Annotated in this window: 56 protein-coding genes (1 of these 56 only partly in view); 15 read left to right on the forward strand and 41 right to left on the reverse strand. The window is 59.5% G+C overall.

Annotated elements, in window-relative coordinates; all coding sequences use genetic code 11:
* The first annotated feature begins 149 nt into the window (after positions 1-149).
* From AB5Y47_RS09560 to rluA, 3 genes are all read left to right on the forward strand, one after another.
* A complete protein-coding gene (locus AB5Y47_RS09560) occupies positions 150-404 on the forward strand; it encodes a hypothetical protein (RefSeq protein WP_368220192.1) in 255 nt (84 codons plus the stop codon).
* 48 nt (positions 405-452) lie between these two features.
* Positions 453-3,320 (forward strand): RNA polymerase-associated protein RapA, encoded by a 2,868-nt coding sequence (gene rapA, locus AB5Y47_RS09565; RefSeq protein WP_045523292.1) that lies wholly within the window; start codon positions 453-455, stop codon positions 3,318-3,320.
* Between the two features lie 222 nt (positions 3,321-3,542).
* Complete coding sequence (rluA, locus tag AB5Y47_RS09570; RefSeq protein WP_045523289.1) at positions 3,543-4,199, forward strand: bifunctional tRNA pseudouridine(32) synthase/23S rRNA pseudouridine(746) synthase RluA; 657 nt, start codon at positions 3,543-3,545, stop codon at positions 4,197-4,199.
* Between the two features lie 64 nt (positions 4,200-4,263).
* Here the strand turns inward: rluA and AB5Y47_RS09575 are convergent, their stop codons facing one another.
* The 5 genes from AB5Y47_RS09575 to AB5Y47_RS09595 form a co-directional block, all read right to left on the reverse strand.
* Positions 4,264-4,452 carry a hypothetical protein gene (locus tag AB5Y47_RS09575; RefSeq protein ID WP_010673139.1) on the reverse strand — a complete coding sequence of 63 codons (189 nt, stop codon included), beginning with the start codon at positions 4,450-4,452 and terminating at the stop codon, positions 4,264-4,266.
* Between the two features lie 58 nt (positions 4,453-4,510).
* Positions 4,511-6,442: a bifunctional diguanylate cyclase/phosphodiesterase gene (locus tag AB5Y47_RS09580; protein ID WP_029313817.1), complete on the reverse strand. Its 1,932-nt coding sequence runs from the start codon at positions 6,440-6,442 to the stop codon at positions 4,511-4,513.
* Positions 6,443-6,467: 25 nt separating this feature from the next.
* Positions 6,468-6,965: a molybdopterin-binding oxidoreductase gene (locus tag AB5Y47_RS09585; protein WP_029313815.1), complete on the reverse strand. Its 498-nt coding sequence runs from the start codon at positions 6,963-6,965 to the stop codon at positions 6,468-6,470.
* A 94-nt stretch (positions 6,966-7,059) separates the two neighbouring features.
* Positions 7,060-8,694, reverse strand: coding sequence for a chaperonin GroEL (gene groL / locus AB5Y47_RS09590; RefSeq protein WP_010673136.1), 1,635 nt, complete (start codon positions 8,692-8,694; stop codon positions 7,060-7,062).
* Positions 8,695-8,737: 43 nt separating this feature from the next.
* Positions 8,738-9,031 (reverse strand): co-chaperone GroES, encoded by a 294-nt coding sequence (locus tag AB5Y47_RS09595; protein ID WP_005309514.1) that lies wholly within the window; start codon positions 9,029-9,031, stop codon positions 8,738-8,740.
* A gap of 242 nt (positions 9,032-9,273) precedes the next feature.
* On the opposite strand from AB5Y47_RS09595, the gene AB5Y47_RS09600 reads away from it, so the two are divergent.
* Entirely contained in the window at positions 9,274-10,608 is a 1,335-nt protein-coding gene (locus AB5Y47_RS09600; RefSeq protein ID WP_223917995.1) for an MATE family efflux transporter, read from the forward strand.
* Between the two features lie 22 nt (positions 10,609-10,630).
* Here AB5Y47_RS09600 and AB5Y47_RS09605 read toward each other — a convergent pair whose 3' ends face one another.
* On the reverse strand, positions 10,631-11,110 hold the full coding sequence (locus AB5Y47_RS09605; protein WP_039040009.1) for an FxsA family protein: 480 nt from the start codon (positions 11,108-11,110) through the stop codon (positions 10,631-10,633).
* A 449-nt stretch (positions 11,111-11,559) separates the two neighbouring features.
* Here AB5Y47_RS09605 and aspA point away from each other — a divergent pair, with 449 nt between their 5' ends.
* The gene (gene aspA, locus AB5Y47_RS09610) at positions 11,560-13,002 is read left to right on the forward strand and encodes an aspartate ammonia-lyase (RefSeq protein ID WP_010673133.1); all 1,443 of its coding nucleotides are present in this window, start codon (positions 11,560-11,562) and stop codon (positions 13,000-13,002) included.
* A gap of 130 nt (positions 13,003-13,132) precedes the next feature.
* A complete protein-coding gene (locus AB5Y47_RS09615; RefSeq protein WP_041210978.1) occupies positions 13,133-14,452 on the forward strand; it encodes an anaerobic C4-dicarboxylate transporter in 1,320 nt (439 codons plus the stop codon).
* 118 nt (positions 14,453-14,570) lie between these two features.
* On the opposite strand, the gene gshA is transcribed toward AB5Y47_RS09615, so the two are convergent.
* Genes gshA through AB5Y47_RS09635 form a run of 4 tightly spaced genes read right to left on the reverse strand, consistent with a single transcriptional unit; the run spans position 14,571 to position 20,475 of the window.
* Positions 14,571-16,169 (reverse strand): glutamate--cysteine ligase, encoded by a 1,599-nt coding sequence (gshA, locus tag AB5Y47_RS09620; protein WP_049636442.1) that lies wholly within the window; start codon positions 16,167-16,169, stop codon positions 14,571-14,573.
* Positions 16,170-16,227: 58 nt separating this feature from the next.
* Positions 16,228-19,041: a pitrilysin family protein gene (locus AB5Y47_RS09625; protein WP_049636443.1), complete on the reverse strand. Its 2,814-nt coding sequence runs from the start codon at positions 19,039-19,041 to the stop codon at positions 16,228-16,230.
* Positions 19,042-19,066: 25 nt separating this feature from the next.
* Positions 19,067-19,504 (reverse strand): YqaA family protein, encoded by a 438-nt coding sequence (locus AB5Y47_RS09630; protein WP_049636444.1) that lies wholly within the window; start codon positions 19,502-19,504, stop codon positions 19,067-19,069.
* The gene (locus tag AB5Y47_RS09635; protein ID WP_049636445.1) at positions 19,501-20,475 is read right to left on the reverse strand and encodes an NADP-dependent oxidoreductase; all 975 of its coding nucleotides are present in this window, start codon (positions 20,473-20,475) and stop codon (positions 19,501-19,503) included. The genes AB5Y47_RS09630 and AB5Y47_RS09635 overlap by 4 nt, the downstream gene beginning before the upstream one ends.
* 56 nt (positions 20,476-20,531) lie before the next feature.
* On the opposite strand from AB5Y47_RS09635, the gene AB5Y47_RS09640 reads away from it, so the two are divergent.
* Both AB5Y47_RS09640 and fos read left to right on the forward strand, forming a co-directional pair.
* Positions 20,532-20,699 carry a hypothetical protein gene (locus tag AB5Y47_RS09640; protein WP_005308905.1) on the forward strand — a complete coding sequence of 56 codons (168 nt, stop codon included), beginning with the start codon at positions 20,532-20,534 and terminating at the stop codon, positions 20,697-20,699.
* 29 nt (positions 20,700-20,728) lie between these two features.
* A complete protein-coding gene (fos, locus tag AB5Y47_RS09645) occupies positions 20,729-21,130 on the forward strand; it encodes a fosfomycin resistance glutathione transferase (protein WP_039040005.1) in 402 nt (133 codons plus the stop codon).
* Positions 21,131-21,137: 7 nt separating this feature from the next.
* On the opposite strand, the gene AB5Y47_RS09650 is transcribed toward fos, so the two are convergent.
* Positions 21,138-22,133 carry a hypothetical protein gene (locus tag AB5Y47_RS09650; protein ID WP_049636447.1) on the reverse strand — a complete coding sequence of 332 codons (996 nt, stop codon included), beginning with the start codon at positions 22,131-22,133 and terminating at the stop codon, positions 21,138-21,140.
* A 246-nt stretch (positions 22,134-22,379) separates the two neighbouring features.
* Between AB5Y47_RS09650 and AB5Y47_RS09655 the strand changes: the two genes are divergently transcribed.
* Positions 22,380-22,658: a hypothetical protein gene (locus tag AB5Y47_RS09655; RefSeq protein WP_174722078.1), complete on the forward strand. Its 279-nt coding sequence runs from the start codon at positions 22,380-22,382 to the stop codon at positions 22,656-22,658.
* A gap of 25 nt (positions 22,659-22,683) precedes the next feature.
* Positions 22,684-23,028 carry a hypothetical protein gene (locus tag AB5Y47_RS09660; protein WP_010673122.1) on the forward strand — a complete coding sequence of 115 codons (345 nt, stop codon included), beginning with the start codon at positions 22,684-22,686 and terminating at the stop codon, positions 23,026-23,028.
* A 54-nt stretch (positions 23,029-23,082) separates the two neighbouring features.
* On the opposite strand, the gene AB5Y47_RS09665 is transcribed toward AB5Y47_RS09660, so the two are convergent.
* From AB5Y47_RS09665 to rpsF, 4 genes are all read right to left on the reverse strand, one after another.
* A complete protein-coding gene (locus AB5Y47_RS09665; protein ID WP_052814586.1) occupies positions 23,083-23,826 on the reverse strand; it encodes a ferredoxin--NADP reductase in 744 nt (247 codons plus the stop codon).
* A gap of 101 nt (positions 23,827-23,927) precedes the next feature.
* Positions 23,928-24,374, reverse strand: coding sequence for a 50S ribosomal protein L9 (rplI, locus tag AB5Y47_RS09670; protein WP_010673120.1), 447 nt, complete (start codon positions 24,372-24,374; stop codon positions 23,928-23,930).
* 52 nt (positions 24,375-24,426) lie between these two features.
* The gene (rpsR, locus tag AB5Y47_RS09675; RefSeq protein ID WP_005313392.1) at positions 24,427-24,657 is read right to left on the reverse strand and encodes a 30S ribosomal protein S18; all 231 of its coding nucleotides are present in this window, start codon (positions 24,655-24,657) and stop codon (positions 24,427-24,429) included.
* Between the two features lie 32 nt (positions 24,658-24,689).
* Positions 24,690-25,076 carry a 30S ribosomal protein S6 gene (gene rpsF, locus AB5Y47_RS09680; protein WP_005331771.1) on the reverse strand — a complete coding sequence of 129 codons (387 nt, stop codon included), beginning with the start codon at positions 25,074-25,076 and terminating at the stop codon, positions 24,690-24,692.
* A gap of 236 nt (positions 25,077-25,312) precedes the next feature.
* Between rpsF and AB5Y47_RS09685 the strand changes: the two genes are divergently transcribed.
* Positions 25,313-26,536, forward strand: coding sequence for an Nramp family divalent metal transporter (locus AB5Y47_RS09685; RefSeq protein WP_045523273.1), 1,224 nt, complete (start codon positions 25,313-25,315; stop codon positions 26,534-26,536).
* Between the two features lie 100 nt (positions 26,537-26,636).
* On the forward strand, positions 26,637-27,485 hold the full coding sequence (locus AB5Y47_RS09690) for a hypothetical protein (protein ID WP_368220193.1): 849 nt from the start codon (positions 26,637-26,639) through the stop codon (positions 27,483-27,485).
* 187 nt (positions 27,486-27,672) lie between these two features.
* Here AB5Y47_RS09690 and AB5Y47_RS09695 read toward each other — a convergent pair whose 3' ends face one another.
* The 4 genes from AB5Y47_RS09695 to rnr form a co-directional block, all read right to left on the reverse strand.
* Complete coding sequence (locus AB5Y47_RS09695) at positions 27,673-28,128, reverse strand: GNAT family N-acetyltransferase (protein WP_368220194.1); 456 nt, start codon at positions 28,126-28,128, stop codon at positions 27,673-27,675.
* A gap of 151 nt (positions 28,129-28,279) precedes the next feature.
* Positions 28,280-28,849: a Crp/Fnr family transcriptional regulator gene (locus AB5Y47_RS09700; protein WP_010673116.1), complete on the reverse strand. Its 570-nt coding sequence runs from the start codon at positions 28,847-28,849 to the stop codon at positions 28,280-28,282.
* 7 nt (positions 28,850-28,856) lie between these two features.
* Positions 28,857-29,606 (reverse strand): 23S rRNA (guanosine(2251)-2'-O)-methyltransferase RlmB, encoded by a 750-nt coding sequence (rlmB, locus tag AB5Y47_RS09705; protein WP_041214488.1) that lies wholly within the window; start codon positions 29,604-29,606, stop codon positions 28,857-28,859.
* Complete coding sequence (gene rnr, locus AB5Y47_RS09710; protein WP_049636454.1) at positions 29,603-31,996, reverse strand: ribonuclease R; 2,394 nt, start codon at positions 31,994-31,996, stop codon at positions 29,603-29,605. The genes rlmB and rnr overlap by 4 nt, the downstream gene beginning before the upstream one ends.
* A 133-nt stretch (positions 31,997-32,129) precedes the next feature.
* Between rnr and AB5Y47_RS09715 the strand changes: the two genes are divergently transcribed.
* A complete protein-coding gene (locus tag AB5Y47_RS09715) occupies positions 32,130-33,152 on the forward strand; it encodes a GGDEF domain-containing protein (RefSeq protein ID WP_041214487.1) in 1,023 nt (340 codons plus the stop codon).
* A 61-nt stretch (positions 33,153-33,213) separates the two neighbouring features.
* Here the strand turns inward: AB5Y47_RS09715 and luxS are convergent, their stop codons facing one another.
* The 4 genes from luxS to AB5Y47_RS09735 are packed head-to-tail and all read right to left on the reverse strand — an operon-like array spanning position 33,214 to position 36,361.
* A complete protein-coding gene (luxS, locus tag AB5Y47_RS09720; protein WP_010673112.1) occupies positions 33,214-33,723 on the reverse strand; it encodes an S-ribosylhomocysteine lyase in 510 nt (169 codons plus the stop codon).
* A gap of 18 nt (positions 33,724-33,741) precedes the next feature.
* Positions 33,742-34,344, reverse strand: a complete 603-nt coding sequence (locus AB5Y47_RS09725; protein WP_049636455.1) for a transglycosylase SLT domain-containing protein — start codon at positions 34,342-34,344, stop codon at positions 33,742-33,744.
* A 46-nt stretch (positions 34,345-34,390) separates the two neighbouring features.
* Positions 34,391-34,729 carry a nitrogen regulatory protein P-II gene (glnB, locus tag AB5Y47_RS09730; RefSeq protein ID WP_005308848.1) on the reverse strand — a complete coding sequence of 113 codons (339 nt, stop codon included), beginning with the start codon at positions 34,727-34,729 and terminating at the stop codon, positions 34,391-34,393.
* A gap of 9 nt (positions 34,730-34,738) precedes the next feature.
* Positions 34,739-36,361, reverse strand: a complete 1,623-nt coding sequence (locus AB5Y47_RS09735) for an NAD+ synthase (RefSeq protein ID WP_049636456.1) — start codon at positions 36,359-36,361, stop codon at positions 34,739-34,741.
* Positions 36,362-36,498: 137 nt separating this feature from the next.
* Here AB5Y47_RS09735 and AB5Y47_RS09740 point away from each other — a divergent pair, with 137 nt between their 5' ends.
* A complete protein-coding gene (locus AB5Y47_RS09740; RefSeq protein ID WP_010673109.1) occupies positions 36,499-37,002 on the forward strand; it encodes a GspH/FimT family pseudopilin in 504 nt (167 codons plus the stop codon).
* Positions 37,003-37,015: 13 nt separating this feature from the next.
* On the opposite strand, the gene AB5Y47_RS09745 is transcribed toward AB5Y47_RS09740, so the two are convergent.
* From AB5Y47_RS09745 to murJ, 12 genes are all read right to left on the reverse strand, one after another.
* Positions 37,016-37,300, reverse strand: a complete 285-nt coding sequence (locus tag AB5Y47_RS09745) for a TapY2 family type IVa secretion system protein (RefSeq protein ID WP_041210962.1) — start codon at positions 37,298-37,300, stop codon at positions 37,016-37,018.
* Positions 37,297-40,818, reverse strand: coding sequence for a pilus assembly protein (locus AB5Y47_RS09750; protein WP_049636532.1), 3,522 nt, complete (start codon positions 40,816-40,818; stop codon positions 37,297-37,299). The genes AB5Y47_RS09745 and AB5Y47_RS09750 overlap by 4 nt, the downstream gene beginning before the upstream one ends.
* Positions 40,819-40,883: 65 nt before the next feature.
* On the reverse strand, positions 40,884-41,327 hold the full coding sequence (gene tppD / locus AB5Y47_RS09755; protein ID WP_049636457.1) for a type IVa pilus pseudopilin TppD: 444 nt from the start codon (positions 41,325-41,327) through the stop codon (positions 40,884-40,886).
* Positions 41,324-42,325: a PilW family protein gene (locus tag AB5Y47_RS09760; protein ID WP_080988614.1), complete on the reverse strand. Its 1,002-nt coding sequence runs from the start codon at positions 42,323-42,325 to the stop codon at positions 41,324-41,326. Before AB5Y47_RS09760 ends, tppD begins: the two co-directional genes overlap by 4 nt.
* Entirely contained in the window at positions 42,322-42,885 is a 564-nt protein-coding gene (gene pilV / locus AB5Y47_RS09765; protein WP_049636458.1) for a type IV pilus modification protein PilV, read from the reverse strand. Before pilV ends, AB5Y47_RS09760 begins: the two co-directional genes overlap by 4 nt.
* Positions 42,886-42,888: 3 nt before the next feature.
* Positions 42,889-43,296: a type IVa pilus pseudopilin TppA gene (gene tppA / locus AB5Y47_RS09770; RefSeq protein WP_039039991.1), complete on the reverse strand. Its 408-nt coding sequence runs from the start codon at positions 43,294-43,296 to the stop codon at positions 42,889-42,891.
* A gap of 110 nt (positions 43,297-43,406) precedes the next feature.
* Entirely contained in the window at positions 43,407-44,342 is a 936-nt protein-coding gene (gene ispH, locus AB5Y47_RS09775) for a 4-hydroxy-3-methylbut-2-enyl diphosphate reductase (RefSeq protein WP_039039990.1), read from the reverse strand.
* Positions 44,342-44,794, reverse strand: a complete 453-nt coding sequence (gene fkpB / locus AB5Y47_RS09780; protein ID WP_041210958.1) for an FKBP-type peptidyl-prolyl cis-trans isomerase — start codon at positions 44,792-44,794, stop codon at positions 44,342-44,344. Before fkpB ends, ispH begins: the two co-directional genes overlap by 1 nt.
* On the reverse strand, positions 44,791-45,294 hold the full coding sequence (gene lspA / locus AB5Y47_RS09785) for a signal peptidase II (RefSeq protein WP_010673100.1): 504 nt from the start codon (positions 45,292-45,294) through the stop codon (positions 44,791-44,793). The genes fkpB and lspA overlap by 4 nt, the downstream gene beginning before the upstream one ends.
* The gene (gene ileS, locus AB5Y47_RS09790; RefSeq protein WP_049636459.1) at positions 45,294-48,155 is read right to left on the reverse strand and encodes an isoleucine--tRNA ligase; all 2,862 of its coding nucleotides are present in this window, start codon (positions 48,153-48,155) and stop codon (positions 45,294-45,296) included. The genes lspA and ileS overlap by 1 nt, the downstream gene beginning before the upstream one ends.
* Positions 48,155-49,129 (reverse strand): bifunctional riboflavin kinase/FAD synthetase, encoded by a 975-nt coding sequence (ribF, locus tag AB5Y47_RS09795; protein ID WP_010673098.1) that lies wholly within the window; start codon positions 49,127-49,129, stop codon positions 48,155-48,157. Before ribF ends, ileS begins: the two co-directional genes overlap by 1 nt.
* A 210-nt stretch (positions 49,130-49,339) precedes the next feature.
* Positions 49,340-50,902 carry a murein biosynthesis integral membrane protein MurJ gene (gene murJ / locus AB5Y47_RS09800; protein WP_049636460.1) on the reverse strand — a complete coding sequence of 521 codons (1,563 nt, stop codon included), beginning with the start codon at positions 50,900-50,902 and terminating at the stop codon, positions 49,340-49,342.
* Between the two features lie 191 nt (positions 50,903-51,093).
* Here murJ and rpsT point away from each other — a divergent pair, with 191 nt between their 5' ends.
* Complete coding sequence (rpsT, locus tag AB5Y47_RS09805; protein ID WP_005308808.1) at positions 51,094-51,357, forward strand: 30S ribosomal protein S20; 264 nt, start codon at positions 51,094-51,096, stop codon at positions 51,355-51,357.
* A gap of 48 nt (positions 51,358-51,405) precedes the next feature.
* Here the strand turns inward: rpsT and AB5Y47_RS09810 are convergent, their stop codons facing one another.
* From AB5Y47_RS09810 to lgt, 6 genes are all read right to left on the reverse strand, one after another.
* Positions 51,406-51,708, reverse strand: a complete 303-nt coding sequence (locus AB5Y47_RS09810; RefSeq protein ID WP_042878863.1) for a metalloregulator ArsR/SmtB family transcription factor — start codon at positions 51,706-51,708, stop codon at positions 51,406-51,408.
* Positions 51,709-51,756: 48 nt separating this feature from the next.
* A complete protein-coding gene (gene nhaR, locus AB5Y47_RS09815) occupies positions 51,757-52,689 on the reverse strand; it encodes a transcriptional activator NhaR (RefSeq protein ID WP_010673095.1) in 933 nt (310 codons plus the stop codon).
* Positions 52,676-53,056, reverse strand: a complete 381-nt coding sequence (locus tag AB5Y47_RS09820) for a hypothetical protein (protein WP_174219042.1) — start codon at positions 53,054-53,056, stop codon at positions 52,676-52,678. The genes nhaR and AB5Y47_RS09820 overlap by 14 nt, the downstream gene beginning before the upstream one ends.
* Before the next feature lie 20 nt (positions 53,057-53,076).
* Positions 53,077-54,267, reverse strand: coding sequence for a Na+/H+ antiporter NhaA (gene nhaA, locus AB5Y47_RS09825; protein ID WP_049636461.1), 1,191 nt, complete (start codon positions 54,265-54,267; stop codon positions 53,077-53,079).
* 278 nt (positions 54,268-54,545) lie between these two features.
* Positions 54,546-55,340, reverse strand: a complete 795-nt coding sequence (gene thyA / locus AB5Y47_RS09830) for a thymidylate synthase (protein WP_039039983.1) — start codon at positions 55,338-55,340, stop codon at positions 54,546-54,548.
* A protein-coding gene (gene lgt / locus AB5Y47_RS09835) for a prolipoprotein diacylglyceryl transferase (RefSeq protein WP_043153049.1) crosses the window boundary here: on the reverse strand, positions 55,340-55,974 show its 3' portion. It continues 190 nt past the right edge of the window; 635 of the gene's 825 nt are visible here — the last part of the coding sequence; its start codon lies beyond the right edge, outside the window; its stop codon occupies positions 55,340-55,342. Before lgt ends, thyA begins: the two co-directional genes overlap by 1 nt.

The following is a 55,974-nucleotide window of genomic DNA, read 5'->3' on the forward strand; positions in this document are numbered from 1 at the left end:
TGTGAGTGCCCACACAGATTGCTTGATTCAAATTGTTAAAGAGCGACGCAGCTTTTGGCTGCTGCGGGAGTGGCATTCTACTCAACCGCCTTCTCTTGTCAAGCCTTATTTGACGAGGCTTTTTCGAGGCACCGACAGGCTTGTTTGCGTTGCCGCTTGCCCTGTCGATGGAGGCGCATTATAGGGAGCTAACTCGTTCTGGCAAGGAGATAATTGCAAAAAGATGGCTTCCATCGTTCAACCGCTCACAAAGCAACCGTGGTGATGTATTAATGCACGAAAAGGATCTGCAGATTGGTATTCCGGATGCTGTATTAGGCTGGCAGGTTGGCAGATCAAGCTTGTATCAATTTGGCTTTCCCCTGCTGCACAACCATGATGATCGGCTTTCCGCCTTCGGGTAACATAGCGCCCCTTTGCGATTCTCACACTCTTGGGCTTTGGAGAGTTTAATGCCTTTTGCACTTGGCCAGCGTTGGATTAGTGATACAGAGACGGATCTGGGGTTGGGGACTGTCGTTGCTGTTGAAGGACGCATGGTTACCCTGTTGTTTCCGGCTACCGGTGAAAACCGCATGTATGCCAAAGAAGAGGCGCCGGTGACCCGGGTCAGCTTCAATGTGGGCGATCAGATAGCCAGCCACGAAGACTGGACCATGACGGTCGATGAAGTGCAGGAGAAAGATGGCCTGCTTATATATGTAGGTGTTCGCACCGACAATGGTGAGCCGGTTACCCTCAAGGAAGTGTTTCTCAACAACTTCATCAAGTTCAACAAGCCGCAGGATCGCCTGTTCGCCGGCCAGATCGACCGGATGTCCCGCTTTACCCTTCGTTACGAGGCGCTGGTCAACCAGCACCAGCGTCGCCGCAACCCGACTCGCGGTCTGGCTGGCGGGAAAGTCAGTCTGATCCCGCACCAGCTCTACATCGCCCATGAAGTGGGTCACCGCTACGCCCCGCGCGTATTGCTGGCGGACGAGGTGGGTCTGGGCAAGACCATCGAAGCAGGCATGATCATTCACCAGCAACTGCTCTCCGGCCGCGCCCATCGGGTGCTGATCCTGCTGCCCGAAACACTCCAGCACCAGTGGCTGGTCGAGATGCTGCGCCGTTTCAACCTGCACTTCTCCCTGTTTGACGAGGAGCGCTGCATCGAGGCGTTCGCCGATGCAGAGAACCCCTTCGAGACCGAACAGCTGGTGATCTGCAGCCTCGACTTCCTGCGCAAGAAGCGTCGTCGCTTCGAACAGGTGCTGGAAGCCGAGTGGGATCTGCTGGTCGTCGACGAAGCGCACCATCTGGAGTGGAGTGAAGAGGCGCCGAGCCGTGCCTATGAAATGGTGGAAGCGCTGGCCGAACAGGTACCAGGTGTACTGCTGCTGACCGCCACCCCTGATCAGCTGGGCCACCAGAGCCACTTTGCCCGTCTACGCCTGCTCGACCCCGAGCGTTTCTACGACTACGAGGCCTTCCTCGCCGAGGAGCAGGCCTACGGTCAGGTCGCGAGCGCAGCCCAGGAGCTGCTGGATGGCGAGATCCTGAGCAATGAAGCCAAACAAATCCTCGCCAGCCAGCTGGAAGGGCTGGACTTGAGCGATGCGACTGCCCGTCAGCAAGCGGTCGCCAAGCTGCTGGATCAGCATGGCACCGGCCGGGTGCTGTTCCGTAACAGCCGCGCCAATATTCAGGGCTTCCCGGAGCGCCACCTCAACGTCTACCCCATGCCGCTGCCGGAGCAGTACAAGACCGCCATCAAGGTGATGGGTATGATGGGTGGCAATGGCGGCGATCTGCAGACCCGCGCCCTGCGCTACCTCTATCCCGAGAAGATCTTCCAGCAGTTCGAAGGCGACAACGCTACCTGGACCCAGTTCGACCCGCGCGTCGAATGGTTGCTTGAACTGCTGCTCTCAGCCCGTCAGCAGAAGGTGCTGGTGATCTGCTCCGAAGCAGCCACCGCCATCGCGCTGGAGGAGGCACTGCGCACCCGTGAAGGGATCCGTGGCGCCGTGTTCCACGAAGGGATGTCGATCCTCGAGCGGGACAAGGCCTCCGCCTATTTCGCTCAAGCTGAGGGGGGCGCTCAGGTGCTGCTCTGCTCCGAGATCGGCTCAGAAGGTCGCAACTTCCAGTTTGCCAGCCATCTGGTGCTGTTCGATCTGCCCCTCAACCCGGATTTGCTGGAACAGCGTATCGGCCGACTGGACCGTATCGGTCAGCAGAATACCGTCGAGATCCACGTCCCCTATCTGGAAGGGACTGCCCAGCGAGCCCTGCAGCTCTGGTATCACGATGGTCTGGATGCATTCGAGCAGACCTGCCCGACGGCCCGCCCGGTGTTCGAAGCAGTACGTGACGAGCTGTTCGAGCTGCTGGCCGCCAACACCGACGAGCAGGGCCCCCTCGACGCCCTGCTGGTCAAGACCCGCGAACTGCACGAGCCGCTCAAGGCCCGGCTGGAACAGGGGCGCGATCGTCTGCTGGAAATCCACTCCAGCGGTGGCACCGCCGCCCAGCAGCTGGTCGACAAGCTCGCCGCCGAAGATGACGACACCGGCATGATCTCCTTCGCCCTCAAGATGTTCGACGAGATCGGCGTCAACCAGGATGATCGTGGTGAAAATGCGCTGGTGCTGACTCCCGGGGATCACATGCTGGTGCCGAGCTTCCCGGGCCTGCCGCAAGACGGCATGACCATCACCTTCGATCGCAACACCGCCCTGTCGCGGGATGACATGGCGCTGCTCTCCTGGGATCACCCCATGATGCGCGGCGGTATCGACCTGATCCTGGGTTCCGAGATCGGTGCCACCTCGGTCGCACTGCTCAAGAACAAGGCGCTGCCGGTCGGCTCCATCCTGCTTGAGCTGATCTTCGTTGCCGAGTCCGCGGCTCATCCACAGCTCTACCGCTTCATGCCGCCGACGCCGATCCGCCTGCTGATGGACAAGAACGGCCAGAATCTGGGTGAGAAAGTGACATTCGATGCCTTCAACCGCCAGCTGACGCCGGTCAACCGCCACCTCGGCAGCAAGCTGGTGACTGCGTCCCAGCCGGTAATCCATGGTCTGATTGGCAAGGGCCAGGCCATTGCCGAAGAGCTGAAGGCCGGGATTGTCGACAAGGCCCGCGCCCAGATGGCGCAGACCCTGCAGCAGGATCTGGACAGGCTGGAAGCGCTCAAGGCGGTCAACCCGAACGTGCGCGACAGCGAGCTGGATTATCTGCGCAATTTGCAGGCAGAATTGCACCACCTGATCGATCAGACCCAACTCAAGCTGGATGCCATCCGCTTTATTGTGGTTACCCATAACTGATAAAACGGTGCAGGCATCATCTGGTTGCTAACGACCAGACCCAACTCAGGCTGGATGCCATGCACTTCTTATCGTGGTTCCCCATAACTGACAAAACGGTGCAGGCATCATCTGGTTGATAACGACCAGACCCAGCTCAAGCTGGATGCCATGCACTTCTTATCGTGGTTACCCATAACTGATGGGGGCTTGCCCCCGCTTTGACCCAAGATGCGAGACGCTATGTTTGTATACTCCCCGCCCCTGGAACCCTGGCTCGATATCCTGTTCAAGGACAAGGACATCATGGTGGTCAACAAGCCCACTGGCCTGCTGAGCGTCCCCGGGCGCGGCCCCGATAATGAAGACAGCGTGCTCCATCGGGTCAAGCAGCAGCACCCCAAAGCGGCGGCTGCCCATCGCCTCGACATGGCGACCACCGGCGTGCTGGTGATCCCGCTCACCCCCAACTCCCACCGGGAGCTGAGCCGGCAATTCCGAGAGCGGGAGACCGAGAAGCACTACCTCGCCTGGGTGTGGGGTGCACCGGCGCTGGATGCGGGTGAAGTGGATCTGCCGCTCTGCGTCGACTGGCCCAACCGGCCGAAGCAGAAGGTGGATTTTGAGGAGGGGCGTCATGCCCTGACCCTGTGGCAAAAACTGAAGGTGGAGAACGGCAACAGCCTGATCAAGCTGACCCCGATTACCGGTCGCTCCCATCAGTTGCGGGTACACATGCTGGAGCTGGGTCACCCCATCCTCGGCGACAACCTCTACGCCAACCCGGATGCGCTGGCGGCTGCACCGCACCTTTATCTTCATGCTGCCAGCCTGACCATCAGCCACCCCCGCAGCGGCGAGCGGATGACCTTCGAGGCACCGGCCCCTTTCCCGGTCTGAGCCTGACAGGTAACAACCAAATAAAAAGAAAGCCCCCATCGAGAGATGGGGGCTTTTTTATCGCTCAGACGCGGATATCGATCTTGCTTCCGAGGGAAGCGCTGGCCGATGTCGGCGCTGCCGGAGCGGATTGCGCTGCTGTTTCCAGCAGTTTCAGTGCGGATTCGCCTTCCTGGGTCTGCTGCTTTTTGGCCAGGCTGGCCACCATCAGTGCAGAACCGAACGACGCATTTGCAGAACTAGAAATATCCATTGTGTACCTCCTGCCAAGAGACTATCGGCCGGGACCGGTGAGACATGAGCCATATCGTTCAACGCAGATATGCCTTGTCCGGCGAGCGCCGGGCCAACCAGCGCTCTTCCATCTCCAGCAATGTCTGATAGGCCTTTTCAGCATGCTCCGGGCGACTGAACAGATATCCCTGCCCATACAGATGTATGTCGGTCAATGAGCGCAGCACATCGAGCTGCCCCTGGGTCTCGATCCCTTCACATACCAGTTTCTTGCCAAGCATGGAGCCCATACGGCAGATGTTGGCGACCAGTTCGGCCGCCTCAATGGAGGTGTCGATACCCTGGATGAAGGACCTGTCTATCTTCACCTTGCTCACCGGCAGCTTCTGCAGATAGCTGAGGGAGGAGTAGCCGGTGCCGAAGTCGTCAAGGGCCAGATGTACCCCCTGCTGGCTGAGATCCTGCATCAACTGCAGCGAGTTCTTGACCTCGCGCATGGTGGTGTCTTCCGTCACCTCCAGCACCAGGCTGGACGCAGGGATATGGTGCTCCATCAGCGCTCTGGCCACCAGCTTCAACAGGTTGCGCTGGTACATGCCCGGGGAGATGTTCACGCACATCTGCAAGTCCACCAAACCCAGGTGCTGCCACTGATGCAGTTGCTCACATGCGGTATTCAATACCCAACCACCCAGTTTCTCTGCCAGCTGAAACTCTTCCGCCACCTGGATCACCTCGTTGGGCGGGATAAAGCCAAGTTCGGGATGGCGCCAGCGCAGCAGCGCCTCCACGGCTTCACAGCGGCCACTTTCCAGATTGACGATGGGCTGGTAATAGAGCTCGAGCGCATTGTGCTCCAGCGCCATCACCATGTCGGAAGCAAGATGCTTGCGCCTGGCCGTCTCGTTGAGCAGGGAACTGTCATAGATGACATAGGGAACATGGGTCTTGCGGCTGTGAGAAAGGGCCTGCTCCGCCCGGCTGAGCAACTCCTGGGTCTGGTTGCTGTCGGTCGGGAAGAAGGCGATACCAATACCGACCTCAAGCCGGAAAGGGTAGTTGTCGATGATGATGTCTTGCTTGATGGAGTGGAGTACTCTAGCCACGAGCTCCCTGACCTGGCGAAGATCGCTCCCCTCCCGTTGCAGCATGGCAAGCTGATCTCCCCCCAAACGCGCCACCCACTCCCCGTTTTCGCACAGGGCGCGCAGCCGCTTTGCCACCTCTTGCAGCAGAAGGTCCCCTGTGTTGTAGCCAAACTTGCTGTTGATATCGCGAAAGTCGTTGATGTCGACCAGCACCAGTCCGAAGGAGGTGTCACGGGTGACATAGGCATCCATCTTTTCCAGCAGCGCCAGCCGGTTGGCGAGCCCGGTGAGAGGATCGATCCTAGCGGTCCTGAAATGGCGCCTGGCTTCTCGCACCAGCAGGCCGCTGAGCAGAATGACGGACACCACCAGCCCCGACACCATGAACAGCAGGGCATTGCGCAACTGGCCAAAACGCGCGTCGTTGCCCGTATAGACGTTGATGTTGTTCTGCATGACGGAAGCAAGAGAGTAAGAGAGGGGTTCCTGCAAGGGCGCCAGTGTCATCATGACTTGCTGGTAATCCGGCGTCCCCGGTTTGAGCCTGACCAAATCAGGCTCCAGCTTGCGGATACTGCTTTCGGTCAGTTTCACCAGCCGCAGCGTCTTTGGATTGTCCGCGAGGCTTTTTCTCAATTGGCCGCTCAGGAGGATGGGGGTACGACTCCAGAGAATGTCATAGCGGAGCAGCAGGGCTTCCTGGTCTATGCCGCCATAGTGGTAAATCTCGACGGCATTGAGAAAGCGGCCCAGCTCGAGCTGCAACTGCATCAATGCCCAGGAGACGTCATAGGTGTACTTCTCCATCACCCGGGTCGCATTTTGTATCTGCACCAGGCAATAGAGGGTGCTACCCGTGAACAACAGAATGGATAGATAAAGAACGCCGAGTAAGGGCCAGGCCCTGGTCTTCGCTTTCACCCAGTACTCCCGTAAACCACCGTTTTTACTGCTGAATGTCGATCGCACTCAGTTGCCAGATCATCATGTCGGTGAACTCGGAACGCCTGAGTTCGGGATGCTGATCCAGTGGCAGGATAAACCAGAGCGGCCCCTTGTCACGTACCCGCATGGTCATCCCGTCATCCTGCCAGGCCAGGATAGGATCGTATTGCTTGACCTTATCCCAGTTGATCCGGATCTGGAAACTGTTCAGGGCGGTGAGCGTGATGCTCTTGCCGTTGGCCTTCACCTCAGTCAGCACGTCCGCCAGTTTCGGCCCCACGTATTTGTGCGGTTTGTCCACCCAGGGATTGCTCGTCACCACCTCATGCTGCGGCAGCGCCTGGATCATGGCCATATCGAACAGCACCTCTCCATCTGCCGGATCGGCAGGGTCCAGATTCCCCGTCACCTTGAGAATGACCGGCCCCTGTGGTGTCGCCTGCGCCATGCCCGGCAAGGCCAGGGAAAGGAGTAACGGGAGAAGCCCTAAGTATCGCATGTTCACCTCAGATCATTTCACTATCAACAACTTCAGCTTAGTAGCACTAAAAAAAACGGCCCGCAAAAGCGAGCCGTTTGATGACTTGACGGGATTACATCATACCCATACCGCCCATGCCACCCATATCAGGCATGGCAGGTGCATCTTTCTTCGGCAGCTCGGAGATCATGCACTCTGTGGTGATCATCAGGCCAGCGACGGACGAGGCGAACTGCAGGGCAGAACGGGTTACCTTGGTCGGATCCAGGATACCCATGGCCAGCATGTCGCCGTACTGTTCGGTGTAGGCGTTGTAACCGTAGTTGCCTTCACCGTTCTTCACGGCATTGGCGATAACGGAGGCTTCTTCGCCGGCGTTGATGACGATTTGACGCAGCGGGGCTTCCATGGCGCGCAGGGCAACCTTGATGCCGACGTTCTGGTCTTCGTTGTCACCACGCAGGGAGGCCAGCTTGGCAGCAACGCGCACCAGCGCTACACCACCACCGGCAACCACGCCTTCTTCCACGGCTGCGCGAGTGGCGTGCAGGGCATCGTCAACACGGGCTTTCTTCTCTTTCATTTCAACTTCAGTGGCAGCCCCCACCTTGATCACGGCAACACCGCCGGCCAGCTTGGCCACGCGCTCTTGCAGCTTCTCACGGTCGTAATCGGAAGAGGTCTCTTCGATCTGCTGACGGATCTGGGCCACGCGGCTTTCGATCAGGGCAGCATCACCCACGCCATCGATGATGGTGGTGTTCTCTTTGGTGATGACGATGCGCTTGGCACGGCCCAGATCTTCCAGGGTCGCTTTTTCCAGCTCCATGCCCACTTCTTCGGAGATCACGGTACCACCGGTCAGGATGGCGATATCCTGCAGCATGGCCTTGCGGCGATCACCGAAGCCCGGCGCCTTGACGGCGGCCACTTTCACGATGCCACGCATGGTGTTGACCACCAGGGTCGCCAGTGCTTCGCCTTCCACGTCTTCGGCCACGATGATCAGCGGTTTGCCCGCCTTGGCCACACCTTCCAGCACCGGCAGCATTTCGCGGATGTTGGAGACTTTCTTGTCCACCAGCAGGATGAAGGGGTCATCCAGTTCGACGGAGCCGGTTTCCGGCTTGTTCACGAAGTAAGGGGAGAGGTAGCCGCGGTCGAACTGCATGCCTTCTACCACAGCCAGCTCGTCGTCCAGGCCCTGACCGTCTTCCACGGTGATGACGCCGTCACGACCGACCTTGTCCATGGCTTCGGCAATCAGCTTGCCGACCTTCTCGTCGGAGTTGGCGGAGATGGTGCCTACCTGGGCGATGGCATTGTTGTCGGCACAAGGGGTGGACAGAGCTTGCAGCTCGGCAACGGCAGCCACAACGGCCTTGTCGATACCACGCTTCAGATCCATGGGATTCATGCCGGCGGCAACGGCCTTCAGGCCTTCATTGACGATGGCTTGAGCCAGTACGGTGGCAGTGGTGGTACCGTCACCGGCGGCGTCATTGGCCTTGGAGGCGACTTCCTTGACCATCTGGGCACCCATGTTCTGGAACTTGTCTTCCAGTTCGATTTCACGGGCAACGGAGACGCCATCCTTGGTGATGGTCGGGGCGCCGAAGGACTTGTCCAGCACCACGTTGCGGCCTTTCGGGCCCAGGGTCACCTTGACGGCATCGGCCAGGATGTTGACGCCTTCCAGCATTTTGATGCGAGCTTCGTTGCCAAACTTAACTTCTTTAGCTGCCATGTTCTTCAATCCTTAAATCAATTCGGGAAAAGAGGGAGGGTGATTACTCTTCGACAATCGCCAGGATGTCGGTCTCGGACAGGATCAGTACGTCCTGGCCATCCAGCTTTTCGGTCTTCACGCCGTAGCCTTCGTTGAAGATCACCTTGTCACCCACCTTGACGGCCAGTGCTTTGACATCCCCATTGTCCAGAATTCGACCAGTCCCCACGGCAAGAACTTCACCACGGGTGGACTTCTGGGCCGCAGTGCCAGTCAAGACGATGCCGCCAGCGGATTTGGCTTCAGCTTCGATGCGCTTGATGATGACGCGGTCGTGCAGTGGACGAATTTTCATCGATAACTCTCCCAAAATGAGTCTCTGTGTTGCTTGAGGAATGGCCGCAATCGGCCAAATTTGTCATGCCCCTGATCTGGGGCAACAGGGCTAGCCCTTCAAGGGCAAATACAAAAAAAATATTTTCACGTACTATGAATACCTTCGATGGATCACCCATCCCCAATCAGGAAGGCGGATGGAGACGGCCAGCATTCAGGCCCAAAGCACCTAGAGACTCTGCCTTGAGCCGACCCAACCCCATGCTGACCGCCCCCATGACGCCCATGCTGCTGCGCATGACGGGCCCCATGATCCTGGGCATCATCGCTATCCTGGCCTTCAACCTGGTCGATACCTTCTTCATCGGCATGCTGGGTACCCAGGCGCTGGCCGCCATCAGCTTCACCTTCCCGGTCACCTTTGTCGTCACCTCCCTGACCATGGGGCTGGGAGCGGGCCTGTGCGCCCTGCTCGGTCATGCCCTGGGGCAGGGTCGCCATGACGAGGCTGCCCGCATCACCACAGACTGCCTGTTCCTCGCCGTCATCCTGGTGAGTCTGCTTGCCGGACTGGGGGCAATGACCATTACCCCTCTGTTCACCCTGCTGGGGGCCAGCCCCGAGCTCATCTCCCTCATCCACGACTACATGCTCATCTGGTATCTGACCGTCCCCATGCTGGTCGTGCCCATGGTCGGCAATGCGGCTATCCGGACGACGGGGGATACCAAGACCCCCAGTCTGGTGATGGGGGTCGCCGGTCTGGTCAACGGCGTGCTGGATCCTCTGCTCATCTTCGGGCCGGGCCCCTTCCCCGAGTGGGGCATTCGGGGAGCCGCCATCGCCACTTCCCTCTCCTGGTTGATGGCCATGCTGGTCAGCCTCCATCTGCTGCGCAAGCGGGAGACGCTGCTGACCAGGCGCCTCTCTCCCCGCCCTCAGCTGCTGGCCCATTGGCGCGCCCTGCTCCATGTGGCGGTGCCCGCATCGTTTACCAACATGCTCAACCCACTGGCCAACGCCGTGTTGATGATCATTTTCGCCGGGCTCGGAACCGAGGTGGTCGCCGCCTACGGCGCGGCATCCCGGGTCGAGGCCTTGCTGCTCATCGTGATGATGGCGCTCTCTTCCGTGCTGGCCCCCTTCATCTCGCAGAACTGCGGCGCCGGGAATCCGGCCCGAGCCAAGGCCGCCCTGCTGCTCTGCATGCGCTTCGCCCTGCTGTTCCAGCTTGGGGTCTACGTGCTGACCTGGCTTCTCGCCCCCTTCATCGCCGATCTGTTCAGCGATCATCCGCAAGTGGTGCGACTCATCGTGCTCTATCTGCATCTGGTCCCCATTGGCTACGGCTTTCAGGGCATGGTGATGCTGCTGGCCTCGGCCCTCAACGGCGTCAGGGCCTCGGCGGTGTCACTGCTGATAAACGGCATCAGACTGTTTGTCTTCTTGCTGCCAGGGTCCTGGCTGGGGGCAAAACTGGGGGGAGAACAGGGGATTTATCTGGGGATGCTGCTGGCGAACCTGGCCGCCGGATTGCTGGCATGGGGGTATGCCCGCCACAGATTCGAGCGGCTGTGCCATCAGGGGAGATCCTGACGGCACAGCCCGAGGCTCGTGATTACTCTTTGCGTTCGAACTCCCCTTCGATGGTGTTGCCACCCCCTCGCGGGGATTGTCCGGGCCTGTCATCGCCGGGACCCGGCTCGAACGGCTGCTGGCGAGCCTGGAAGCCCCCCATCTGCATCCTGAACTGATTGCTGCCAATCAGCTTGTCGGCCAGCATGTTGCGCAGCCAGGGCTGCAGCAGCAGGATGCCGACAATATCGCTCACAAATCCCGGGATAATCAGCAACAAGCCCGCCAGCGCCAGCATCATGCCACCCATCACCTCGCGGCCGGGCATCTCCCCCAGCTGCATCTTCTGCTGGGCAGTGAGCAGAGTCTTGATCCCCTCGCTGCGCACCAGCGACGATCCCAGCACGGCGGTCAGCACCAGCAAGCCAACGGTCGGCAAGGCCCCGATCACGGAGCCCACCTTGATCATGACGGTGAGCTCCAGCAATACCAGCCCGACCAACAACAGTAACAACTTGCCCATAGCAACCTCGGAGCGATGAATGAATGGACCCGGGGTGTCCGGCCGGCAGCCGCACATCGCTGATGCTGACGCGCCGGGTTCAGGTCTTCTGACATTAAAATGGGGCTGGTTGATCATTTTTCAAGCCTCTCCTGCCGCAGGCCCCGGAATACGGATAAATATTTGTCCGCCCAACTGGGATTGAGGTGGTTGTTCTGTCAAAGTTAATCGCCCGATTGCAATATCTGTTTAATGACCACAAGAAATTTGAGGTTGCCTCAAATTTAGTGATCCAGGTCTAATACCGGATACCTCAATTGGGGTAACATCAACACCAGTCATTGCACAGGGAGCAACTGGCTCCCAACTGCCCCACCCGATGTGTGGTGCTTCAGGATGAAATGTGCGTAGGGAAATCGCGACCACTCGGTGAGGATCGTTTCCATTTATTTGATTTCTGAGGCATAACAATGAGCGACATCAAGAACGTCCGCATTGAAGAAGACCTGCTGGGCACCAAAGAAGTTTCCAACGACCTCTACTACGGCGTGCACACCCTGCGCGCTGTTGAGAACTTCAAGATCAGCACTCAGAAGATTTCTGACGTTCCCGAGTTTGTTCGTGGCATGGTCCTGACCAAGAAGGCGGCTGCACTGGCCAACGGTGAGCTGGGCACCATCCGTCCCGAGATCGCAGACAAGATTGTCGAAGCCTGCGACCTGATGCTGAACACCGGCAAGTGCTTCGATCAGTTCCCGGTCGATGTCTATCAGGGCGGCGCCGGTACCTCCGTCAACATGAACACCAACGAAGTGCTGGCCAACATCGCCCTCGAGCTGATGGGACTTGAAAAGGGTCGCTACGACGTCATCAACCCCAACGATCACGTCAACAAGTGCCAGTCCACCAACGATGCCTACCCCACCGGTTTCCGCGTGGCCGTGGTCAACAGCACCGACACCACCCTGCACGCTCTGGAAGCCCTCATCGCCGCCTTCGATGTCAAAGCCAAGGAATTCAAACATATCCTGAAAATGGGCCGTACCCAGTTGCAGGACGCCGTGCCCATGACCCTGGGTCAGGAGTTCCACGCCTTCGCCGTCACCCTGCGTGAAGAGATCAAATCCATCAAGCGTTGCCAGGAGCTGCTGCTGGAAGTGAACCTGGGCGCCACCGCCATCGGTACCGGTCTGAACACCCCGCCCGAGTACTCCGGTCTTGCCATCAAGCGTCTGGCCGAGATCACCGGTCGTGCCTACGTACCGGCAGAGGACCTCATCGAAGCGACCTCCGACTGTGGCGCCTATGTGATGCTGCACGGTGCGGTCAAGCGCCTGGCCATGAAGCTCTCCAAGATCTGTAATGACCTGCGTCTGCTCTCCTCCGGCCCGCGCACCGCGCTCAAAGAGATCAACCTGCCGGAAATGCAGGCTGGCTCCTCCATCATGCCGGCCAAGGTCAACCCGGTCATTCCGGAAGTGGTCAACCAGTCCTGCTTCAAGGTATTCGGCAACGACGTCACCATCACCTTCGCCGCCGAGGCCGGTCAGCTGCAGCTGAACGTCATGGAGCCGGTGATTGGTCAGGCCATGTTCGAATCCCTGAGCCTGATGGAAAAAGCCTGCATCTCCCTGCGCGAGAAGTGCGTGGAAGGCATCACCGCCAACCCGGACATCTGCATGAACCACGTGCTGAACTCCATCGGCATCGTGACCTACCTGAACCCCTTCATCGGTCACCATGAAGGCGACATCGTCGGCAAGATCTGTGCCCAGACCGGCAAGAACGTCCGCGAAGTCGTGCTGGAACGCGGCCTGCTGACCGCCGAACAGCTGGACGAGATCCTCTCCATCGAGAACCTGATGAACCCGCAATACAAAGCCAAGCGTTACACCCGCGAAGCCACCGTATAAGCGAGCAGATGGGCCGGGGTTATCCCGGCCCATTTAAAGTCAATTCCCGAGCGGTCTCCCCACAGCCCCATCGGGAATTGGCTTTTCAGCCTAATAAAACCTAAAAAAACTGGAAAATGGAGTGTTCGCTATGATTGGAATCGAGTTACTTGTCGTGCTCGCCGCTATCTATCTGGGGGCCCGGATAGGCAGCATAGGTATCGGCTTTGCCGGTGGTCTGGGGGTACTGGTGCTGACCTGGGGGCTGGGCATGCCCATCCCGAGCGATCAGCTGGTGACCTATCTCCCGTGGGACGTGATCATGATCATCGCGTCCGTCATCTGCGCCATCGCCTGTATGCAGCTGGCCGGCGGGATGGATTATCTGGTGCACCTGGCCGAAAAAGCCCTGCGCAAGAATCCCAAGCACATCACCTTCGCCGCGCCGGTCGTCACCTACCTGATGACCATGCTGGCCGGGACCGGTCACACCGCCTTCTCCACCCTGCCGGTGATCGCCGAAGTGGCCAAAGAGCAGGGCATTCGCCCCTCTCGTCCGCTCTCCATCGCGGTCGTTGCCTCCCAGATTGCCATCACCGCCTCCCCCATCTCGGCGGCCGTGGTCGCTTTCTCCGGCATGCTGGAGCCGCTTGGCGTCGACTACCTGACCCTGCTGGCCATCTGCATCCCGTCCAGCTTCATCGCCTGTCTGTTGGGGGCCTTCATCGCCAACCTGCTGGGCAAGCCGCTGGATCAGGACGAAGTCTATCTGGAGCGCAAAGCCAAGGGACTCATCAAGCTGCGCGGTACCAGCCAGGTTGAGATCAAGCCTTATGCCAAGCTCTCCGTCGGCATCTTCGTCGCCTCCATCGTGGCCGTGATGGCCTATGCCACCGCCATCTCCGGCAACGTCGGCCTCATCAGCAGCCCGCCGATCCCCCGCGATGGCGCCATCATGGGCATCATGCTCTCCGCCGCCACCCTGATGGTACTGTTCTGCAAACTGGACGCGGCCCAGATCACCAACATGCCGACCTTCAAGTCCGGTATGTCCGCCTGTATCTGCGTGCTGGGCGTGGCCTGGCTGGGCAACGTCTTCGTGAAGGGCAACATGGTCGAGATCCAGGCGTTCGCTGGCGATCTGCTGAGCCAATACAGCTGGCTGCTGGCCGTGGTGCTGTTCTTCTCCTCCATGCTGCTCTACTCGCAAGGCGCCACCACCAAGGCCCTGATGCCTGCCGCCCTGGCACTGGGTGTCAGCCCGCTGGCGGCCATCGCCTCCTTCGCCGCCGTGAGCGCCCTGTTCGTGCTGCCGACCTACCCGACCCTGCTGGCCGCGGTCGAGATGGACGACACCGGCTCCACCCGCATCGGCAAGGCCGTGTTCAACCACCCCTTCTTCATCCCGGGTGTGGCCACCATCGCCATGGCAGTGGCGCTCGGCTTCTTCTTCGGTGGTCTCATCCTCTGACCGATGAACCACCCCATGCAAAACGGCCCGAACGGGCCGTTTTTTTATGCCCGGCCACCGCCGGGCTCCCATGAAAAAGCCGCTCCCGGGAGCGGCTTTCGTCATCTTGGCGGCATCCTCAGGCCGTGGTCTGGCGGGTACCGAAATAGTCAGCCAGGAAGTCGTCGAACGACAGGCTGTCACTGCGTTCCCGCTCCCGCTGCTTGGCCAGGGAGTCCCGTGCCTCGCCAGCAAAATAGGCCTCGTCCCAGTACTGCAGATCGCCGGCCAGCATCTCTTCCCGGTAGCGGCTCGCCAGCGCATCGCCGAAGCAGCCGTTGTCCTGGCCGCTTGAAAGCAACTGCTTGAGCAGGCGGGCGGAGTAGGTCTGCTCGGGGTCGAGCAGCTTCTCACGGTGCATCGCCAGCGTCTCGCGATAGCGGTTGCGACCACAGCAGCGATCCAGCAGCGCTGCGACCTCGGCCAGCTCGTCGAACAGCTTGAGGCCGTACTCCTTGAGGCCGATGGCATTGCCCTGTTCATCTTCAAGTGTCAGGCCGGGGCGACGCCCCTCCAGCACCACCTTGTTCTGGTTGCGGCGGTTGCGGGCAACCTCGTCATCCGAGAGCACGGGGGACGGGCGCAACAGGCACCAGACCAGGAAGAGATCGAAGAAGCGGATCTGATCCACCTCGATACCGAACGGGGTAAAGGGATTGACGTCCACCGTGCGCAGCTCGATGTATTCGATGCCGCGCTGCTCCAGCGCATCCGAGGGCTTCTCGCCGCTGCGGGGAGTACGCTTGGGGCGGATCGGCGCGTAGAGCTCGTTCTCCAGCTGCAGCACGTTGTCGTTGAGCTGGCGGTACTCGCCGTTTACCTTGACCCCTATCCTGGCGAAGTCGGGATCATGGGTGTTGATGGCTCGGCGCAGACTGCTCACATAGGCCGGCAGGCTGTCATGACTGATCTTGAGCCCCGCCTGGGCGCTGTTGGTGTAACCGAGATCGGACAGGCGCAGAGCCGTGGCATAGGGCAGGTAAAGGGTGCCCTTGCCGGTTTTCTGGAACGGCAGGCTGCTCTTGCGCCCCTTGAGGAAGGAGTCGCAGATGGCAGGAGACGCGCCGAACAGATAGGGCACCAGCCAGCCGAAGCGGTAGACGTTGCGAATAAGCCCCATGTACTTGTCGGAGATGAAGCGCTGGCTGCAGCAGCCCTCTCCCACCAGATCCTGCCACTCGCACCAGAAGCTGTCCGGCATGGAGAAGTTGAAGTGCACCCCGGCGATCACCTGCATCAGGCTGCCGTAGCGGTTCTTCAGCCCCTGGCGATAGAGGGTCTTCATCCGTCCGATGTTGGAACTGCCGTACTGGGCCAGGCGGATGCTCTCCTCGTCACCGACGAAGCAGGGCATGGAGAGGGGCCAGATCCGCTCCTCTCCCAGATGATGAATGGTGTGGCGGTGAATGTCGCCGAGCTGCTCGATCAGGCTCTCGATGGAGTCGGTGGCCGGCGTGATAAACTCCAGCAGGCTCTCGGAGTAATCGGTGGTGATGTTGGCATGGGTCAGGGCCGACCCCAGGCTTCTGGGGTGATCGGTCTGGGCCAGGGTCCCTTCGGGGGTGATGCGCAGACATTCGCGCTCGATCCCGCGCCGGATCCCCTTGAGGGCGGTCACCCGTTCCGGGGTGCCCAGCGCAGCCAGCAACTCGGTGAGCGACAAGCTAGTAGTAGTCATATTCACGGCTCATGTGTGGCCGCCCCACCCGGGGCGGCACTTATTGTTGCGACGCCCCTCAGGGCAGTTGCAGTGGATAGATGGGAAGATGAAGCTCGCTCAGGGGTTTTTCAAGCTTTTGCTTGTCTCCCACCACCACAATCACCATCTCGGCCGGATCCAGCCAGCGGGCTGCACTGGCCTTCAGCGTCTCGGGTGACACCGTTTTGATCAGGTTGTTCTGGGCCTGCACATAGTCCGGCTTCAGGTCGTACATGATCATCTGCAGCAGGAAGCCAGCCTTCTGCCCCAGGGTCTCGTAGGAGAGCGCATCCTGCTGGGAGACGGCGCTGCGCATGTAGGCCAGCTCCACCGGGGTCGGCCCGCTCTTGCGGTAGCCGTCCATCTCCTTGAGGAACTGGCGGATGGCATCCACGGTCGCATCGGTGCGCACATTGGCGCCGGTCGCGAAGATACCCGCCTCGCGGTTGGCCTGGAAGCCCGAGCTGGCACCATAGGTGTAGCCCTTGTCTTCCCGCAGGTTAAGGTTGATGCGGCTGTTGAAGTTGCCACCCAGGTTGAAGTTCATCAGGTTGGCGATGAAATAGTCTCCCGTGGTGTCAAACGGCATGGCGCGGCGGCCGATGCGGATCACCGACTGGGGGGCTCCCGGCTTGTCCACCAGATAGATGCCTGGCTTGGCCTGCTCTCCCCTGGGCTTGAGATCCCCCAGGGTCGGGGCGGCCCCCTGCCACTGGGTCAGGAAGGCGAGACCGGATTCCACCTGCTGGGCAGTCACATCACCTGTCACCACCACCTTGGCATTGGTCGGATTGTAATAGGCCTCATAGAAGCGCTTCACATCCGCCAGGGTCAGCTTCTCCACGTCCGCCAGCACCCCGTCAGAGGGTTGGCCGAGGCGGTTCTGCTTGCCATAGACCAGTTCGCGGAACGCCTGACCCGCCAGCCACTCGGGTTGCTGCTCGCTCTGTTTCATGCCTTGCAGCATCTGGGTCTTGAGCCGCTCGAAGTCCGCTTCCCGCAGGCCGGGTTGCAGCAGCACTTCCCGCACCAGCGCCAGGGTTTCAGGCAGCTTGTCCGCCAGACTGCTGATGGTGATGAGGTTGTTGTACTGGGCGCTGGAGACGCTGATGCTGGCGCCGAGTTTTTGCAGCTCGTCGCTCAGCTCGGCCTCGGAGAGGCGCGTCGTCCCCTGCTCCAGCATGGCGGCGGTGAGGCTGGCCAGCCCCAGCTCTCCCTTGCCTTCGGCCCGGATGCCACCCGGCAGGGCGATCATGATGGAGACGGCCGGGATCTCGTCGCTGTGGGTGCCGATGATATCGATCCCCTTGTCGAGCTTGCCACGCCAGATGGCGGGCACCTTGACGCTCACCGCATCGGCCGCCTTGGGCTGCACGCTGCGATCGAAGTCATCTTTCACCGGCCGCTCGGCCAGCACCTTGTCATGCTTGCTGTAATCCGGCAGCTCCCGCTTGGCGGGAGTGAAGTTCGGGGTCGCGGCCTGCCAGTCGCTCTTGCCCTTGGGCACCACGCTCAGCACCACGGCAGGCTTGTTCTGGATGAACTTGTCGTAGGCAGCCTTGACGTCAGACCCCTTGACCCGGGCGATGGCATCCAGATTCTTGAACACATAGTCGGGATCCCGGGCCAGCACCTGCCCCATGGCAAGCTGGCTGACCTTGCCCTCGATGCTGTCGAGTCCCCAGATGGCGGACGCGCGATAGCTGCTGATGGCCTTCTCCAGATCCGCGGGCTTGATGCCGCGCTGGGCGAACTCGCCGATCACCTTGTCCACCTCGCCCTTGAGGGTCTTGAGGCTGCCATCCGCCGCCGGATTGGGGTAGGCATAGACCGTCAGGGTACAGGCAAGCTCTTCGCAGGAGTGGGAGGCGCCCGCCTCGATGGCCTTGCCGGTTTTCACCAGGGACTGGTAGAGCATGGAGCTGGCAGAGCCCCCCAACACATCGGCAAAGATGTCCAGCGCCGGCTCCTGCGGGTCACCCAGGGAGACGGTCGGATAGCTGATATACAGGAGCGGCAGATGTACCTTGTCTTCCAGCGTCACGTAGCGGGTTGCCGGCAGGGTGGCAGGCTGAGGCGTCGGTTCGGCCACGTCCGGACCGCGCGGGATAGAACCGAAGTACTGTTCAATCCAGGCCAGCGCCTGCTTGGTATCAAAGTCGCCGCCCAGGGTCAGGGTCGCGTTGTTGGGGCCGTACCAGCGCAGGAAGAACTGCTTGAGGTCGTTGACGTCGACCCGGTCGAGATCCTCCACATAACCGATGGGTTGCCAGGAGTAGGGGTGGGTGCGCGGATAGAGTGCCTCCCCCACCCGCTCGCCCACCAGGCCATAAGGCTGGTTGTCGATACGCTGGGCCCGTTCGTTCTTGACGGTGGCGCGCTGGATCTCGAACTTCTTCTGGCTCACCGCATCGAGCAGGAAGCCCATGCGATCCGCCTCCAGCCAGAGCACCTTCTCCAGCTGGTTGGCCGGCACGGTTTCGTAGTAGTTGGTACGGTCCTTGTTGGTGGTGCCGTTCATGTCACCGCCCGCCTCGTTGATGATCCGCATGTGTTCCTGATCACCAACGTGCTTGGAGCCCTGGAACATCATGTGCTCGAAGAAGTGGGCAAAGCCCGACTTGCCCACGGTTTCCCGGGAGGAACCGACGTGATAGGTGACGTCCAGATGCACCAGGGGATCGGAGTGGTCGGGGGCCAGGATCACGGTCAAACCGTTGTCCAGCTTGTACATCTGGTAGGGAATGCCGAGCTTGCCCTCCTGCTTGACCTGCTCGGACACCAGGGTCGGGGCCGCCAGCACGGGAAGGGAGAAGCCCAGCAGCATGCTTAATGGAATGAGTTTGTTCACGGGTACCTCGTGAGTGACAAAAGGGCTAGAAGATCTGACTGGCCAGCAGAAACACCAGGGCATAACGAAGCAATTTGCCGAGCCCGATCAAGATGAGGGAGCGCCAGAAGGAGAGGCGCAGCCAACCAGCCAGCAGACAGAGACCATCGCCGACCACAGGCGTCCAGGCAAGCAGCAGACACCAGTGGCCATGACGTTTGAGCCAACCAAGGGCTTTTTGTTCCCCACGGTCTTGAAAATCTTCCGGTTTTTTCTTGTGGGTGGCGAGCCAGCCGAGCCACCAGGTGGTCATGGAACCCAGGGTATTGCCCAGCGTCGCCCAGAAAAGCAGGCTGGTCATGCTCCACTCCCCCTTGGCCGCCATGGCGCCCAGCAGCACTTCCGAGCTGCCGGGCAACAGGGTGGCGGAGGTGAAGGCGCTCAGAAACAACCCTCCCAGCCCCATCCCGGTGAAGTCTATCATCCGGGCTGGCCGTCTGCGGCGGACATGCGCAGCAACAGCTTGCCGCGCACATGGCCCTGCTCGATGGCCTGATGGGCCAGCGCCCCTTCTGCCAGCGTGTATTCACCAGAGACAGTGATCTTCACCTCCCCCTGGCGAAGCAGCGTCAGCATCTGGGTCAGCTGCGTTCGATCGGGATGGACCAGCATGCCGACAACCTCGACGCCAAGCTCGGCCCCCGCGTCCTTGATCTGCTGGGCCGTGATGGTGGGGACCGTCACCAGACGGCCGCCCGGCTTGACGCAGGCCAGCGCCGCCTTGCCGCTCTCGCCCCCCACCAGATCCAGCACCAGATCGAACGGACCATCGGTGATCGCTTCGGTGCACCACCCGGCCTGGTGGTAATCCACCATCCGGCTCGCCCCGAGACTATGAAGGAAGCTGTGATTGTCGCCGCTTGCCGTGGCAACCACGTGGGCACCATAGGCGGCGGCAAACTGCACCGCCAGGTGGCCGACGCCACCGGCACCGGCCAGGATCAGTACCCGTTGCCCCGACTGCAGGCCACCGTGCTCCAGCAGCCCCTGCCAGGCGGTGAGACCCGCCAGCGGTAGGGCCGCTCCCTGCCTGAGGCTCACCCCATCGAGCTTGACCAGCTCCTCCTCGCGGGCCACCACGGATTCGGCATATGCACCGGCGGCGAGGGGGAAACCCACCATGCCGCACACCTGATCCCCCTCGGCCAGGGAGGTCACGCCGGGCCCCACCTTTTCCACCACGCCGGCCACGTCATAACCCGGCGTCCAGGGCAGGTTGTCCTTGTTCTGGGCGGCCGCCCAGCCGAGACCGGCCCGGGTCTTGGCATCGATGGGGTTGACCCCCGCAAAGCAGATGCGCACCCGGACCTCTCCCTCCGCGGGCACCTTGTCCAGGGAAGGGTTGAGCCTGAGTACCGAGGGGTCGCCGAATGCGGTAATCTGTAGCTGCGTCATTGCACAATCCATCCTGTTGATTGATCAAGGGTCAACAGAATAACAGCGAGGACACCATGGCTCGAATGTTTCTTATTCCTCTGTTGCTGGCCCTGGGGTGGTGGGCGTTTCTGCTCTACTTCCGCATTCCGCTCAAACAGGGGGCCAAGGGCTTTTACTGGATCATCGGCATCGGCGGCGGGCTTGCCGCCTTCCTCAGCCTGATGATGGTGCTCACTCACTAGGGTTCGGGGACAAGGGGGAAGAAGAGAAGATGCTGCATGGACTGAACCATCTCACGCTGGCAACCGGCGATCTCGACAGCAGCGTTGCCTTTTATGTCGACTTGCTGGGATGTCGCCCCAGGGTGAGATGGGCACGGGGAGCCTATCTCACCCTCGGCGATCTCTGGCTCTGTCTCTCCTGCGATCCTCCCCAACCGGCCAGAGATTACAGCCATGTCGCGTTTGGCATCTCGCCTGAACAGTTTCCAGCCTTCTGCGCCCGTCTGCGCGCGGCGGGCGTCGTGGAGTGGAAGAAGAACAGCAGCGAAGGGGATTCACTCTATCTGCTGGATCCCGACGGGCACCGACTGGAAATCCATGCAGGCAACCTGGATAGCCGCCTCGCCTCTCTCAGACAGCAACCCTATGAGGGTCTTATCTGGTTCGACTGAGCCGAATTCACCCCTGCTCGGCACGAAGATGGTAGTGACGATTGCTGCCCTGCCCCAGCACGCCCTGCGCCAGCAGATGCTGGAACACCCGGTCCACCTCCTCCAGAGACAGTGACAATGCCTCTGCCACCTTGCGTTTGCTGCATTTGAGCTCGCCGCTCTCCAGCGCGCCGCGCACCTGGGCGACCACGGCTGGCTCGGGCATGGGTCTGCTGATGGCTGGCGGCTCCGGGGTCGGCACTGCGACCCGGGCCTCGGCTTGCGCCTTCTCCCGTTGCCACATCCATTGACGGCGGAAGCGGTTCTCCTCACCGATCAGGCTGACGAAAAAGGCACCAAACGCATCGAGCAGGATAGACAGGAAGCAGACCAGCAGGAACTGCACCTGGCCGATGCTCATGCCCACCCCGTCCGCCAGACTGCTCATCAGCCCCAGCATGGAGGACTGCTCCCCCAGCGGCTTGGCGTCCCGCTCCTGGCGCAGCTCGTCCTGACGCAGCCTGAGCTTGGTGTTGGCCTGCTGCAGACCGCTGACGCCGCTCGAGATACGCGCCATCTCGATGTATTTGCGGGCCGCCTCTTCGTTGAGCTGGATCTGCCGCTCTATGCTGGCTATCTGCTCGTCGAAACGGGCTATCTCCCGCTCGTGACGCGCCTGCTGGCTCAGGATGGTGTTGGTGGCGCTGTTGATGCCGCCGATACTGCCCCCGATGGAGATGGCGGCCAGCACGCTGTAGAACAGCAGCGACCAGAAGGCGCCGCCCAGATCCCGCCTCGCCTTGCACTCGCCGTACTCGTACCAGACGTAGAACTTGCCCAGCTCGAAGATGATGGCCAGCCCGCCGAACAGCCACTTCATCAGGGGGTTTTCGTCGATGGAGAGAAACAGCAGCAGGGAGAAGACGATGGAAGCCAGAATGGCCAGCCCGGTAAAACTGTAGACTGTCGTGAGGGCGAACCATCCCTTGGGGTAACGCAATGCGGCGCAAGCCTGTGTAGTCATGATGAAGCGGGAAACATCTGCAGGAAAAGTTGGCTGCCGATTATAGTCGCCACTCCCCCGGAGAGAAGGGCAAATCCCCGAATTCCCGCCGATGGACGATCAGCTGCCCAGAGTGCGACCAAAACGTGCAAATCGGCAGCAGAAAAACACTACAATCGACCCCGTACCTGAAGGACATCTGCGGTTATGCTCGGGTTAAGCCCGCCGCATTACACTCATTTCCACCGAACACGACTCGAGGACATCATGAACAGAACGACGGCTTTGTTGCTCTCTCTTTTTCTGATCACTGGTAGCGCCCTGGCACAGGACGAAGGGAGCCAGACCTTCTCCGTGGATGCGCTGACCTTCAATCTGGACTGGAATGACACGCAGTTTGACTGGTCCCAGAGCAACTGCTTCGATCTCGGGAGCGGTGACACGGCCGCCGCCGACTGCAAGAGGATCAACCTCAGTCTGGAGGACGAGACGCAGCGCAACCAGCCCCCCAGCACCAACCAGATCAGCACGCAACCGGATCAATGATCCCCCTGACAGGAGCCTTGATGCGATGACCCACATGACCATGACTTCCCGCGGCGCACTGCTGCTCTCCCTGCTTCTGGTTCAGGGAATGGCCTTTGCTGCCCCCCCTTCCAAACACGATGACGACATCCGGATCTCCACCGACCAGGGCCGGGTAAGCCTGGATTGGGACGACAAGGAGTACGAGTGGTGGCAGCACAACTGCCTGGATGTCAGCACCCGGACCAGCCGCATCCAGCTCAACTGCGACAACATGGATGGCAAATACCGCGACCATTACAACCGCAGCATTCACAGTGGCAACAACCCGGGTCAGGGCCATGACAAGCCCAGGAACAAGCACGGCGGCAACGGCCACCAAAAACACTGACCAGCATGCCCATGGACATGGTTGAGGGGCCTGTGGCCCCTGGAGTCATGTCCCCTACCAGTAGTTTTCCATGCTGATATTGCCGGGGGCGCGACGCAGGTTCTTGGCAAGCCCCAGCCCGAGCAGGGTCTGCTGAGTCTCTTTCACCATGGCGGGGTTGCCGCAGATCATCACTTGGCTCAACTCGGGGGAGAAGTTCAGCCCCACCCTCGCCTGCAAGCTGCCATCGACGATGGCTGCCGGGATGCGCCCTGCCATCGCCTCCGGCCAGGTCTCACGACTGACGAAGGGAACATAGCGAAAACGCTCGCCATGCTGCTCGGCAAAACTGGCGATAAGCGGCTGATAGCTGAGCTCTTCCCCTTTTCTCACCCCATGTACCAGCACCAGATGCTCGAAGCGGTCGAAGACCTGTCCTTCTGCCAGCATGGCGAGGAAGGGGCCGATGGCGGTGCCGGTTGAGAGCAGCCAGAGATCCCGTCCCGGGGGAATCTCATCCAGGGTCAGAAAACCGGTGGCCTGGGACTGCACCAGCAGGCCGTCGCCCACCTGCAGGGAACCGAGAGAGGGGCTCAGTTCACCGCCGGGGATCTCCACCAGATAGAATTCGTGATAGGGCGTGCCGGGAGGATTGACGAAGGAGTAGGCACGCTGGACGCGACGCTCGCCCTGCTCCAGGGCCAGCTTGGTGAATTGACCCGCCTTGTAGGGGGCAAGTTCCGCCTCCACACGCAGGGAGAGCAGGGTGGGTGTCCACTCGATGCGCTCGATGACCCGACCTTCGACCCAGGCAGCCATAAAGGTTCTCCTCCAGAGGAACAGACCTTCACTTTACCCCTTGATCTGAAAATAAAAAACCCGCGCATGTGCGCGGGTTTTTCTGCAAGAGCTGAACGCTATTACAGAGCAACAACCTGGATTTGTACGGTTGCTTTGACGTCAGCGTGCAGCTGAACAACAACTTCGTACTCACCGGTGTTACGCAGAACGTTGCCCATGCGGACTTCGCTCTTGGCAACGGCTACGCCGGCAGCAGTGATGGCTTCAGCCACGTCACGGGTACCGATGGAACCGAACAGCTTGCCTTCGTCGCCAGACTTGGAGGCGATGACAACGGCAGCCAGCTCACCCAGCTTGGCAGCGCGCTCTTCGGCAGCAGCCTTGTTGGCAGCCAGTTTGGCTTCCAGCTCAGCGCGACGAGCACCGAAGGCTTCGATGTTGGCCTTGGTGGCCATAACAGCTTTGCCTTGCGGGATCAGGTAGTTACGGGCATAACCAGCTTTTACGGAAACTTGGTCACCCAGACCGCCCAGTTTGGCGATCTTATCGAGCAGGATAACTTGCATTACCTTTCCTCTATAAATTTCGTTGAGTTAGGCGTAAGCGCCGGGCCGATTCTTACTTGTTGTGCAGATCGGTGTACGGCAGCAGAGCCAGGTAACGAGCACGCTTGATGGCGCGTGCCAGCTGACGCTGATACTTGGCGCGGGTACCGGTGATACGGCTCGGTACGATCTTGCCAGATTCAGTGACGTAGTTTTTCAGAGTAACGATATCTTTGTAGTCGATCTCGGTAACGTTCTCGGCGGTGAAGCGGCAGAACTTACGACGACGGAAATAACGTGCCATGGCCTTTATCCTCTAATGCGGTGATCTAAGAATTACTCTTCGGAAGACGCTTCAACAGCATCTTCGCGACGCTCGTCGTCACGACGGGTGAAGCGCTCTTCCTTGGCCTTGGCCATCGGAGAAACTTCAGTCACGGCGTGCTTGGTGCGCATGATCATGTTGCGGATAACGGCATCGTTGAAGCGGAAGTTGGTTTCCAGCTCATCGATAACGGCCTGTTCAGCTTCTACGTTCATCAGAACGTAGTGAGCCTTGTGCAGCTTGTCGATCGGGTAAGCCAGTTGACGACGGCCCCAATCTTCCAGGCGATGAATGGTACCACCAGCGGTGGTGATAGCGCCGGTGTAACGCTCGATCATGCCAGGTACTTGCTCGCTCTGGTCCGGATGAACCATGAAGACGATTTCGTAATGACGCATTTTAGCTCCTTACGGATTAATTCAGCCTCCGCCCAGGTGCAGCCAGACCTCGGAGGCAAGGAACATAGTGATGTTTAGACGCTGCTTTCTAGGGCGGCGTATTGTACGAAATCACCTCTCCCACTGCAACTGACGAAGCGAGATGTTTTTCTCGATGAGCCCGATACAAAACTTTAATTGATAACAATTATCATTTAGATCCATACTCTCCTCATATCCCCACGGAGGATGACAGTATGCAACCTGCGCTCACCACGGCCATCCCGGCCCGCAAATTCAAGCTGACCCTGCTCGGCCCCGCCTTCATCGCCGCCATCGGTTATATCGACCCGGGCAATTTTGCGACCAATATCCAAGCCGGCTCCACCTTCGGCTATCAACTGCTGTGGGTAGTGGTGTGGGCCAATCTGATGGCCATGCTGGTGCAGACCCTCTCGGCCAAGCTCGGTATCGTCACTGGCAAGAACCTGGCGGAACACATTCGTGATCGCCTGCCCAGGCCCGCAGTCTGGGCCTATTGGGTGCAGGCCGAGATCATCGCCATGGCCACCGATCTCGCCGAGTTCATCGGCGCTGCGGTCGGCTTCAAGCTGCTGCTCGGCATCACCCTGCTGGAAGGTGCCTGCATCACCGCGGTGGTCACTTGGGGGATCCTGATGTTGCAATCCCGCGGCCAGAAGCCGCTGGAGTTCGTGGTGGGGGGCCTGCTGCTGTTCGTGGCCGCCGCCTACATCGTCGAGCTGGTGTTCTCGCGCCCCCATCTGCCGAGTCTGCTGGAAGGGGCACTCTTCCCCGGTCTCCCCAATGGTGATGCTGTCTATCTTGCTGCCGGCGTGCTTGGTGCCACCGTGATGCCCCATGTCATCTATCTCCACTCGGCCCTGACCCAGCACACCCAGGAGCAGGGCACGGTGACCCAGCGACTGCACAGCACCCGGGTCGACGTGGCCATCGCCATGACCATCGCCGGCTTCGTCAACCTGGCCATGATGGCCATGGCGGCGGCCGCCTTCCACAGCTCCGGCAACCAGCAGGTGGCCGAGCTGGAATCGGCCTACCAGACCCTCACGCCCCTGCTGGGACCGGCAGCCGCCACCCTGTTCGGCCTCTCCCTGGTCGCCTCCGGCATCAGCTCTACCGTGGTGGGCACGCTGGCCGGCCAAGTGGTGATGCAGGGCTTCGTGCGCTTCACCATCCCGCTCTGGCTGCGCCGAGCCATCACCATGGCTCCCGCCTTCGTGGTGATCGCCATGGGTCTCAACACCACGGAAATTCTGGTGCTGAGCCAGGTAGTGCTGAGCTTCGGCATCGCCCTCGCCCTTATTCCGCTGCTGATCCTGACCGGTGATCGCGCCCTGATGGGGGCACATCGCAATCACCCCGTCACCCAGGCCGTGGGGCGCCTCATCGTCGCCCTGGTGATCGGCCTCAATGCCTATCTGCTGGTTACCACCCTCTAACGCCATCTTGAGGCTCATTGACCCGAGTTGATGAGCCTCTTCGCACTTTCGCGTATGCTGCCCCTTTCCCTTCTCATCATCTCGTTGCGGGAGCCCTGCCATGGAACATACCCGAGCCAGCTTCGTACTGGGCCACCATCAGGAACAGGCCAGCGTCGTCTGTTGCAAACAGGGGGATCCGACCCTGCTGGTCACCGACCTCACCCCCTTTCATCCCCAGAGCCACCTCTGGCCCGATCAACCCGGTGACGTGGGCACAGTGCGCTGGGAAGGGGGGGAAGCGGCCGTGGGCCCCTGCCGCATGGGCGCCATCAGTCCCGAGGGCGAGCTGTTCGTGGATACGGAGATTCCGGTCAAGCGAGGGGCTGATGGGTGGGCTTTCGTGGTGGTGCATCCCCTCGCCGATTCCCATCACCTTGCCATTGGCTCGCCTGTGGAACTGACAGTGGATGCCGAGGCACGCCATGCCCTGAGCCTGGGCCACAGCGCCTGCCACCTGGTGGCACTGGCCCTCAATCGGGCGCTCACGCCCTATTGGCGAAAGGAGACAAGCGAGCTTGACGCTCTCGGGCAGCCGGATTTCGACCGCCTCGCCATCCAGCTCTCCCGGGTCGAGCCCAGAGGATCAAAGGAGCAGTACCGGATCGGCAAGAGCCTTCGAAAAAAGGGAATTAACAGCGAGGCACTGCTGGCCGACCTCGACAGGATAGCGATCCAGGTCAACGAGCAGCTGATGCGCTGGCTCAAAGAGGGAGGCGAGATCCGCCGCAGCCGGGCCGGTGATGCCATCATCGATTCCCGCTACTGGCATGGTATGCTGGACGGTCGGGAGATCACCATTCCCTGTGGCGGCACCCATGTGGGCAGTCTGACCGAGTTGGGCCAGGTTCAGGTGACGCTGGCCTCCAGTGAAGAGGGATTTACCCTCACCACCCGGGTCACCCCCTGAACCACCCCAGCCCTCCTGATGCCGCACCGCCCTGACCGGGGCGGTGTCCCGACAGAGAGACCGCAGGCAGATCAGCGCGGCGATATCTCACCCCGGTCTGACGACCACATGGCCACGGGGTAGCAAAAAACCATGCGATGCACCACGGGTGAGGGGCCACTTGCCCCTTTCCTGGCGCCTGACGATGTCAGGCAGGCTCCCTTCGCATCCCCATGTGAGGGATGTCATCTTCCAGATACCCTTCCCCTTCGGCCACGAAACCATGCTGGCCGTAAAAACCTTGCAGGTGGGCCTGTGCACCGAGCCAGATGCTGTGTGCAGGCCAGCGGGCCTCGCACTCTCTGACCGCTTGCGCCAACAGGCGGTGACCCAGTCCGCCCCCCCGCGACGTGGGAGAGGTGACCACGCGGCCGATGGCGGCGCCGCTGTCATCACCAATGCCGGGTGTCATGATGCGGGCATAGGCCGCCAGGTGATCCCCCTCACGACCGAGCAGATGCAGCACGCCGTCACGGCGATCCAGCCCGTCCAGATCCTGGAAGGGACAGGTCTGCTCCACCACGAACACCTCGGCGCGCAGGGCAAGCAGCTCATACAATTCATCCGTGGTCAGCTCGGACCAGGATTTCATACTCCAGTTCATGAATGACTCCTGTTTAATGGGGTCTGACAGCATAATCTTGCTCCCGACGAGGGGCATTAACCTTGGTTAAGTTGCCCCCCTTCTCATCCAATGCGGACATGGCCAGCAAAGAGCCGATCTCTGCCCAGGTTCATCGGCAATCCCTTCTGGCTCAACCCTGATCTCGAGTTTTCAGCCGCCTGCGGATGCGGCTCAGGCTGATGGGGGTGATCCCCAGATAGGCGGCAATCTGGTGATCCGGAACCCTGGCATCCAGCGCGGGGAAGCTTCGCAGAAAATGCTGATAGCGCGCCTCTGGGCCCCCGGTCAGCAGCAACAGCTCTTTCTCCTCCTTGATGCGCAGTTGCACTTCAAGGAGATGGTGATACCAGGCGGGCCAGCAAGGGAGTCGGCGCAGATCCGCCAGCGGAAGAAGTTGCAGCCGGCAAGGCTCCAGCGCCTCCACGCTGTAGCGGGCGGGCTCACCACTGAGCAGGTGGTGGAAGTCGATAAACTCGTCCCCCTCCCAATAGAACTCCTTGATGTACTCGCGGCCATCCGCCAGCACCACCTTGGCCCGCAGCAACCCCTCCTCCACTCTGACCAGCAGCGCCGGACTGTCGCCGGCATGCCAGAGGCAGGTGCGAGGGGGCAAGGTCAGGGAGCGGACAAAAGAGAGGAGGCGCTCGGCCTCCTGCTCATCTGCAACCCGTTCCCAGACAAAGGGGGGTCTGTCGGTCATCGTCTTGTCAGACGCGGCGCTGGCGCACGGCTTCGAACAGGCAGACACCGCTCGCCACCGAGACGTTGAGGCTGGATACTGCCCCCGCCATCGGGATGCTCACCAGCTCGTCGCAATGTTCGCGGGTCAGGCGGCGCATCCCCTTGCCTTCGGCCCCCATCACCAGCGCCATGGGGCCGGTGAGTTTGGCCTGATAGAGATCGTGATCCGCCTCGCCGGCGGTACCCACGATCCAGACGCCGCGCTCCTGCAGCTCGCGCAGGCTGCGGGCCAGGTTGGTGACCTGGATGAGCGGCACCACTTCGGCGGCGCCACAGGCGACCTTGCGCACCACGGACGTGAGGCCTGTGGCCTTGTCCCGCGGCACGATCACCGCATGTACCCCGGCCGCATCGGCACTGCGCAGACAGGCGCCGAGATTGTGCGGGTCGGTCACCCCATCCAGTACCAGCAGGAAGGGCGCTGTCTCTTGCGCCGCCAGACCGTCCAGCAGGCTGGCCAGGTCGTGCTCGGCCAGCTTGGGCGCTTCAATCACCTTGGCCATGATGCCCTGGTGATTGTTGCCTTCCGCCTTGTCATCCAGCGTCTTGCGGTTCACGCTCTGCACCCTGATACCGAGGGATTCCAGCTCGGCCAGCAGGGGATGCAGCCGCTCGTCATCGCGGCCCTTGAGAGCCCACACCTCGATGAAGCGCTCGGGGGTGCGCTCCAGCAGCGCGGAGACGGCGTGAATGCCGTAGATCAGTTCAGTACTCATTTAGTGCTCTTGGCCTTGTCGCGAGCCTTTTTGCTCGGTCGTCTGTTGCTGGGCTTGGCACGGCCACCCTTGTCGGATTTACCGCTCTCCTTGCCCTCTTTGCGTTTCTCGTGGCGCTGGGCGCTCTTGGCCTTCTCTTTCTTGATCTCGGCCTGCTTGCGCGCCATCTCCTTGGCGTTCTTGCCGGTGGCCTTGAGGGGCTCTTCCACCATCACGAAGTCGATCTTGCGATCGTCCAGGTTCACGCCCATCACCTTGACCCGCACCTTGTCACCCAGACGGTAGCGGCGGCGGAAGTTCTCGCCGATCAGCTGCTGGTGCAGCGGGTCGAACTGGTAGTAGTCGTTGGTGAGGGTGCTGACGTGCACCAGACCGTCGATGTGGATCTCCGCCAGACGCACGAAGAAGCCAAAACCGGTGACGCTGGCGATGACGCCGTCAAACTCGTCACCCACGTGATCCAGCATGTACTCGCACTTGAGCCAGTCTGCCACGTCGCGGGTGGCATCATCGGCACGGCGCTCCGTCATGGAGCAGTGCTCGCCCATCGGGTCCACTTCTTCCAGCTGGTAGTGGTAGCCACCGCTCGGCGTCCACTTGTGGCGCAGGTTGGCCTGCTGCTCCTTGGCGGTCTGGTACTTGATCGCCCGGTGCAGGATGAGATCCGGGTAACGACGGATTGGCGAGGTGAAGTGCGCATAGGACTTCAGGGCCAAGCCGAAGTGACCGATGTTGTCGGCCTGATAGATGGCCTGACGCATGGAGCGCAGCAGCATGGTGGAGAGCAGTTCCGCATCCGGGCGCCCTTCGAATTTGGCGGCCAGGTCGGCAAAGTCCTTCGGCTCGGGCTCCAGGCCCCCCTTGAGCTCCAGACCCAGTTCGGCCAGGAAGTCACGGAAGCCGGTCAGACGCTCCTCGCCCGGGCGGTCGTGCACCCGGAACAGGGCGGCGGCCTCGTTCTTCTCGATGTAGCGGGCGGCTGCCACGTTCGCCTGGATCATGCACTCTTCGATGATCTTGTGGGCGTCATTGCGCACCAGCGGTACGATACGGTCGATCTTGCGCTGGGCGTTGAAGATGAAGCGGGTCTCCTCGCTCTCGAACTCCACCGCACCGCGTTGATGACGGGCATGCTTGAGCGCCTTGTAGAGGTTGCTCAGCTCCTCGATGTGGCCCACCAGCGGATCATACTGCTGACGCAGCTTGGGATCCCCGTCCAGGATCGCCGCTACCTTGGTGTAGGTCAGGCGAGCGTGGGAGTTCATTACCGCTTCGTAGAACTTGTAGCCGGACATGCGGCCGGCGGCGGAGATGGTCATCTCGCACACCATGCAGAGCCGGTCGACCTGCGGGTTCAGGGAACACAGACCGTTGGAGAGCACCTCCGGCAGCATGGGCACCACGAACTCGGGGAAGTAGACCGAGTTGCCGCGCTGATAGGCTTCGGTGTCGAGGGCCGTGCCCGGTTTCACATAAGCCGAAACGTCCGCGATGGCGACCCACAGGCGCCAGCCACCACCGCGCTTGGCTTCACAGAAGACGGCGTCATCAAAGTCGCGGGCGTCTTCCCCGTCGATGGTCACCAACGGCAGGGCGCGCAGATCGATGCGACCCTCTTTGGCCTTCTCCGGCACCTGCTCGCCGAGACCGGCGACCTCCTTGGTCACCTCTTCCGGCCAGGTGTGCGGAATGCCGTGGGTACGCAGGGCGATCTCGATCTCCATGCCGGGCGCCATGTTCTCACCCAGGACTTCCAAGACGGTGCCGACCGCATTGAAGCGGGCAGTGGCGCGCTGGTTGATGCGCACGACCACGACCTGGCTCTGGCGAGCTCCCTTGTTCTCCCCTTCCGGGATGATGATGTCCTGGCCGATGCGGCTGTCATCGGGTACCACGAAACCGACGCCGTTCTCGACGAAGTAACGACCGACGATGTCCGCCTCGCGGGATTTGAGCAGGCGCACCAGACGCGCTTCCTGACGACCCTTGCGATCGATCTCAGTCGGCTGCACCAGGGCATAGTCGCCATGCATCAGGCGCTGCATCTCGCGGTTGTTCAGGAAGAGATCCGCTCCACCACCCTCGGGGCGCAGAAAACCGAATCCATCTTTGTGGCCAAGCACATAGCCTTTGACCAGATTCAGGCGATCCGGCAGGGCGTAACATTGGTTGCGGGTGAACACGAGCTGCCCGTCGCGCTCCATGGCACGCAGACGACGTCGCAAGGCTTCCAACGGCTCTTCATCGGTCAGCTTGAGGACCTTGGCCAGCTCTTCCCGGGACATGGGTTTCTCATGGCCCTTGATGAGCTCCAGCAGCATCTCGCGACTGGCGATGGGGTTTTCGTATTTTTCGGCCTCGCGTTGGAGGAAAGGATCTTTTTGAGACATAAGCAGGCCTTAGGGTAGGTAATAACGCAGACATTATATCGGAGGGGGGAGCTAATGGCATCCATCGACTGCCTTTTGGCCATTCTCTCTGTCATACTGGACACAGTTTGCAGGTATGTGAGACTCGGAACTCATGAGCAAGGACTCGTTCGCCCAATCTGCCGCCTATTTGAAACAGGCGGTTCCCCTGATGATCAAGTATCAAATTCCCACCACGCCGAACAACTATCACCTTTGGTACAGCTATGTCTCCGGCGACATGCCCGAACTCAACCATGCCGTCGATCAGGCGATAAAACAACAGGGGACCTTCTCCCTGACCACCTGTGAGCGTCTCTACCACCAGCACCTTGCGGCTCAGGACGAGCAGCAGATGGAGGCGATGAAACTTAATCTGGCGGCCATGGCCAGCGAGCTGAGTCACTCGATGCAGGATGCCATCTCCGATACCGGGCTGTTTCAGGAGATGCTCGACAAGAGTTTCGACAAGCTGAGCAAGATTGATGACGAGGGGCTCAGCCTGGAAGACACCATGGGGATCCTGCGGGATCTCGTGCGCGAGTCACGTGACGTACGCATGTCCACCCTCCACTTTCGCAACCAGCTCAGCAGCGCCGAGAAAGAGATAAAGGAGCTGAAACAGGCCCTGAACGAGACGAGGAAGCTCGCCACCGAGGACCCGCTCACGTCTCTGCTCAATCGACGCGCCTTCGATCTCGAGATGGACAGCCTCATTCGCAGCAAGCAGCCCTTCTCCCTGATCCTGACCGATATCGATCGCTTCAAGAACTTCAACGACGAATACGGACATCTGCTGGGGGACCAGGTGCTGCGCATCGTCGGCAAGCGGCTGCGAGAGGCCAGCAAGGAGGGCATAACCGCCTATCGCCTGGGGGGTGAGGAGTTTGCCCTCTTGGTGCCAAACCGCGCCCTGGCGCTGACCCGCCAGATGGCCGAGAGCCTGCGTCGCGTCATCGAGCGGATGTCGATTCTGGATCGCAAATCCGGGCGACGCATCGATCACATCACCGCCTCGTTCGGCGTGGGGGAATACATCCCCCAGGAGACGGCAGACACCCTGATCGAGCGTACCGACAAGCTGCTCTACAAGGCCAAGGAGCTGGGACGCAATCGGGTGATGCCACTGCCCTCCTGATCCCACCAGATGCAAAAAGGCCGGTCATTGACCGGCCTTTTTCAAGCTTCCCTTCTCGGGATCAGAGGCTTTTCAGCTTCTCTTCCGGCAGGGCCAGCTCGTCATTGTGGTTGACACCGATACCGCGCTCCAGCACATGGCGGGCGATGGCATGGGCCTCTTCCAGCGAGTGCATGCTGTAAGTACCGCACTGGTATTCGTTCAGCTCGGGGATCTTGCCCTGATCCTGCACGGTCAGCACGTCGCTCATGGCGGCCTGCCAGGCAGCGCCAACACGGGCTTCATCCGGCGCACCGATCAGGCTCATGTAGAAGCCGGTGCGGCAACCCATGGGAGAGATGTCGATGATCTCCACCCCATTCCCATTGAGATGATCACGCATGAAGCCGGCAAAAAGATGCTCCAGGGTATGGATGCCGCGCTCGGAGAGGATCTCCTCGTTCGGCACGCAGAAACGCAGGTCGAACACGGTGATGGTGTCCTTGTTCGGGGTCTGCATGGTCTTCGCCACTCGCACTGCCGGGGCGGCCATGCGGGTATGGTCGACGGTAAAACTGTCCAATAACGGCATTTCTGACTCCTGATTTGGTTACCAGAACCAGCCCCCGCTGGAGAGCTGATCCTTGCATTGTCGATACTGGGCACCGTAGCGCTGGGCACGGGCCTCCACCTTGCGGGAGACCTTCATCAGCCATCCCTTGCTGCGGTAGCTGCCACGTCGGTAGCCCCCCCAGCCTTCGTGATAATTGAGATACTGGCCATAGGCATCCCACTTGGACGTGCCGTTGAGCCGCTGTGCCTTGTGAGTGTACCAGCCCATGAAATCGATGGCGTCGGCAAAGTCGTCGCGATCGCTCCAGCTGTTGCCGGTTTCCCGCTGGTAGTCGGCCCAGGTTTCGTCTTTCACCTGGGCATAGCCGTAGGCTGAACTGGCCCGCCCGGTGGGGATGAAGAGGAAATACTGCATCGGCGGCTGGGCATCATGCACGAAGGAAGATTCCTGGTACATCATGGCCATCACTACCTGGACAGGTGTCCCCCACTTCTCGTTCATCTTGAGCGCCGCCTCGTGCCACTCGGGTTTCTCCCGAAAGATCTGGCACAGGTTTTCCGGCTGGGCCGGCGGCCGGGTACTGCACGCGGTGAGTGCCATCAAGCACGCCGCCACGACCCCGATACGGTACAACGACATCAGAACGACAGACTCTTGCTGTTCATCACAGGGCACATCCACCACATCAGATCGCGTCTTCGTTCTCTTCACCAGTACGAATACGAATGACGCGTTCCACCTCGCAGACGAAGATCTTGCCATCGCCGATCTTGCCGGTACGCGCTGTGTTCTGGATGGCTTCCAGGCAGGCATCGAGATCCTCGTCCTGCACCACCAGCTCCACCTTGACCTTGGGCAGGAAGTCGACCATGTACTCGGCACCGCGATAGAGCTCGGTATGGCCCTTCTGGCGGCCGAACCCCTTGACCTCGGACACTGTCATGCCGTTGATGCCGATCTCGGCCAGGGCCTCGCGTACATCGTCCAGCTTGAACGGTTTGATGATGGCTTCAATCTTCTTCATGGTGACTCCTTACCAGTTCTGTTTGCCGAACCCGGACGTGATGGGATAGCGGCGGTCCTTACCAAAGTTGCGAGCAGTGATGCGGGGGCCGACGGCGGCCTGACGGCGCTTGTATTCGTTGAGATCCACCAGGCGGATCACCTTGCGTACCACCGCCTCTTCGAAACCTTCCGCCACCATGTCGGCGACAGACGCATCCTCTTCCACGTAGCGCTTGAGGATGGCATCCAGAATGTCATAGGGGGGCAGGCTGTCCTGGTCCACCTGATCCGGTGCCAGTTCGGCCGACGGGGGACGATCGATGACCCGCTGCGGGATCACGTACTCCACGCTGTTGCGATATTCGCACAGCTTGAAGACCAGGGTCTTGGGGACGTCCTTGAGCACATCAAAGCCACCCGCCATGTCGCCATACAGCGTGGCGTATCCCACGGCCATCTCGCTCTTGTTGCCAGTGGTCAGCACGATACGGCGGCGCTTGTTGGACAGCGCCATCAAGAGCACACCGCGGCAGCGGGCCTGCAGGTTCTCTTCGGTGGTGTCGCGGGCGGTGCCTTCAAACAGAGGTGCCAGCTGGGTCATGAAGCCTTCGAACATGGGTTCGATGGAGATGATGTTGAACTCCACCCTCATCCGCTCGGCCTGCTCCTTGGCATCCTCCACGCTCATTTGGGCGGTGTAGCGGAACGGCATCATCACCGCCTGCACCTTGTTCGCCCCGATGGCGTCGGCCGCAATGGCCAGGGTCAGCGCCGAGTCGATGCCGCCGGAGAGGCCCAGCACGGCGCCCTGAAAACCGTTCTTGGTGACATAGTCGCGCACCGCCAGCACCAGGGCCTGATAGGTCTCGGCCAACGGCTCCAGCGGCGCGGCGGGTTCCCGCTCCTTCACCGGCTGACCATCGGCAAAGCGCACCAGCGCCAGCTCTTCGGCAAACGGAGCAAGCTTGTGGGTCAGCTCGCCCTGGCTGTTGAACACTTTGGAGCAGCCATCGAAGATCAGCTCGTCCTGGCCGCATACCTGGTTGAGGTAGATGAGCGGTAGGCCGGTCTGATCGCAGCGTTCCGCCATCAGTTCGCGGCGGATCCAGGGTTTTTCCTGATCATAAGGAGAGGCATTGATGGTGAGCAGCAGCTCGGCCCCCGCCGCCTTGGCGGCCAGCGCCGGACCCGGCTGCCAGAGATCTTCGCAGATGAGCAAACCCAGCTGATGGCCACGGAACGACACCACACAGGTATCGGTCGCCGCAGTGAAGTAGCGCTTCTCGTCGAACACCCCGTAGTTGGGCAAGTCCTGTTTGAAATAACGTGCCCGCAGTTGACCGAGCTCATAGAGAGACGCCGTATTGTAAAGCGCCCCCTCTTCGCGCCAGGGATGGCCCACCAGAATGGCACATTGTCCCTGCCATGCCGCGATGCGGGACAGAGCGGCCTCGACCCGGATCATCAGGTCGGCGCGCAACAGCAGATCCTCAGGCGGGTATCCTGTCAAGGCCAGCTCGGAGCAAACCAGCAGATCGGCCCCTTGCTGATCGGCCAGGGCTGCTGCCGCCAGTACCTTGTCACAGTTATCTTCGATGGCGCCTACCGTCAGATTTAACTGGGCAAGCATCAGAGAGAGGGCTTTTGCCATGGCGATGCATCTTGAATTCGAAAATGATGGGGAATGATAAAGAAAAGGCGCTGGCTGTGCCAGCTCAACACTTGGGCTTTGCGCTGGTGTTCTGGCTGTCTGGAGATAAGATGTAACTAATCGAGGGAGATATTGCCATGATCAAGGACGAGAAAGGATTCACCCTGCTGGAACTGATGATCGCCGTCAGTCTGGGGGTCATCTTGCTTGGTATTGGTGCACCGGCCATGTCGAGCCTGCTCAATGAGAATGCCTTGAAATTTGAATCTCGCACACTCTTGAAATATCTGCGTTTTGCTCGTAGCCAAGCCATCGACAACCAGCAATCTGTCACTGTGTGCCTTGCCAATGCCAGTGACAATTGTGTCACCGCCAATCCGACCCAATTCCTCGTGTTCGTCGACGGTAATGGCAATGACATTTTCAATAACGGTGAGCAGATCCTGGCAAGAAGCCCTCAGCTATCTGACTCGCTGACTGCTGCAAACAATCGAACTTCCACTACCTTCAGCCCTGATGGCACCAGCCTGGGTACCAATGCCACCATCACGCTGTGTCGTTCAGGAAATGCCCAGATAAATCTGGTCATCTCTCCCTCCGGCCGCACCACCCAATCTACCCAGGCAAATATCTGCCTCTGAATGAAGTCCTTCGCTATCGCAGTTGACGGGCATCCTGTTGCTGACCCTCTTTTGACTGGAAATTTTCCTCCGCAGTGCGGCATTCCAGGATTTTCTTCACAGGCTGTACCGCACCATCCACCTCGTATCCTCTTTGTTTGAATTTATCCTGCACCGCCTTTGGCGTGTTGTCTGCCACAGTACCGTGCAGGACAACCTTCTGGCCGTTAACCAGCTCGACATAACATTTTATGTCATCTGCCAAGACGGACCCGGATAACAAGAGGCACAAACCCAACACCCCGCTGCGTGTTTTCATTGCGCCTCTCCTTCGTAGAGGTAAATTTTCTTGGGCGACATATCCATCTCAGCCTCCTCTGCCCCCTGGTTGCACTCTCCCGCTCCGGTACAACGCTCAGGCTCACCATCCCCTTCATCTTTCAGGATGACCTCTTCCCCGACACCGCCTCCAATAATGCGGATCTTGGCATCGTCTCCTGCATGCACCACCAAATCGTCGGCAACCTTGTTCTGTACTTCGACATAACGCTCAGGTGTCTGGTTGCCTTCAAGATCAACCACATAACGGAAGGAACTGCCATAATGCATGTCTACCATGTATTGGCGTGCAGCCCCGATGGATTGAATGGTGCATTGCTGGAACGACTGCACTTGCGGCAGGAACGAGGTGAAGTAAAGCTTGCCCTGAAGTACGACCCCGGCCCCCATGGATTTCTCACCCGGTTCGTTCAACCAATTGACCCACCCTTTGGCAGTGGTAATTCCCGCCTTGGTCGCCAATATTCCATCCGTATTTGTCTGGGCAGACAAAGGATCAGAGGTCACATCATAGAGGTCAGTAATCAAGATGGGGCTTCTCGCCTGCGCATTGGCGGCACGCGGCACGACATCATAATCACGCAACATGAAATAGCCATTGCGGACAGTCGCTTCCGATGAGGGGCGATTGCGGTCTCCACTCCCAATCAGCACTGCATCAAAGGGACGATCCTGATAGGAGTAGACCACATTCCCTCCCACAACGGTGCGGGTGACCTGCTTGTTGATGGTACGCACCACGATAGGCTGGGTGAAGAAACGGCGATCATCGGCTTGAGTGACATCCGACCCCAGGCTGGCAAATTTGAAGACGCTCCAGTCAGATTTGTTGGTGCCTGGGAGATCCATGCGCCAGATATTGCCCCCCGTATCACCCACATAGATGCGATCGACTTTGCCATCACCATCGCTGTCAAGCGTAGCTACCGACCCGGGCATACTGTCGGTCATCCCCGTGACCCTGAGGTTGCTGGTTGAAGTCGCAGCAGGGGTCGCACTGAATATCAGCGCCCCAGTATCGGCATTGACGATGTAGATACCTCTCCCCATGCTGTCACTGGTTCCCAATCCCAGCACGCTCTTGTTCACGTCATAACCGCCAGCAAAGATAAGCACGGGGTCACTGACTCCCGGCACAAACGCGACTTCCGGCACCGACCAGGTCAGCCCCAGCTCACCAAAACCAGTCGTCAGACTGTTCAGACGCCATTTCAGTGTCGGCGTATCCGGGCTGGAAACGTTGAATGCATAATAGGCTTTGCCGCCGCTCCTCAAGCCGGTGAATACCCATACAAAATCGCTCTCCGAGGATTTCAGCACCCCGTTGCGATTGGCATCTTTGATAAGGGCCACCGGAGAAGAGTCAACACCGTAGATATGTTCGGCTGATTCCGCATTGAGACGCAGCGCCTTCTGATTGGCCATGAACTCATAAGGTATCGCCGCCCAGCTTTCGTCTATGGTGCTCCCCATGTCCTTGAACATATGCAGAAAACCGGCATTGGTCCCAAACAGAATACGCAAGTCCGGCGCATCCGTCGGGCTGCCGGATTGCGGGCCATAGTTCAGCACCAGAGGACGTGAGTGAAGGGGGTCACCCATGATATGGGTGCGGATCAGGGTTGATGTATCAAAGTCCTCATCGTCGACATCCAACCCCTTGGTCCAGTTGATCAGGGAATCGAGTTCAGTCGTCGTAACTGCCTGCATGAAGGTCATGAGCGCGGCTTCACTGCCAGCCTGCGTCACCAGATTTGCCTTGGTCAGCTGATCGAGACGGGTCTGGGCATTGTTGATGACATAGAGACTGCGGTTGCTTTTTCCCGCCAACATCTCTTGCGCCCCACCTTCGGCCACAACGTTCCCGTCACGGCCGGATGACCAGAAAGTCTGGGCACTGTCGATGATGGTGCCATCAAACTTGATAGCAGGCAGTCCCCGGCTGTCAGCCACATAACCGTCAGGAGAAAAGATCAGTTTTTTCAGATTGCCCCGCCATCTGGGACCATCATCCGGCTCAAACATGGCGTAGTAGATGTTGTTGAGACTGCGTGTCCGGTCAAAGTTGTTGCTGGCAATGGCGGGGGACACCAGCGAGGTATTGATCCGCAGGATCGCCAGCAGCGATGCCTTCAACGCATCACTCAAGGCAGAGGCGTTGGTTGCCGGATAATAAACGCCGCCACCACGACGGGCAGTTTCAGCAAGCAAATTACCGGCCCCGCTTATCGCCTCGTCACCAAACCCGACGGTAAAGGTCGTGACTGTCTGGGTACCAGGGGAAACGGCATTCACATCCTTGTGTTTCATATAACCCGCCAATGCGGCCAGATAGCTGCTGGACCTGTTCCCTGACCCATAAGTAACGGTAGTGCCATAAGCCGCTTTTTCATCGCTGGACAATGTATTTATCAATCCTTGGACAAAGGTATTGGCATCCCCGTCCTGAGTCGGCTCTCCATCGGTGATGTATATGACGTAACCGTTGTTTGAGCAGTTGTCATAGGGGGCTTGATAGGTACCTGTCGGGCTTTCGGCGGTCGTATCTCGCGTGCCTCCTTGCAAGCCATAAACAACGCTTCGTCCCCCGAAGAAGCGATACGCCTCACTCAACGTCTCACATAATGGTGTGTTGGTACTGGCGGTCAGTCCTTCGACCCTGTCGAGCAGGTCTTGTTCTCCGGTCTTGCCATTCGACAACGTGATCTCGCTACCCAGAATATCCCGGACAACTCTGCCGCCATTGGTACTGCTACTGTCATTCCTGTTGAAAATAGCCAGACCAAAATCAACCCCGGGTGCAGATGATATCAATCCTTTGACTGCATCTTTGGCAATACGCAGACGAGATTCTATAGAGTAACCCGTAGGCCCGTAATACCACCTGATATAGTTGGCAGAATAAAGCACTACGGCTGTATTGCTGGCATTAACAGAATCTCTTGTTGCCGCTGTATAAAACCATGAGCCTTGATTATTGCTGGTTTTATTGACCGGATACCCGGTGCCAACACTCCAGGTGCCTGTGTATGGGTTCGCAGGGTTATTTGCGGTGACATCCTGCTTGCAATCGACCAAGTCGATGTTGTTTTCCTGATAACCACTAATTGAATACCAGCTCCCTCTCCCTCTCCCCGGAGGACTGCCGTTTGTCACTTCATAAGTCCAGACTTGCGACTGAAAATAACCGATACTTGCAAGAGGTCCCTTGGAGGTGGCACAAGCGTTCAGTTTGTCGGAGAAACGCTTGTTGCTATTAATAGCGGGAATGCTCCCATCGGTTGAAAAATAGATATATTGTTTAGTATTGCTTTTGTCGGGATCATTGCTTAAGGCTGGATAGACAGTCGCTGGATTATAAGCTTCCTTTATCTGTTCCATGGTGTCAGCCATACTGCCGGAGTTATCAAATATCAACAGCACTTTAGGTCTGAAATCACCAGCCTTATTAAAGTCGTATATAAAAAGCTCGGTGTCATCGGCTCGTGTTGACGTCATGCCAAAAACAAGACTGCACCAGCATAAAATTGAACCGAATCGTTGTAACCACATATCCTTCGCTCCTATTTTGTGAGCAGTGGCTGTTCCACACCCGCAGTCCAGGTCAGCGGGCGAGAATATTTTCCATAATTGACACCGGCCTGTAGCTCGACATATTTGCATACAGGAATCACATTGCTGCTGCTGGCATCCACCTTGCGTTTGCAGACAGTTTCCGTACGATTGGTGAGGGCCACACTGGCTGAATTATTGCTGCTATTGACACTGATGGCAGCACTCGCCCCCAGCGCAGACCCCATGCCTGCAATCACCGTCGATATGTTATTGCTCTGTACCGCCGCTTCGATGATGCCTTCCAGTCTGTGTTCTGCCTGCCTGAAATTGGCCGCAGAGCCTGCCATCTTGAGATCCTGCCCGGAGGACTGCATCACCACCACGGCGATCAGCGTCAGAGGTACCAGGATGATCAGAGCGACGATCAGGGCTACGCCATGCTGAGACCTCATGAACCACCTCCAGTCATGACCACCGGGTTACGCAGCGACACGCTGCTCTCCAGCAGCAAACGACGAAATCCATCCCCATTGCCTGATACGCTGGTACTGCCTACCTGATAGATGTTGTTGTTCACATAACTGCTGGATGCTTGCGATGATCGCACCAGAATAAAGACACGAGCAGCAACGACACGCCCTTCACTCCATTCCTGCTCGGTCACGTTTGTAGACGCGACATAGCGATCAATAACCCCATCGGCAACAGGAGTGTCGTCAACACCAAACAACACCGTCATGCGCTCAATCCCTTCCGCCATGGGGCCTCCGATCAGAACCGAGCCCCCATTGGCTGTCAGATAACGCTTTCTCAGTTCCGGGTTGCCTGCGGCATTGGGAGCGAGATAATAGATAAAGTGCTGATATTCCCAGAGCTGACGAGCCGGCATATCTGTCATCGTGGGCACTGTTTCTCCCCCTTTGAACATCAGCGCCGCTTGCGTCGTAGTAGCAAGATAGAAGCGATTGCCAGTAGCTGCGGCATCGGCCAGGGGCTGCCCAATCAATCGCTTGATGCTGATGACATCCGTATTGGCAATACGTGACGTCACGGGAATACAGGCAAAAGCCCCCCCGTTAATCGCCCTGTTGTTGTCCACCCGAGCGACCCAGACCCCCCGATTTGTTCCCACGCTGGGTGGCAAGCTGCCACGCCCCAAATTGTCCAGACAATCGTTCGCCGAAAGCACCGTAGACCCGCTGCTGAGAGTCACGCCTTGCCCCGTTGCCATGGGGGAACCGGTGTAGTCCCCCCAGAAGCCCGCCCACTTCAGGTCCTGGGTCACCAGACGCATCGCAATACGTCCATTCTCCTGCAACTCGCTCTGATCGAAAGCATCCTCCGTTGTGGCACGGGAAGCCACGAAGATGCTCAAGCCGCCACCGACCAGAAATACGCCAATCAACATGGCAATCAACCATTCAATCAGGGTGAAGCCGCGGGCATTCATAGTGTGGTCGTCAGTACGAACTGACGCCTCTGTCTGTCTGCCGCATTGCCCAGCCCACAACTGTTGCGCACCGCGGCAACTGCACCGGCACCATCGGACAAAGACTCCCGCCCCTGCCAGAAGATCCCTATGGTCAAACTGTTGTTGGCGCCACGAATCACGCAGCCTACCGGAGATTGCAGAGGTGACGCGGCACCGGATACCGCGGTTCCCAGCAGGGACTGCTGCCAGTAGAAGAGGTCCAGTGCCTGCCGCTCTGTCCTGCTGCAATCCGACATGGTGCCATTGTTGTTGGCACAGCTCGGCATATCCAGGATCGCGTTGCCGGATACCACTGTCGTTCCCTGACCAGCCCAGCTGTCTTTGTTGATCCTGGCGCGTTCCACCAGATCATTGGCTAGCCAGATGGCGATGGTGCGCTGACGCGCTTCGTAGCTGGAAAACTTGGCGGTGACCTGCATGGCAACCAATCCCAGCAAGCCGAAGGAGAGCACCACGGCCGCAATCAGCACCTCCAGCAGGCTGAATCCCCTTATGTGTCGATGACGCAGTGGTTTCATCGCCTAGTCCCAGCAAGCATTGTTGACAGTATCCCCGAGCCGCGTGGCACTCCGGGTACCATCCTGGTCGATGGAGAAAATGATGCAGTCGCTGTCTGACCCCTGTGCACCAGAGGCCGTGGCAAACAGGATGTATGTATTGACCCCGGCCGAGATGACCAGGTGATAGAAGCCGGATTCGGAGTTCTCCGAGATATTCAAGTCGGCTGCGGATGAGGTATACCGATTGAAATCCATAAAATAGGTTTCTTGTCTGTTGGCGGCGTCCAACAGCATTTTTTTGGCATCAATTCGGTGGCTGGACAGCAGGTAACGCTGATAGGAGGGATAGGCAATAGTGCCAAGAATCGCCACGATTGCGACGACAATCATCAATTCAATGAGAGAAAAGCCTCGATAGAACCCAATCATATCCCATCCTTGGTGACTGGCGGTTCATATAGTCTAATGCCGGATAGGTCGCAACGACAAATCCGGCATCAGGAACATAACTCTTTATTCTCAGGCCATCCTGGCCACATTTAAATAATTCTAAGCTCGGGCGGCACTTCAAACACCACATTCTCTTCCCGGCCAGGATGCTCGGTCACTATCTTGCCTCCCAGCTCGCGCAGACGGGCAATGACATTCTGAACAAGCACATCGGGGGCTGACGCACCCGCCGTGACCCCGATACGGGCAACTCCGTCCAGCCATTGCGGCTCAATCATGGAGGCGTCGTCGATGAGGTAGGCCTTGGCGCCCACCTTCTCGGCCAGCTCCCGCAGTCGGTTGGAGTTGGAAGAGTTGCGCGATCCCACCACCAGCATGGCATCCACCAGCCCGGCCATCTCCCGCACCGCATCCTGGCGGTTCTGGGTGGCGTAGCAGATGTCATCCTTGCGCGGCCCCTGGATCTTGGGGAAGTGCGCACGCAAGGCATCGATGACGTCTGACGTCTCATCCACGCTGAGTGTCGTCTGGGTGACGAAACAGAGGTCGTCCGGGTTCTTCACCTTGAGTTTGGCCACATCTTCCGGCGTCTCCACCAGATACATGCCACCCTCACTGTTCTCGTACTGTCCCATGGTGCCGATCACCTCGGGGTGGCCGGCATGGCCGATGAGCACGGCTTCGGAGCCCTTGCGACTGGCGCGATGGACCTCCATGTGCACCTTGGTCACCAGCGGACAGGTGGCATCGAACACCTTGAGGGCGCGGGATTTGGCCATCTCGCGCACGACCTTGGCGACACCGTGAGCGGAGAAGATGACGATGCTGTCATCCGGCACCTCGTCCAGCTCTTCGACGAAAACGGCACCCGCCTCCTTGAGCTTGTTCACCACGTAGCGGTTGTGCACCACTTCGTGACGGACATAGATGGGGGCACCGAACTTCTCCAGCGCGCTCTCGACGATGCTGATGGCCCGGTCGACACCGGCACAGAAGCCACGGGGGTTAGCCAGCAGAATATCCATCAGTGCACCTTCTCCTCGTCATCAACTCCCAGGATCTCCACCTCGAAGGTGACGGTGTGACCGGCCAGGGGGTGGTTGAAATCGACCGTGACCGACATCCCTTCCACCGCCCGGATGATCCCGGGCAGTTCGCTGCCGTTGGGCTGGTCGAACAGAATGATGGTACCCACCTTGGGCTCAACTTCGTTACCGAATTTGGCGCGATCGAGATGGTAGATGTTGTCGGGATTGGAGAGGCCGAACGCCTCTTCCGGCGCCAGGGTAAAGCTCTTGCTCTCCCCTTCGCGCAGCCCCAGCAGGCATTGCTCGAAGCTCGGCGTCAGACTACCGTCTCCCATCCGCAGACGGGCAGGCTTGCCGTGCAGCGCCGTGCTGTCGGCCACCGAGCCATCTTCCAGTTTGATAGAGAAATGGAACAGCACACTGCTGTCCGCAGCAATCAGCTGGCTCATGAGGTCGCGTCCTGTTTTTTCTCGCCACGGAAGCCGTCCAGCACGATCATGGCGGCACCGATGAAGATGAAGCTGTCGGCCAGATTGAACGCCGGCCAGTGGGCGCGCTGCCAGTAAAAGTCGAGGAAGTCGACCACATGGCCCAGCACCAGCCGGTCAAACACGTTGCCGAGCGCCCCGCCGATGATCAGGCTGTAGGCGATACCGCTCCAGCGCTGGGTGACCGACTGCTTGCGTAGCCAGTGGATCAGCAGGCCACAGATGGCGAACGCCAGCACGGCGAAGAACCAACGCTGCCAGCCTCCCTGATCTGCCAGGAAGCTGAAAGCCGCTCCCTTGTTGTAGACATGGACCAGGTTGAAGAAGGGGGTGATCTCCACCCCCGGGTAGCCAAACGGCAGCAGCTTGACCACGGCGAGCTTGCTCGCCTGGTCCAGTACGAAGGCCAGCACCGCCAGCCACAGCCAACGCAGGCCACTTTTATGTTGAGTCATGTTCATCAGGCAAATTGACGCGTTTCGCCGTCACCCTCGACGTTGGTGACGCAGCGGCCACAGATCTCTTCGTGCCCCGCGATGGTGCCCACGTCTTCCACATGGTGCCAGCAGCGATCGCACTTGGCGGCGGCAGACTGGGCCACGCAGAGCCACAGGTCATCGCGCTCGGTTGCCACGGCCTCTGCCGGTGCGGCATCGACGCTGACTACCTTGGCCTTGGAGGTGAGCAGCACGAAGCGCAGCTCATCGGCCAATGCGTTCAGACGCGCGGCCAGCTCAGGCTTGGCGAACAGGGTCAGTTCGGCCTGCAGAGAACCGCCGATGCGCTTCTCGCCACGGGCCACTTCCAGCGCCTTGTTCACTTCACCGCGCACGGTGAGGATCTCGGCCCAGAACTCGTCGTTCAGCACTTCGCCCGCTTCCAGCCCGAACAGGCCGTCGTACCACTCCTCGGTGAACACGAACTCGCCGCGCTCGCCCGGCAGCAGGGCCCAGATCTCGTCGGCAGTGAAGCTCATGATGGGCGCCATCCAACGCACCATGGCTTCGGCGATGTGATAGAGGGCGGTCTGGCAGGAGCGACGGGCCAGGCTGTCAGCCTTGGCTGTGTACTGACGATCCTTGATGACGTCCAGATAGAAGGAACCCATCTCGATGGAGCAGAACTGCATCAGCTTCTGGGTCACGCCGTGGAAGTTGTACTCATCGAACGCGGTCACGATCTCGGTTTGTACCGCTTTGGCACGGCCTACGGCCCAGCGATCCACCACGACCATGTCGGCAGGCGCCACCATGTCGGTCGCCGGATTGAAGCCGTTCAGGTTGGCCAAGAGGAAACGGGCAGTGTTGCGGATACGACGATAGGCGTCGGCGGAGCGCTTGAGGATCTCGTCGGAGACGGTCATCTCGCCGGTGTAGTCAGTGCTCGCTACCCACAGACGCAGGATGTCGGCACCCAGCTTGTTCATCACATCTTGCGGGCTTACCACGTTGCCGATGGACTTGGACATCTTGCGGCCCTGACCATCCACGGTGAAGCCGTGAGTCAGCACCTGGTTGTAGGGAGCCTTGTCTTTCATCGCCACGCCGATCATCAAGGATGACATGAACCAGCCACGGTGCTGGTCAGAGCCTTCCAGATACATGTCGGCCGGCTTGCCGTTGAACTCGGGACGGGCATCGACCACGGAGGCATGGGTAGAGCCGGAGTCAAACCAGACGTCCAGGGTGTCGGGCACCTTCTCGTAGTTGTCGGCATCGACGCCCAGCAGCTCGGCCTTGTCCAGATCCCACCAGGCCTGGATGCCGGACTGCTCGACCCGCTTGGCCACCTCTTCCATCAGGCGCACGGAATCCGGGTGCAGCGCCTGGGTATCCTTGTGAACGAACAGGGAGATGGGCACGCCCCAGGTACGCTGACGGGAGATACACCAGTCGGGACGGTTCTCGACCATCGCCTGGATGCGATTCTTGCCCCAGGCCGGGACCCAGCCGCTCTGGCCGTGTTCGGCAATGCCCTCTTTCTCGATACGCTCGATCTCTTCCAGAGCACGCTTGCGCAGACCCTTCTGCTCCATGCTGATGAACCACTGGGGGGTGGCACGGAAGATGATCGGGGTCTTGTGACGCCAGCAGTGCGGGTAAGAGTGGTTGAATACCTTGTGGTGCAGCAGGGCACCGCGCTCGGTCAGCACCTCGACCACGGAGGCGTTGGCCTTGAACACGTGCTGGCCGGCAAACAGTTCGGTATCCGGCAGATAGACGCCGTTGCTGCCAACCGGGTTGGCCACTTCCAGACCGTACTTCTGACCGACCACGAAGTCTTCCTGACCGTGACCAGGGGCGGTGTGCACCGCGCCGGTACCGGCGTCCAGGGTAACGTGGTCACCCAGCACCACAGGTACGTCAAAGCTGTAGAAGGGGTGGTTGAAGCGCAGCAGCTCGAGTGCGGCACCCTTGGCGTAACCCAGGTTGTGGAAGTGATCGATGCCTGCGCGATCCATCACATCCTTCACCAGCTCGGCGGCCAGGATCAGACGCTCGGGATTGTCGCCCTCAACCTGCACCAGCGCGTAGTCGAGATCGGCATGCATGGCGATGGCGCGGTTGGCCGGCAGGGTCCACGGGGTAGTGGTCCAGATCACGGCAGAGAGCGCGCCCTTGCCGGTGTGGCCTTCGGCGCAATCAAACTTGGCGGCAACGGCAGCCTCGTCGACGGCCTTGAAGCGCACGTCGATGGAGGGGGAGTTCTTGTCGTAGTACTCCACTTCTGCTTCAGCCAGCGCGGAGCCGCAATCGGTACACCAGTGCACCGGCTTGGAGCCTTTATGCAGGTGGCCGTTTTCAACGATCTTGGCCATGGAACGGATGATGTTGGCTTCGGTCCCAAAATCCATGGTCAGGTAGGGGTGTTCCCAGTCACCCAGCACGCCCAGACGGATGAAGTCGGTCTTCTGCGCTTCGATCTGGGTCTTGGCGTATTTGCGGCACTCGGCGCGGAACTCGGCGGCGGAAACCTTCTCGCCCGGCTTGCCGACCATGCCTTCCACTTTCAGCTCGATGGGCAGACCGTGGCAATCCCAGCCCGGCACATAGGGGGAATCGAAGCCAGAGAGGCCCTTGGACTTGATGATGATGTCTTTGAGGATCTTGTTGACCGAATGACCGATGTGAATGCTGCCGTTCGCATAGGGGGGGCCATCGTGCAGAATGAAAGAAGGCTTACCCGCTTTGGCGCGGCGAATGGCGCCGTAAAGATCCTGATCGTACCAACGTTTCAACATGTTGGGTTCGCGTTTGGCCAGATCGCCACGCATCGGAAACTCGGTTTCCGGCAGATTCAGGGTGTGTTTATAGTCGCTCATCAGTCCTGGGTTCCCTTCTTTTCTAAAAGAGTGCTGGGTAAATGAAATTGTGGCAGCCCGAACCAGGCTCGGGCCGCCAGGGCATCTCGTTCGATCTGCTCTTTCAAGGCGGTGAAAGAGTCAAATTTCTGCTCTTCGCGCAGCTTGTGGCGAAGCAGCACCTTGACCTGCTGACCATATAGATCACCAGAAAAATCAAATAGATGTACTTCCAATCTGGCTTGTGTACCGCTCAAGGTCGGACGTACACCCACATTGGCGACACCGGGGAAAGTCTTGCCGGAACATATCACTTCCACCGCAAACACGCCACCGACCGGGACAACCTGGCGTTTGAGGGCCAGATTCGCGGTGGGAAAACCTATGGTGCGCCCCAGCTTGTCGCCATGGGCCACCCGGCCGCTGATGGCATAGGGGCGACCGAGCATCAACTCCACCTCCGCCATGCGGCCCGCTTTCAGGGCCTCGCGCACCAGGGTGCTGCTGACCCGCTGGCGGGAAAGCTGGAAACTCTGGGTGCTGATCACCTCGAACCCGAAGCGCCGACCGGCCTCCTCCAGCAGGTGGAAGTCCCCTTCCCGCCCCTTGCCGAAGCGAAAATCGTCGCCGACCACCAGATAGTGCACGCCGAGTTTCTCCACCAGCAGTTGCTCGATGAAGGTGCTGGCCGCCTGCTCAGCAAAACGATGGGTGAAACGCACGCAGAGCATGCGATCGATCTGCATTCCCTTGAGGGCTTCGTACTTCTCCCGCCAGCGGCTGAGGCGGGCGGGCGCGGCACTGCCCGCAAACAGCTCCAGCGGCTGGGGTTCGAACAACATGACGCAGGCCGGCAGGCCAAGTTGGGCGGCCTTCTCCTGCAAACGGGCCAACACCGCGTGATGCCCCTGATGAACCCCATCGAAGTTGCCTATGGTCAATACACAGCCCCGGTGACGGGGCTTGATATTGTGAATGCCGCGAATAAGCTCCATCAGTGCCTTGTACGTTGCTGCCATGGAAATCGGCGGATTATATATCAGGCAGCAGGCAGGGTCAGCCCTGCCGTTGACCCGATTTAGCCATCCCGCTCGCTTCTCGGACTCGGCCAGGAGCATCGCACCTCGTTGGCGGGCCAACTCGACAGCCCCTGAGACCGCTCCCCCATCTCCCCTGTACTGTCCCCCTCCCTTGCAGCTGGCTCCTTATTGCTGACCGGCTCTCAGGTGCCGTGGCCGGATCCCCAATGCCAAGAGGACAATGCCATACAACGCTCCGCCCAGGCAGAGCAGCAGGGTCAACTCCAGGCTGGCCTTGCCCATGCTCCAGGCACCCCATTGGGCGAGCTCCGGTGACAGATAGGCCAGAAGCCCCCCCATCAAGACCGTTGCCGCCAAGAGCTTGAGGCAGAACAGCCCGGTGTTGCGGGAAGGGCGATAGACATCCTGCTGATAGAGCCCCTTGAACAGCAGTACGGCGTTCAGCGTGCCGGAGCAGGCGGTCGCCAGCGCCAGCCCGACGTAGCCGAGCGGATAGATGAAAATAAGGTTGCACACCATGTTGGCTACCATGGCCATGATGCCGATACGCACCGGCGTCCTGGTGTCCTGGCGGGCGTAATAACCGGGGGCCAGCACCTTGATGAGCATCAAGGAGAGCAGCCCCGTGGTGGAGGCCAGCAGGCTGGCACTCGACATGCTCACCTCGTGCAGACCAAACTCACCGCGCATGAAAAGCACCCGCAGTATGGGCTCGCGCAGCACGGCGATACCGACCATGGCTGGCAAGCCGAGCAGCATCACCATGCGTACTCCCCAATCCATGGTGCGAGAGAAATCCGCCGGATCCGCATCCACGTGTTTCCTGGCCAAGGCAGGCAGTATCACCGTGCTGATGGCCACCGCAAAGAGACCGAGGGGAAACTCCAGCAACCTGTCCGAGTAATAGAGATAGCTGATGGCACCGGTGGCCAGAAACGAGGCCAGCATGGTGTTGATCAGCAGGTTGATCTGGCTGACCGACACACCGAACAGGGCCGGGATCATCAGGGTACGGATCTTCACCACCCCGGGATGGTGCCAACCCCACTTGGGCCAGACCAGCATGTTGAGCTGGCGCAGAAAAGGATACTGGAACAAAAACTGGACCAGACCGCCGAGGAAGACACCGATCGCCAGGGAGATCTCGGGGCGCTCCATCAAGGGCGCGATCCACCAGGCCGCTGCAATCATGGTGATGTTGAGGAACACCGGCGTGAAGGAGGACACGGCAAAACGGCCAAAGGTATTGAGAATGGCCCCCGCCATGGCGGTAAAGGTAATGAACCAGAGATAGGGGAAGGTGATCTTGAGCATCAGACTGGCCAGCTCGAACTTCTCCGCCGCCGGTCCGCCGTGCAGCCAGTCCCAGAACCAGCCCCAGCCAAAGAGGGCCGTCAGGACACCGGAACCCAGCACCCCGAGCAAGGTGACCACGGTGACGATACCACCCAGGGTGCCCGCCACCGCCGCCAGCAACTCGCGAACCGCCTGCTCGTCACCGTTTTTCTTGTACTCCGTCATCACGGGCACGAAGGCCTGGTTGAATGCCCCTTCGGCAAAGAGCCGGCGCAAGAAGTTGGGAATGCGATTGGCGAAGAAGAAGACGTCTGCGGCCACCCCGGCACCGAGCAAATTGGCGATGACCACATCGCGCACCAAGCCCATCACACGGGATGCCAGCGTCATTCCGGACACTATCATGCCGGATTTGATCAATTTCTTACTCAAGACGAGGCCTCTGGAACTGTCGGAAAGAAAAGAATGCTGTTAGAATCGGCCGACAGTTTAACCGTCTCCCATCTGACACACCACCGGGGGGCGGTGTTTATTTGCACAAATCATTTGACAATATGTGGTTGGGAAGGCATATTTCCGGGCCTTTTCAATACACTCGCTAAGACAGTTTTAGGAGTTTTACCTTGGCTAACATCAAATCTGCTAAGAAGCGTGCTCTTCAGTCAGAGAAACGTCGTCAGCACAACGCCAGCCGTCGTTCCATGACCCGTACCTACCTGAAGAAAGTGATCGCTGCCATCGCCTCTGGTGACAAGGCTGCTGCCACTGCCGCTTTCGCTGTTGCTCAGCCGATCATGGATCGTATGGCGACCAAAGGCCTGATCCACAAGAACAAAGCTGCTCGTCACAAGAGCCGCCTGTCTGCCCAGATCAAAGCCATGGCTTAATCAGCATCCGCTGATGAAAGCTGAAAAAACCGGCCTAGTGCCGGTTTTTTATTTGGGGTCGCTACAGTACAGTCTGTGCAACAATCCGATCATCTCGCGCACCTCATGGCTGCGCAGGGAGTAATAGACCGTCTGGGCTTCCTTCCTCGTCGCCACCAGCTCATCCCGGCGCAACACCGCCAGATGCTGCGACATGGCTGACTGGCTCAATCCCAAGACCTCGTTCAGCTCGCCGACCGACAGCTCCCTATCCAGTAACTGGCACAAGATAAACAGCCGTCGCTCATTGGCCAATGCCTTGAGCAGGGTGACGGCACGCCCGGCATTCGCTTCCATCTCTTCCAATCGCATCTCACCCTCCTCTTCCAAGACTGGCATCATAGCGCCGTCACCCTCGATTTAAAACGAGAGGCTTGCCGGCTGAATGGCCGTGAAATCCTCCTGCCCCGCAAAAAGGAAGGAGAAATCACTCTCGCATACCCGCTTGACCGCAGGATGCTGGATCATCCGCTCGGCAAAGATGACGTAATACTCCTCCATCAGATCCTGGGTTTCACCCAGCAGCATCACCTCCTCCCCCTCCAGGATCTCCTCCCGATAAATGGTCGGTGCCATGAAGATGCCCTGGTTAAAGAAGCCGAACGCCTTCATCAGCGCCGCATCGTCGAATTCTCCCAGAATGCTGGGGGAAATTCCCTGCTGCTCGAACCACTGGGTCAGTTGACGACCCATGGCGGTGCGACGGCCCGGGATGAGCAGCTTGCGCTCTTCCAGGCAGGCAGGGAAAGGCTGGGAGGGCAGAGGCGCCTTGCAGAAGAAACTGACGCCGCATCCCCCCAGACGCTTGGACAGCAACCCGGCATGCTGGCTGGAGTCCACCGGGCAATCAGAGAGGATCATGTCGAGCTTGTGCTCGCTCAACTGCTCCAGGAGCAGTTCATGGGTCGACTCGAAGCAGCGCAGGTGAATGGAACCATCATTGGGGATCACGGAGAGCAGCACCCGGCTGGCAAGACGCTTGGAGAGTGCATCGGCGATGCCGACGTCGAACAGGATCTGGCTCTCCTTGCGGTAGTTGACGATATCCAGCATCTCGTAGGAGAGGCTGAACATCTTGTCTGCATAGCGAAATACCAGTTGGCCAAGCTCGGTGGCCTCAAGGGAGCGCCCCTTTCTGATCAGCAACTTGCCGCCAAGACGCTGCTCAAGCAGCTTGATCTGACCGGTCACGGTCTGTGGGGTCAAAAAGAGGGCTTCCGCCGCCTGCGTGACGGAGCCCTTCTTCTGAGTCATCCAAAAATAGTAGAGATGGTTGTAGTTAAGGTGTGACATCCGATGGGGTTCCCGCGCCAGGCGGGCTCCGGTAGCAGCTGAGTTCAACCGCCAGAATGTCATACATGTCGCTGATCGAGTCAACCTTGTTCGCGTCGAACTGTGCCTGCAGATGGGCCTTGAGACGACCGGCATCCGGCATTCGCTCGGTGCAGTAGCGCTTGTTGGACAGCTTGACTCGCTCGCCGGCACGACTGCTCAGTGCCCGTTCGGCGAAGGTCTCTCCGAACCGGGCTTTTACCTGTGAGTCCCCCAGCATGAGTGCGCTGTCGACCACCCCGTTGAGATAGGCAGAACAACTTGCCGAGGTGGCATCCTGCTGACAATCGGCCAGACTATCTGCCCAGAGTGCAGGGCTTGCCAGCATGACTAACCATCCTAGTTTTCTCATAACCCCTCCGTACTTTGATTCGCCTCCCGATTGGGCAGCGATATCCGCAGAGCGATGTAACCGATCACGGCCGCGAGTGTGGAACCTGCCAGGATCCCGAGGCGCGAGTAGCTGCCGTAGTCCAGTCCGCCATGCTCGAATGCCAGCGATGCGATAAACATCGACATGGTGAAGCCGATGCCACACAGGATGCTGACGGCAAAGATCTGTCTGAAGTTCACTCCTTGCGGCAATTGGGCAATGCCTGATTTCACTGCCAGCCAGCTGATGGTGAAAATCCCGAGCGGCTTGCCGACGAAGAGCCCCAGGATGATCCCCATGGGGAGCGGATTGAGCAGAGCCGAGAAGTAGACCCCCTCCAGCGATACCCCGGCGTTGGCGAAAGCGAACAGCGGCAGGATCAGGAAGGCGCTCCAGGGGTGCAGCACATGCTCCAGATGCTTGAGTGGCGATGCGTAACGCTTGCCGTTGAGGGGGATCATGAAGCCCACGATGACCCCCGCCAGGGTCGCATGGACACCGGACTTGAGCACGGCAACCCAGAGCACCAGGCCGACTAGCATATAGAGTCCAATCCTGTCCTCACCACGGCGATTCATCCAGAGCAAGGTCAGGGTGGCCACCACACCTATCGCCAGCGCAGTCAGCGACAGTTGCTGGGTGTAGAAGAGGGCAATGATGATGATGACCCCCAGATCGTCCATGATGGCCAGCGCCAGCAAGAAGACCTTGAGGCTGGTCGGTACCCGCTTGCCCAGCAGCGCCATGACCCCGAGAGCGAAGGCGATGTCGGTTGCGGCCGGAATCGCCCAGCCAGCACGGGTAGCCTCGTCTCCGTAGTTGAAGAAGCTATAGATGAGGGCCGGTGCCAACATCCCACCCACGGCGGCAATGGCCGGGAAGGTTGCCTGCACCCGGGAGGAAAGCGCCCCCTCCAGCATCTCTCGCTTCACCTCGAGACCCACCAGAAGGAAGAAGATCGCCATGAAGCCATCGTTGATCCAGAGCAGCAGCGGCTTGTTGATGTCGAGCGCCGCGATGCGAACCTGCACCTCGGTATTGAGGAAGCTCTGATAGTGTTGCGCCAGTGCCGAATTGGCCAGGCCGATGGCAAGCAGGGCGGCCAGGATCAGAATGATCCCGGAAGCAGACTCCAGTTTGAGAAAACGCTTGAATACATCGCTCATATCTAACTACCCATAAGATTCCATTTTTTCAGTCTAGGGCCCGAGTAGCTCAATGAAAAATCGTTTCTAACGGCCGATAACAACGGAAAAACCGAAAGCAAAACATATAATGCCTGCTATAAGCCGGTTACTACCCTCTTTCAAGAGCCTTCTCTCCACCCGGAACATCGCATATAAATTCACATAAAATGCAAAAGGCGCCCGCAGGCGCCTCTAACAGCTGAGTGTCAATTCATCGTCACCTGAGAGGCGGGACTCGCCCCAGGCTCATTACTTACTCAAATAGCGACAGGCGCCTTGATCCCAGGATGGGGATCATAGCCCTGGATCTCGAAATCCTCGAATCTGTAATCGAAGATGGAGTCAGGTTTGCGCTTGATCACCAGTTGCGGCAAAGGGCGCGGTTCACGGGTGAGTTGCAGTGCGGTCTGCTCCATGTGGTTGGAATAGAGGTGCACATCACCACCGGTCCAGACAAAGTCCCCCACTTCCAGATCGCACTGCTGCGCCATCATGTGGGTCAGCAGCGCATAGCTGGCAATGTTGAACGGCAGGCCAAGGAAGACATCACAACTGCGCTGGTAGAGCTGGCAGGAGAGCTTGCCATCCGCCACATAGAACTGGAAGAAGGCGTGACAGGGTGCCAACGCCATCTTGTCCAGCTCGCCCACGTTCCAGGCGGAGACGATGATGCGGCGGGAATCCGGGTTGTGCTTGATGTCATCCACCGCTTTCTGGATCTGGTCGATGACAGATCCATCGGCCGCTGGCCAGGAGCGCCACTGGGCACCATAGACAGGCCCCAGATCACCGTGCTCGTCGGCCCACTCATCCCAGATGCTGACACCGTGCTCTTTCAGATAGGCGGTGTTGGTATCGCCATTGAGGAACCAGAGCAGCTCATGAATGATGGAGCGCAGGTGGCACTTCTTGGTGGTCACCAGCGGGAATCCTTCCGCCAGATTGAAGCGCATCTGATGACCGAACAAGGAGACTGTCCCGGTGCCGGTGCGATCGGATTTGACGGTCCCTTCATCCAGAATTTTCTGCATCAGGTCGAGATAGGCACGCATTACTTCGCCTCCTTCGGTGCATTGCCGAACAGACGGGGCTGCTTGTAGGCGGCCCAGACCATGAGGCCCCCCGCCACTATCATCGGGGTAGAGAGGATCTGACCCATGCTGATCTCGTTGAAGTAGAGACCCAGCTGGCTGTCTGGTTGACGAACAAACTCCACCAGGAAGCGGAACAGACCGTAGAAGAGCAGGAACATCCCGGAAATGGCGCCACGGGGTGGGTGCTTGCGCCAGAACAGGTTCAGGATGATGAAGAGCACCACACCTTCCAGCGCGAACTGGTAAAGCTGGGACGGGTGACGCGGCTCGGGGCCCGCCTCGGGGAAGATGATTGCCCAGGGGACATCGGTCACCCGACCCCACAGCTCGCCGTTCATGAAGTTGCCGATGCGGCCAACACCGAGGCCAAACGGAATCAGCGGCGCCACGAAATCCGCCACGGTGAAGAAGTGGCGCTGGGTTTTGTGGGCAAACCAGATCATGGCGGTGATCACCCCGATGAGGCCACCGTGGAACGACATGCCACCGGTCCATATCTTGAACAGATAGGTCGGGTCGGCGAGGAAGAGATCGAAGTTGTAGAACAGCACGTAACCGATGCGCCCGCCCAGGATCACCCCGAGGAAGCCAT

The organism is Aeromonas sp. R7-2, from assembly GCF_040908105.1.
GTDB lineage: Bacteria > Pseudomonadota > Gammaproteobacteria > Enterobacterales > Aeromonadaceae > Aeromonas > Aeromonas caviae.

Excerpts from the sequence above, each read along its gene's own strand:
- AB5Y47_RS09605 (WP_039040009.1), bottom strand. The coding sequence starts at position 11,110 with ATGGGCAAGTTGTTACTGTTGTTGGTCGGGCTGGTATTGCTGGAGCTC.
- AB5Y47_RS09640 (WP_005308905.1), top strand. The coding sequence starts at position 20,532 with ATGGCTCGAATGTTTCTTATTCCTCTGTTGCTGGCCCTGGGGTGGTGG.
- AB5Y47_RS09690 (WP_368220193.1), top strand. The coding sequence starts at position 26,637 with ATGGAACATACCCGAGCCAGCTTCGTACTGGGCCACCATCAGGAACAG.
- AB5Y47_RS09725 (WP_049636455.1), bottom strand. The coding sequence starts at position 34,344 with ATGTCGTTGTACCGTATCGGGGTCGTGGCGGCGTGCTTGATGGCACTC.
- AB5Y47_RS09740 (WP_010673109.1), top strand. The coding sequence starts at position 36,499 with ATGATCAAGGACGAGAAAGGATTCACCCTGCTGGAACTGATGATCGCC.
- AB5Y47_RS09585 (WP_029313815.1), bottom strand. The coding sequence starts at position 6,965 with ATGCGATACTTAGGGCTTCTCCCGTTACTCCTTTCCCTGGCCTTGCCG.
- ileS (WP_049636459.1), bottom strand. The coding sequence starts at position 48,155 with ATGAGCGACTATAAACACACCCTGAATCTGCCGGAAACCGAGTTTCCG.
- fos (WP_039040005.1), top strand. The coding sequence starts at position 20,729 with ATGCTGCATGGACTGAACCATCTCACGCTGGCAACCGGCGATCTCGAC.
- groL (WP_010673136.1), bottom strand. The coding sequence starts at position 8,694 with ATGGCAGCTAAAGAAGTTAAGTTTGGCAACGAAGCTCGCATCAAAATG.
- luxS (WP_010673112.1), bottom strand. The coding sequence starts at position 33,723 with ATGCCGTTATTGGACAGTTTTACCGTCGACCATACCCGCATGGCCGCC.
- rplI (WP_010673120.1), bottom strand. The coding sequence starts at position 24,374 with ATGCAAGTTATCCTGCTCGATAAGATCGCCAAACTGGGCGGTCTGGGT.
- AB5Y47_RS09700 (WP_010673116.1), bottom strand. The coding sequence starts at position 28,849 with ATGACCGACAGACCCCCCTTTGTCTGGGAACGGGTTGCAGATGAGCAG.
- pilV (WP_049636458.1), bottom strand. The coding sequence starts at position 42,885 with ATGAAACCACTGCGTCATCGACACATAAGGGGATTCAGCCTGCTGGAG.
- AB5Y47_RS09575 (WP_010673139.1), bottom strand. The coding sequence starts at position 4,452 with ATGGATATTTCTAGTTCTGCAAATGCGTCGTTCGGTTCTGCACTGATG.
- rlmB (WP_041214488.1), bottom strand. The coding sequence starts at position 29,606 with ATGAGTACTGAACTGATCTACGGCATTCACGCCGTCTCCGCGCTGCTG.
- AB5Y47_RS09820 (WP_174219042.1), bottom strand. The coding sequence starts at position 53,056 with ATGCTGGCAAGCCCTGCACTCTGGGCAGATAGTCTGGCCGATTGTCAG.
- thyA (WP_039039983.1), bottom strand. The coding sequence starts at position 55,340 with ATGCGTGCCTATCTCGACCTGATGCAGAAAATTCTGGATGAAGGGACC.
- tppA (WP_039039991.1), bottom strand. The coding sequence starts at position 43,296 with ATGATTGGGTTCTATCGAGGCTTTTCTCTCATTGAATTGATGATTGTC.
- AB5Y47_RS09665 (WP_052814586.1), bottom strand. The coding sequence starts at position 23,826 with ATGGCTGCCTGGGTCGAAGGTCGGGTCATCGAGCGCATCGAGTGGACA.
- AB5Y47_RS09655 (WP_174722078.1), top strand. The coding sequence starts at position 22,380 with ATGAACAGAACGACGGCTTTGTTGCTCTCTCTTTTTCTGATCACTGGT.
- lspA (WP_010673100.1), bottom strand. The coding sequence starts at position 45,294 with ATGAACATGACTCAACATAAAAGTGGCCTGCGTTGGCTGTGGCTGGCG.
- gshA (WP_049636442.1), bottom strand. The coding sequence starts at position 16,169 with ATGACTACTACTAGCTTGTCGCTCACCGAGTTGCTGGCTGCGCTGGGC.
- AB5Y47_RS09810 (WP_042878863.1), bottom strand. The coding sequence starts at position 51,708 with ATGCGATTGGAAGAGATGGAAGCGAATGCCGGGCGTGCCGTCACCCTG.
- AB5Y47_RS09660 (WP_010673122.1), top strand. The coding sequence starts at position 22,684 with ATGACCCACATGACCATGACTTCCCGCGGCGCACTGCTGCTCTCCCTG.
- aspA (WP_010673133.1), top strand. The coding sequence starts at position 11,560 with ATGAGCGACATCAAGAACGTCCGCATTGAAGAAGACCTGCTGGGCACC.
- AB5Y47_RS09695 (WP_368220194.1), bottom strand. The coding sequence starts at position 28,128 with ATGAACTGGAGTATGAAATCCTGGTCCGAGCTGACCACGGATGAATTG.
- fkpB (WP_041210958.1), bottom strand. The coding sequence starts at position 44,794 with ATGAGCCAGCTGATTGCTGCGGACAGCAGTGTGCTGTTCCATTTCTCT.
- AB5Y47_RS09650 (WP_049636447.1), bottom strand. The coding sequence starts at position 22,133 with ATGACTACACAGGCTTGCGCCGCATTGCGTTACCCCAAGGGATGGTTC.
- AB5Y47_RS09715 (WP_041214487.1), top strand. The coding sequence starts at position 32,130 with ATGAGCAAGGACTCGTTCGCCCAATCTGCCGCCTATTTGAAACAGGCG.
- nhaA (WP_049636461.1), bottom strand. The coding sequence starts at position 54,267 with ATGAGCGATGTATTCAAGCGTTTTCTCAAACTGGAGTCTGCTTCCGGG.
- AB5Y47_RS09630 (WP_049636444.1), bottom strand. The coding sequence starts at position 19,504 with ATGATAGACTTCACCGGGATGGGGCTGGGAGGGTTGTTTCTGAGCGCC.
- tppD (WP_049636457.1), bottom strand. The coding sequence starts at position 41,327 with ATGAGGTCTCAGCATGGCGTAGCCCTGATCGTCGCTCTGATCATCCTG.
- glnB (WP_005308848.1), bottom strand. The coding sequence starts at position 34,729 with ATGAAGAAGATTGAAGCCATCATCAAACCGTTCAAGCTGGACGATGTA.
- nhaR (WP_010673095.1), bottom strand. The coding sequence starts at position 52,689 with ATGTCACACCTTAACTACAACCATCTCTACTATTTTTGGATGACTCAG.
- AB5Y47_RS09595 (WP_005309514.1), bottom strand. The coding sequence starts at position 9,031 with ATGAAAATTCGTCCACTGCACGACCGCGTCATCATCAAGCGCATCGAA.
- AB5Y47_RS09750 (WP_049636532.1), bottom strand. The coding sequence starts at position 40,818 with ATGACGTCAACACGAGCCGATGACACCGAGCTTTTTATATACGACTTT.
- rnr (WP_049636454.1), bottom strand. The coding sequence starts at position 31,996 with ATGTCTCAAAAAGATCCTTTCCTCCAACGCGAGGCCGAAAAATACGAA.
- AB5Y47_RS09735 (WP_049636456.1), bottom strand. The coding sequence starts at position 36,361 with ATGGCAAAAGCCCTCTCTCTGATGCTTGCCCAGTTAAATCTGACGGTA.
- AB5Y47_RS09685 (WP_045523273.1), top strand. The coding sequence starts at position 25,313 with ATGCAACCTGCGCTCACCACGGCCATCCCGGCCCGCAAATTCAAGCTG.
- rapA (WP_045523292.1), top strand. The coding sequence starts at position 453 with ATGCCTTTTGCACTTGGCCAGCGTTGGATTAGTGATACAGAGACGGAT.
- AB5Y47_RS09760 (WP_080988614.1), bottom strand. The coding sequence starts at position 42,325 with ATGAATGCCCGCGGCTTCACCCTGATTGAATGGTTGATTGCCATGTTG.
- rpsR (WP_005313392.1), bottom strand. The coding sequence starts at position 24,657 with ATGGCACGTTATTTCCGTCGTCGTAAGTTCTGCCGCTTCACCGCCGAG.
- rluA (WP_045523289.1), top strand. The coding sequence starts at position 3,543 with ATGTTTGTATACTCCCCGCCCCTGGAACCCTGGCTCGATATCCTGTTC.
- rpsF (WP_005331771.1), bottom strand. The coding sequence starts at position 25,076 with ATGCGTCATTACGAAATCGTCTTCATGGTTCATCCGGACCAGAGCGAG.
- AB5Y47_RS09635 (WP_049636445.1), bottom strand. The coding sequence starts at position 20,475 with ATGACGCAGCTACAGATTACCGCATTCGGCGACCCCTCGGTACTCAGG.
- AB5Y47_RS09745 (WP_041210962.1), bottom strand. The coding sequence starts at position 37,300 with ATGAAAACACGCAGCGGGGTGTTGGGTTTGTGCCTCTTGTTATCCGGG.
- ribF (WP_010673098.1), bottom strand. The coding sequence starts at position 49,129 with ATGGAGCTTATTCGCGGCATTCACAATATCAAGCCCCGTCACCGGGGC.
- AB5Y47_RS09600 (WP_223917995.1), top strand. The coding sequence starts at position 9,274 with ATGCTGACCGCCCCCATGACGCCCATGCTGCTGCGCATGACGGGCCCC.
- ispH (WP_039039990.1), bottom strand. The coding sequence starts at position 44,342 with ATGGATATTCTGCTGGCTAACCCCCGTGGCTTCTGTGCCGGTGTCGAC.
- AB5Y47_RS09615 (WP_041210978.1), top strand. The coding sequence starts at position 13,133 with ATGATTGGAATCGAGTTACTTGTCGTGCTCGCCGCTATCTATCTGGGG.